This window comes from Vibrio floridensis (genome assembly GCF_021852965.1).
Taxonomy (GTDB): Bacteria; Pseudomonadota; Gammaproteobacteria; order Enterobacterales; family Vibrionaceae; genus Vibrio; species Vibrio floridensis.
Window position 1 is genome coordinate 57,672 of the sequence record NZ_JAKGCY010000001.1, and the last position, 57,671, is coordinate 115,342.

Here is a 57,671-nt window from a genome sequence, read left to right on the forward strand (position 1 = left end):
AAAAGCGAGCAAAGATGAGCAGCACAAAACCTACCTCATTGACCCTGAGCGGCTCCTCACTGAAGACACTTATCACAACGAACTCGCCACTCAAAGCAAAATGGAGTTCTTAGCGGGATATGGCGCAACCTACAACTTTTGGCACGCGAGCCAGTCGATTGGCGATGACATTGAAACCGATTACGACATCGAGCCAAGCTTGCTTCATTCCCTTTATTTCCAAGCACGCTACACCGATACACAAGTGTCATTAAAATACCTAACGAACGAAGTGAAAGAAAGCGGCTCTCAAGCCGCCTCCGACACGGTCAGTTTATTGACTGGCCTAGTCGATTTTAACGGCTTCTTTGAAGGAGCAGATACCCTGCGTCTGAAAATGGATTGGATGACAACCAGTGGCACTGCGACCTATAAGTCGTCTCGAGACAGCCTGTGCTACAGCGGCAGTTGTGAAATGAGCCAAGACTTTACGACCGATTACAAAAACATCGAAACCTTGGTGCTCAGCGATGGCGGCAACTATTTCGGCTTAAGCTATTCTACCTATGCAATGCCAAGTGCTATCGGTTTTACACGCGATAAAGAGAGTGATTATGTACTTGGTGCCGCACTGGATGAGGACTACGAGCAATCGCGAATCATGCTGGTCGCAGGTTCCGATGAGGCCGCTTACGGTGCTCGTTATGAAATCGACTACGACCGATTCTACCTTCGCCCAAACATCGGTTTGGGTTTGGTAAAACACAGTTTCTCGAAGCAAGCAGAGCAAATCGCTCGAAACGGGGAAACTGGTGATATCGTCGGTGAGTATGGCATGGTGCTTAGTGGTGGATTGGATGCAGGTTATATTTATCAGCGCCGCTGGAGAGAAGCGTCTGGTCTAGGGTTCTCGGTACAAGGTGGTGTTCGCGCGCGTCTGGAATACACCACAAGTGCGCCGCTTATTGATGCCTCTGATGATGATATCTACTTTAACTATTCTCGATTCGATGTCATGTGGGGGCCGTACGTCCAGTTTAATGCCATTTTTTAAACTGTTCTCCCAAACAAGAAACCGCACTAACGTGCGGTTTCTGACAAAAATCAATCGGTATCCATGATGCCAATTATAAATATTCACACAAATAAGCGGTTGTCACTTCTACTTGCAGATCAAATGAAGATTTACCCGCCACTTCAAACGCTTCACCTGCTTGATACGTGCTCCACGCTTCATCGCCTTCGCGTTTAATCACAAGAGCCCCTTTCACCACCGTCATGCGCTCTGGTGCATCAGTACCAAACGTATAGCTGCCTGGAATCATCACGCCGACACTGCTGTTCTCGCCTTGCTCAGTGAAACCGAGAGACTTAACATTTCCGGCAAAATAGCTGTTTTCTTTAATCATCGTTTATCCTTAAACAGGGTGTACTTCATATTGCTCGAACACCCAACATCATTACAACAGGCATTCTTTGTAACCTGTTTTTTTTCTTCCCTCAAGTATTCATTGAAAACAGGTGTGAAATCCCACCACCTCGCCTTGCTCTTGCTTCAAACTTTGACACTGAAAAGTTGCTAAATCGTCGTCCAAAATCCACTATTAACGGGATAAGGAAGCGCAATATGGTTAAGAAATCCACGCAAAACAGCAAAAACAATCGTATCGAACAGCAAGCCGAAGCACGCATTAACAGCAAGCTGGTTTTGTTTCGAGGGCTGTTCACGATTTTTTTCCTGCTGCTCACTGGCTATTTTTCCTACCGAATCTACTCGGAATATCAGTTCTATGTGGCTCCAGAAAATGTTTACGGAGAATGGATAGAAATTGGCGCTCCACCCTATTTAACTGAGCGTCTCACGCTCTCTGAACAAGGCGTTTTCCGCAACAACCGTTTGATCGCCACACAATATCAGTTTGATGGCGAACGAATCATGGTCGAAACCGGTGGCGGCCTCACCATTTACCAGCTCACTGGTAGCGAGTCTTCCCCTCAATTAAGACGTTTGCAGCCCGCCACTCCCGTGCAACGTTTTGTCAAAAAAGGCTATGAAGACACCATTACCGACAGCGCCACAGGCGGCGCACAAAATCGCCGAGCCGCACTGAGCGAACATTTTAATTAGTCCCACCAATCAGAATAAGACTCTTCGTTTCATCTGTTTTTGTTAAGTTAATTCCAATTACCATCATGCTGGAGCAATGGCGTGCTATTTTCTATTTCTCCATCAAAGTGCCAATTATTGGTCAAAGTCTAAAACACGCTTCCAAATTTTATGTAACACGTTGTTTCCCTGCACGAGATTATTCTCGGTCACTCGAAAAGCGTTTTAATTTTTTTTGCCGAAAAAAAAGACTCTCTAATACTGATCTCGATGCGTTGTGCCTACCTTCGCAAAGCAGCTTATGCCTTCGCAATTGATGGCATATATACAAAGGAATGAGAGAAAAATTATGACGAAACTAAACCTGTGTGCCGCGAGTATTGCGCTAGCTCTTTCCGGAGCAGCGCTTGCCGCCCCTACAGCACCAAGTATTGACCTGTACGGTTCAAACAATCTTCAGTTTTCTAAGATTGAACTCGCGATGGAAACCACCGCGGGCTACAACCAAATGGTGAAATACCATGATCAGGCAACCATCTCTGTGAAGTTCAATCAATGGAGTGGCAATACTGGTGATACCTACAATATCTATTTTGACGGCATAAAAGTGGCCTCTGGTCCTATTTCTGGAAGCCAAACAGCGGCCACTTTCCAATACGGAAAAGGCGGCCTTTATCAAATGGAAATCGAAGCGTGTGATGCGACTGGCTGTGCGAAAAGCGCACCCGCGGAGATCACCATCGCCGATACCGACGGCTCGCATCTTAAGCCGCTTACCATGAATGTTGACCCGAACAATAAGTCTTACAACACGGACCCAAGCCTTGTCGTCGGTACTTACTTTGTTGAATGGGGCATTTATGGCCGTAACTATACCGTTGACAACATCCCAGCTCAGAACCTAACTCATATTCTTTACGGCTTTATTCCTATCTGTGGTCCAAATGAGTCGGTGAAATCGGTTGGCGGTAACAGCTTCAATGCACTGAAAACCGCGTGTCAGGGTGTGCCAGATTACGAAGTCGTGATTCATGACCCATGGGCAGCGTATCAAAAGAGCTTCCCACAAGCTGGCCATCAATACAGCACGCCAATCAAAGGCAACTACGCGATGATGATGGCGCTGAAACAGCGTTACCCTGATCTCAAAATCATTCCATCCATCGGTGGCTGGACATTGTCTGACCCATTCTTTGATTTCGTCGATAAGAAAAACCGCGATACGTTTGTGGCGTCAGTCAAACGCTTCCTAACGACGTGGAAATTCTATGACGGTGTGGATATCGACTGGGAATTCCCTGGTGGTGATGGCGCTGCGCCAAACCTAGGCGATCCTGCACGCGATGGCCAAGCCTACGTTGATCTCATGCGCGAGCTGCGCACCATGCTGAACGAGTTGGAAGCAGAAACAGGTCGCACTTATGAACTGACATCCGCAATCGGTGTAGGTCACGACAAGATTGAAGACGTGAACTACGCAGATGCCATTCAGTACATGGATTACATCTTTGCCATGACGTACGACTTCTACGGCGGTTGGAACAACGTCCCTGGTCACCAAACCGCGCTTTACTGTGGTAACTTCATGCGCCCTGGTCAGTGTGACGGTACGGGTGTAGACGAGAATGGCGTGCCTTACAAAGGCCCGGCTTACACCTCTGATCACGGTATTCAACTTCTGCTTGCGCAAGGTGTGCCAGCCAACAAACTGGTGCTTGGTACTGCCATGTACGGCCGTGGTTGGGAAGGCGTAATGCCAAGCACTCTACGTGATCCAAATGACCCAATGACTGGCACTGCAACGGGTAAACTGAAAGGCAGCACCGCTCAAGGCGTTTGGGAAGATGGCGTGATTGACTACAAAGGCATTAAGTCATTTATGTTGGGTCCAAACAGCACAGGCATCAACGGTTATGAGTATGGCTACGATGAACAGGCAGAAGCACCATACGTGTGGAACCGCACCACGGGTGAGTTGATCACTTTTGACGATCATCGCTCTGTTCTTGCAAAAGGCGCATACGCGAAGAGCCTTGGTCTAGCGGGTCTATTCTCATGGGAAATCGATGCCGATAATGGTGACATCCTCAATGCGATGCATGAAGGTTTGGCGGGCGGTGTGGTGATCCCACCAAACAAAAAACCAACCGCAAATGCGGGTGCCGATGCCGTCGTGGTTGGCCCAGCAACCGTGACATTGGATGGCAGTGCATCGAAAGATGCTGAAGGCCCTATCGCTAGCTACGCTTGGACTCAAGTGAGTGGTCCAACGGTCACGCTGATGGGCGCAAACACGGCTTCTGCAAGCTTTGATGCACCAGAAGTGACTGCAGCGCAGCAATTCACTTTCCAACTTACGGTAACGGATGCAGATGGCGCAAGCGCCTCTGACACTGTGGTTGTGACGGTGAACGCGAAAGACACAGGTCCTGTGAACACAGCCCCAGTGGCGAAAGTGACAGCACCTGCCACGGCAAATGCGGGTGATGTGGTCGTGGTTGATGCGTCTGCTTCAACAGATGCAGACAACGATACACTGACTTACACTTGGCAGCTTCCAGCTGGTCTTGTAGCACAAACCAATGGCGCACAAGTGACCTTCACTGCGGCAGAATACACAGCAGATACTAGCCTAACGTTCACCGTAACAGTGAGCGATGGTCAAGCATCGTCTGTGGCATCAACAACAGTTGTTGTTGCGAAGAAAGTGGATAACGGTGGCACATGCAGCAATGCATGGGATGCGAGCGCGGTTTACACGGGTGGCCAACAAGTGACTCATGCAGGCAAAACATGGGAAGCGAAGTGGTGGACTACTGGTGAAGATCCATCGAAATCAGGTCAATGGGGGGTTTGGAAAGAGATCGGCCCTGCGAACTGTAACTAATCATTGCTGTTCCTAGCAATTCTGGCCAGATGCTTCGCGTCTGGCCTTTTTTATCTCCTGCTCTTACGCGTTCGACAAGAGTTGCCCCCCGCCCTTTACGCAATCAGGCGATCAAAACTGTCTAGCACCTGCTGACACTTCATCACGCGTCCATGCCCTTGTCCTTGCGTGCTGATTAATTCAACATTCTCCATTTCTTGAGCGGCAGAGGCAGATACTGCATGGCTAGTAAACTTGTCTTGTTCATCATGCACTATCAGGGTTTGCACACGACGTTGCGCCAAACGACGATACGGATCAACCGATTGAATAGGATAGTTAAACTGCTCTTCCACCTCAGACACCACGGCTCTAAACAGTTTCATGCTGTAACCCGAGCGCTCAATGCTCGAAAACAAGTTTTCCACGTAATTCAATACTGGCGCAATCAGCAACATGGGTTTGTCCTCAAGCTTTTGGTGGCGACATTCTAGAGCCGATGCCGTGCCCATACTGTGACCAACCAGGCCTGCGACCTCATCCAATGAATCCAACACCGCATCAAGCCCTTCAACAAACGCAGGGATATGCCCAACATCGCCAGAGCTTTCGCCGTGTGCTGGGTGATCGTAGGCCAACGCGGTAAAGCCGCGTGAAGCAATGTGCGCCATCAGTGGAAAAAACTGACTTGCCGTGCCCGACCAACCGTGCGTCAGCACCCATACCGGCCCGTCTCCCAAAGCGTACGTGGTCAAGGTGCCATGGGCCGTGTCTACCTGGCCTTTACGCAAGCCTTGTGGTGGCAGGTTTTTACTCTGGGTACGAGCAGGCGTTAGCAATAACTTTCGCGCCGTTCTTTTCGCATGGGAAGGGGCCAGCGTATGGTGTAGGCGTGTCGTCCAGTTCACTAAACTGCGTTTAAGGCTAAACTTCTGCGACGTATTAAAGTAAATCTTCTCACTCATCATATCCTCCGTTCGTTCAAAAAGAACGACCGTGCTATTTGTATTGTTTAAAAAGAGCAATACCTTGCTCTTTGCTCTCTTAACCGTTTTTCCATCCTGCCAGCAGCTTATCGACCCCTTGCCAAAAATGCTGCAAACTCACTTCCTCCCCGCGTATGGCATAAAACACATGCGCACTGAGGTACAAGCCATACAGTTCAAACACCGCTTGTCGGGCATTCAAATCAGCGGAAAAAGCGCCTTGTTCCATTCCTTTTTCAACTTGGATTTGCAGGTAATCTAACCACTTAGCAATCGAACTTTGCAGCGCTTTTTGCAGTTCACACTCTTTCGGCGCCGCATCATTCCAAGCGTCTAAAAACATGCAACTGCCTTGAAAAGAGTGGTTCCACGTCATCCAGTTATCCAGCAGCCCTCGGATTTTCTTCTCCATATCCGCATCACCAGACAAACGGGCAGGTGCGATCACACGCTCAGCGAAAATCAGGTTGGCATACTCCAGTACCGAGAGTTGCAAATTCAACTTCGCGTTGAAGTGGGCAAACAAGCCACTTTTTGACATTCCGCACTGCTTCGCTAACTCGCCAATGGTGAGGCTTTCTAAGCCATTTTCACTGGCCAGCTGAAAGGCATGCTGCAGGATGTGTTCTTTTGTAATTCGACCTTTACTCATAATGACCTAATTTTTAGCACGATCGTTCCATTTTGCAAATTTTATATTAGAGATCAGACCAGAAAACCAACATACCATTGGCGACACAAATAATAGATTTAATTGTAATGCAATGATTTTAAATATTTTTCTTTTCACATCGCAACTATTGATATTCGCTAGGTTCTCCCTTTGAGAGCAATGATAGATTGTGGTCAGTTATTTTAATGGGAGAGAACATGAAAACCAAAATCGCTAGCCTCGAGCTTGGGCGGATCATCGCGATGCTTGCCATCATAGGCTTACATTGCCAAATGGCATTGACCTACTGGCAAATCGATGACATTCCTTGGGTCGGCTACCTGCTCAATCAATTGGCACGCTTTGCCGTACCGCTATTTTTCCTGATTTCTGGTTATTTAATTCAGCCAAAACTCACTGCTACACCATTAAGCACATTGAAAAGTTACGCCAAGCCTTTACTCAAAATCTGGTTGGTATGGAGCATTTTAAGTCTACTGATGCCCTTTAACTTTCAAGTGGTGGCGGAACACGGTTACTTAGCCGAGCGACAAGGCTATTGGGGCTACTTGAGTCAAGCGCCACTCAACTCGCTATTAGAAGGCGGATTAGTTCACTTATGGTTTATCCCGGCATTGGTCATCGCGGTCGCCATTATTGCGCTCAGCCTTCATTTTCAACGCCAAAGTTGGCTGGTTGCGATTGCTACACTTCTTTATCTGTATGGCGTTTTAGCAGGTAGTTACCAACCACTGACGGAGATCGCGTCACCATTTTTTACTCGAAATGGCCCATTTTTTAGTACCCTATTAGTGGTCATAGGTTTCGTCATTCGTGATAGAAACCTTAGCCTTTCTCCTGCCAAAGCCCTCGCCTTGGTTGCAATCGGCATCGCACTTCATTTTGGTCAAGCGTGGAGCCTGATGAAGTTCGACATTGCCTTTAACGGTCACGATTTTCTTTTTGGTACAGAAATGTGGGCAACTGGCATTTTCTTGCTACTGCTTTGTTTTCCTAATTGGGGTAATCATGCTCTGACCTTTGCACTCTCACGCTATGTTTTAGGCGTGTACGTGTGCCATCTTTTGATCATCATTTTACTGATGAATATCGCTGGAATGACTGGTTTGGAAGGAATTGCTCGAGATCTCTTTATTTACCCAGTCACCATCCTTTTGAGCATTGCATTGGTTTGGCTAATCCATCACAGCCCACTTAGAAGAGTGCTATTGAGATAAGAGTACTGCCGCCATTACTGATCATAAACCACTTGACCAGTAATGGTTCTCATTTAATAAAATGAGACTACAATCGCAAAGTCACCGTTCTCCTTACGACAGCTAGTTAAATATTTGTATTAACTCACACTAATCAATCCCCAATCTGAGTAAAGTGTCTCCTTTATTCCGCATGCAGTAACCAGCGAAAAGGAGGGTTTATGTGGAGCACTCAATTAACACCATTTCTTGAAATCAGTGCGTGGTTATCTCACGGGCTTTTCTTGGTCGTTGCTTTACTTGGCATTGCCAGCGTCTACAGCCTCAAAAGATAAACGACTAAATCCATTTCGCTTCAGTGAATACGATAGCTGTCACATATAACTCGTTCATTTGTGTCTAAAATTTCTCCAGATAACAATGGAGAACTATCTATGGGCATCTATCAACGGATTGTTGTGCTAATTACCCTTTTGTTACCCACTTTTGCCTACGGCGCAACAACCTCAAAACTCAACCTCACCTCTTCTGCTGTTGGCATCATCTGCCTGTTTATTTTCGTCCTCTCCTACATCTTAGTGATGCTGGAAGAGTACTTAAAAATGCGCAAATCCAAACCCGTACTGCTTGCCGCAGGGTTAATCTGGATTTTGATTGGATTTAGCTATCAGTCCCATGGGCAAAGCGAGGTCGCCAAAGCCGCACTAGAACACAACTTGCTGGAGTACGCAGAACTACTGTTGTTCTTACTGGTGGCTATGACTTACATTAATGCTATGGAAGAAAGACGACTGTTTGATGCGCTGCAAGCGTGGATGGTAAGTAAAGGCTTTGATTTTCGTCGGCTGTTTTGGCTCACTGGCTTTCTCTCTTTCTTCATCTCCCCAATTGCCGATAACCTTACCACCGCTTTGTTGATGTGTGCCGTGGTGATGAAAGTTGCCGGCGACAACCCAAAATTTGTCAATATAGCCTGCGTTAACATCGTGATTGCCGCGAATGCTGGCGGTGCGTTTAGTCCTTTTGGCGACATCACCACGCTGATGGTCTGGCAGGCAGGCCACGTGAGCTTTTCACAGTTTATGCCACTTTTTCTCCCTTCTGCGATCAACTATCTATTGCCCGCCCTCATCATGTCGTTCTTTATTCCAGAGGAACGCCCACAAACTGTGCACGTTGAAGTGGAGCTCAAACGTGGTGCTAAAAGGATTGTTGGCCTGTTTATTCTCACCATCGCCACCGCGGTGGCGTTTCACGCCGTGCTCCACTTCCCACCCGTCATTGGTATGATGATGGGCCTCGCTTATCTGCAGTTTTTTGGCTATTTCTTGCGGAAAACCTTGGCACAATCGTTAGCCAAGAAAACCGCCATTGCCATTGCTAACGGGGATGAGGATGCCCTGAAGCGCATCGGCTCAGTAGTGCCGTTTGATGTCTTCCATCGTGTCTCTCGAGCAGAATGGGACACCTTGTTGTTCTTTTATGGCGTTGTCATGTGTGTGGGGGGATTGAGCCTATTAGGATATCTCGAAATGGTTTCATTCGCCCTCTACACCAAATGGGATCCGGTTTGGGCGAACATTACTGTTGGCTTCCTTTCTGCCATTGTCGATAATATTCCCGTGATGTTTGCCGTGCTCAGCATGGAACCTTCAATGTCATTGGGGAACTGGTTATTGGTGACATTAACCGCAGGGGTTGGCGGCAGTTTACTGTCGATTGGCTCGGCGGCGGGGGTGGCTCTAATGGGGGCTGCCCGCGGTCAATATACCTTCTTTGGCCATTTGAAGTGGACGCCAGTGATCTTACTTGGCTATTGCGCCAGCATCGCGATTCACTTGGTCTATAACACCCAGACTTTTAATTACTGATTTTCTTCAAATAGGGCTATCAATGCTTGGTAGCCCTCCAATTGCGTTAATAACTCCCAACGGCGTTGCTTGGCAACTTGCAGCCAATGTTCCCCTTCCAACGCGCCCACTAACGCATACAACAAATTCAAACTGGCCTTGGGCTGTGCCTCACGAACACGCAAATATGCACGAATAGGCCCCAGATCCCGCAATTGTTGAGATGTATTAATCCCGACAGACTGCAGCATCTGTTCTGACTTTGGCCCCAACCCTTGCAGATCGCGAATTCTCTCACTCATCTCTCACTCGACCTATCTGATGGATGATTAACGCCATCCATGAGTGGCACTTCACCGATGTCATACGGATTCACCCCTTCTAAGCAGCCCAAATTGAAGCCATATTCGTCTGGAGAAGAGCGACGTTGATGGTGAGTATAAATGCCACAATTTGAGCAAAAGTAGTGTTTGGCGGTATGGGTATTAAACTGATAGAGCTTCAACAAGGCTTCGCCTTTGATGATGCGGATGCCATCCAATTTTACCGATGCCACAATGGCCCCTTTTCTACGACACATTGAACAGTCACAGCGACGGGGCTTCTCAATGCCATTAGGTAAATCGAGCTCTAATTCCACCCCACCACAGTGACAAGTTGCTTTGTGTTTTGCCTGAATAATGGTTGAGCCGACTTGCTTAATCATCATCTTCTCCTTGTGTTTTTATCGATCTTAGTTTGACGATAAAACGCACATTCTTACGCTTAGACAATCACAGTGTGTAAATATTGTTAAACACTTAACAGTTTTGCCATTTGCGTTCGACGCTCGACAAAACGCTCAATAATCGACATCTTTAGCGGGTTTTCAGTCTGTTTTATCTCTTTGACAGCAAATTTTAAAGGAAGTCGGAATAATGGATAAAGATCATAGCCTAAGAGAAAATTTACTCGCGCTCACTCTTGGTAGTGCCTTGGTTTCCCTCGGCGTAATCTTTTTTAATCAGGTAGGATTGTTAACTGGTGGAACCGCTGGATTAGCGATTTTCCTCACCAAAGTCACTGATTTTAGTTTTGGTCAGGTATTTTTTGCCTTGAACCTCCCTTTTTACATACTTTCAGTCATGCGCATGGGATGGCGTTTTACCATTAACACTTTCATCGCAGTTACCATCGTCTCTTTTGCCGTGGATCACCTGCACCATGTTATCGAAATTGCGCATATTGATTCGTTTTATGCAGCGCTGCTGGGCGGCGGTTTGATCGGCATTGGGATGTTAATCATCTTCCGTCATAAGATGAGCTTAGGCGGCTTCAATATTCTCGCCTTATTCTTGCAAGAGCGGTTTGGCATTCGAGCGGGCAAGGTTCAAATGGCGCTCGACTGTACCATCGTTGTCCTTTCGCTCTTTATCGTTGAACCTTATTTAATTGCTTTATCAGTGCTCGGTGCCGTAGCAACAAACTTGATTCTAGCGATGAACCACAAACCGGGGCGCTATCAACCAAAATCGCCCGTGGCCTCGTAGCGACCAGCGCCACTATCCACTCAATAACGAGAAGCCCAATGGCTTCTCGTTATCATTTCCTAAGCTGACTGCTGAACAACCATGTTTACAGTGTAAATCGTGACTATACCTGATGCATCCAAGGCTCATATAACGTGATAGAGCATTCAAGCTATCGGTATTTAAGTTCCAACGCCAACAGTTGTTGTTTGCGCTCAACACCCCCAGCGTAGCCAGTCAACTTACCGTTTTTGCCTATCACGCGATGGCACGGCACCACAATCGATATTGGATTTTTGCCATTAGCAAGACCAACCGCTCTCACCGCTTTGGGGTTGCCTATGGCGTTGGCAAGATCTTGGTAACTGCAACTCTCACCGTAAGGAATTTGGCTGAGAGCGTGCCAAACTTGTCGCTGAAAGTCAGTGCCGTTGGCCGCAAGCGGTAATTCAAATTGCTGACGAGTCCCTTCAAAGTATTGCGTCAGTTGTAGCACTGCCTTCACGAGAACAGGGTGAGAGGTGGATACCTCTCCCAACATTTGAGGTTTGGTTGTATGTTGTTCAAACCAGATCCCAACAAGGCCTTCATCCACCGCTTGAATCGTGACGACTCCCAATGGGCTATCCATTTGTGTGTAAAACTTCATGTTATTGATTCCATAGATGAAACGTCGCGTAGCTTCCCCAAGGCGCTGCGCTTTTTGCAGTGAGCAATGGGTATTGTGTCATGTTTTTTTTCACCACTAAGTCTTTATCGAGAAAACAGTTTGGTAATGAGAGCCCTCTGAGATGCGCATAACTGATCGTCCAGGGTCCAATACCTTTCAAAGCCAACCACTCACCGGGATCTTGATGTTCGTTCTCCATCATATAAGCGGCAAATCGTTGCAAAGTCTCTTTGCGACTTTGTGGCATTTTCAAAAACGAAAGATCCGCCAATGCCACTTGCTCGGGGGTTGGGAACGTGAACTTATCCGCACTAACCGCTAAAGTCGCCACCAACAAATTCAACTGCCCAATGGCCGCTTTTACTGACACTTGCTGGCCCAGAATCGCCCTCACACCCGCCTCCCAAGCGCTCCAAACGCCAGGAATTCGAATACCAGTTTCACGCACCAGACCGGGCGCAACAGAACTGAGATGCGCTTCAATCACATCAGTATCCGCATCAAGGTCAAACATACGTCTTATGCCCGCAACAACCGTGTGGAGCAAAGAAAGATCATCAACCGCAACCTCCACCAGTAAGCACGATTTTTCTTGGCATAGCGCCACGCTAAACTCGACTTCGTGGCCATGCAAAAGCAAGCTACGTTGGTAGTGAGTCTCTGTCACTCGTTCCACTCCGTCAATCGCTCGCATGCGATAAAAGGCCAGCATATGTCGCCAGTTGAGAATCCCTTTCAACGGCAAACAGAGCTTTGGTTGTTCTCCTTGAGCCATCTTAGACTGATGGCGAACTCTTGAAGGCGTCATTTTCATCACTTTCTGAAATGCATCGTTGAAACGGCGTGTACTGTTAAATCCGCAGGCAAAACCAATATCTGCAACGCTAAATGTGCTGGTATGGAGCAACTGTTTCGCAAACAAAAGTTGCTGATACTGGGCGTATAACTTGGGCGACATACCCAGGTAGCGGGCAAACAACTGTCTCACATAACGATCACTCACCCCCAAGCGAGCCGCTAGCTCGGCCATATTGGCATTTTGCAAGGCTCCTTGCTCAATCAAACGCAGCGCACGAGAAAACGTGGTTTCCACGCCTTTCCATGCCCACGAGTCCGGAGCGCTATCTGGCCGACAACGCAAACAAGGACGGTATCCCGCCTGCAATGCCTGAGCTTTGTCGTTGTAATATTCAACATTTTCTTCTTTTGGTAAATTCGCCGGACAAATCGGACGGCAAAAAATACCGGTACTTCTTACCGCAATGTAAAACGCCCCATCAAAGCGTGCATCTCGAGCCATTCTTGCCTGTTGGCATTGTTCAATAGTGAGAGAGGAAAAATCGGATAATGCCACAAAATCGTCCTTGTTTTGGCCTAACAGTCAACCCATCGTTATCAAGATTGTAAGACGAAATGGCGCAAGAAGTAGCCATTTTCGGAACTGAAGCCGGAATGATACATCGAGTGATGTGACACCCAAGCCACTGAGCATCGTAAATGGGTGAAATGAATATGGAAGCAAAAGCGCACAGATTAATAAAATGATTGATCCGGACTGGTGTTTGAGTAAACGAGCATCACCACCCGCATTGCGACTTCAAACAAAACGAGGGGATATATTTCGGTCATATCCTTTTGCAATAGTGTCACCTGTATTATTTGTGGCAAATCTCACAATCTACACTAATGTAAAAAGTAGCCACCTCAAAAGTGGCAAACAACGTCAGAAATAACGTATAAGGAAGAGGCTATGGATTTGCACTCCTGCATTATTGTGCTGCGTAATCAAGAAGTGATTACCAGTAACTCTGTGGAAGATTCTCTCGGTATTATTGAATCTCAAGGACAGAATGGCATTTCAACCATTCAAATCAACGCACGTGATGGCAACGCGATTCACACCTATCACTGCGCCAACATAGAGGATTCATTGGAAAACTTAATGAATCTTTAAATCATCACAGCGTGCGGATTCATTTGATCGAAAAAAGCCTCGTCATCGCGAGGCTTTAAAGTCAGTGATGTAGATCGATTCGGGTTGCCGCTTGCAGTAACAGGGTATATTAAGCCATTACTGGTTTTTTAGCTCGCCAGCGGGTCAATCATTTTAACGAGCTCTTCAACTTGCCTAATCGCATCGATAGAGGTGCTCGCCTTGCGATAACTCAGATAGATAGGTCGATTCCACTCTTCGACACCATGTACACGATGCAACTGCCCTGTTGTGAGATAAGGCTGGGCGACAGAGGCAGGTAAGTAAGCACTTCCACCTTTCTCTAGAATAAAATCCAGTGCGATACGCGCAGTGGACGTTCTGAGGTAAGGTGCAATGTGCTTTTGATGGCGCTCTGCGTGCTCAGAGGCAAATTTGGTGCCCCAGTCGATGTAAACGTATTTGCCATCGAACACCGTCTCTTTGCTGTCTTCTTGAGTCGACACCATCACCAGAACCAAGTCAGCCACTTTTTTACATGAAAACTCATCCGCTTTGATCTGATCAAACGCGAATGCCATGTCTAACGTGCGCTCTTGCAAGCCTCGAGTCAGCAGTTCTCGCCCCATCACTTCAGCGTTAAAACCGTAGCCACTAAACGAATCTGTTACGGCGCTGAGGCAATTTTGCAAATAAGCATCCCATACATTAGGCGTCCCGCCTAACGTCAGCTGCAATGCCCTGCCATCTTTCATCGAAAGCTCTAATTTGGCCTGTTGAAGCGTAGATACCATCACTTCCGCATAACCCACTAAACGCTCTCCAGCAGAGGTTAACTTGATATTATTGCGATCTCGGATAAAAAGCTCGACATCGAAATAACTTTCGAGCTGTTTGATGCGGGCACTCACTGCCGCTTGGGTAATGTACAAATTTTCAGCCGCACGACCAAAATGTCGAACATTAGCTAATTCTAAAAAAGTTCGAAAGACCTTTACGTCCATTACTCATCTCCTGGTTGAACGACACCAGATTAACAATAAAATACAATCATATCGATAGAAAAGTTTTGTTTTTCTTTTGCTAATTTTGCGCCTAACTTTCGCCGTAAATCATCATTAATAATCTATACGGTTACAGAGGCTGTCTGATATGTCTGACTCGACGATTCGTCATGGCAAAAAACGATTTTTCGATAACGCAAAATTCCCACGCGGATTTGCAAAGTCTGGTGATTTTACTCTTGCAGAAGAGGAAATCCTAATGATTTATGGGGAAACCCTAGTTGGTCTAGAGACAGGACAACTAACCCCTGAAAATGAAGATGAGAAACACTTTTTGCTGACTTTAGAGACTCCAGAAGCAGCACAAAGCAAAGTAGAACGCACCTGGTTGAAATACATTCGTCTTGCGCGTGGTCGTAAGCGATTCCATACGTTAAACGGTCGCAATAAACCTGATGCGAACGATGATTACGTAGAGGAAGATGCGAGCTTAACTGAGGACGATTAATCCCATTTGCTTCTTGATGCAATCATGTTTATCAAACAATGATTCGACCTTAAGGCTCATTCACCAATGACGATTAAGGGATCACATGGTTGCCAGTACAACAAATGGCTTAATCATTAAAGACAAAAACCGCTTTTGTTTTTGTCGAGTTCTTCAAGAGGACTCAAGACCTCAAACAGAGTATTTACATTGAGTTGTCAGACTGAATGTTAGAAAGCCCGCTCCGAATGGCGGGCTTTGAACTCATCATTTTTCTACTGTATTTGCGTCGCCAGATCGCCTTACGCTCCATTCTTTTGTGCGATAAAAGACAACGTTCTCGAAGGTATGCGAGTGAGAAAAACGAAAACCCAAAGCAAACACGACTTTGGGTTTTAAACGGCTTGGATTACATCGCGGCTATTTCGCCAAGTTAGCCACTTTTTTAAGAAAGCTATCGCGAAGATGTTCCTGTTCATAATCCAAATGATAGGTATTGTGGAATCCCACTTTAAGTTCAACGCCGTTGCCTCTCATGTAAACGCTGTAACCATCGTAATCAGAAAACGCCTCTACCCCTTCATAAATTTTGCCAAATTCCGTCGGAGTGCCTCGTTCCATTATGGTTTCATACGCGTGGAGAATTTTGGTGGAATCCAGTTCATTTTTCATGGTCAGGCTCCTTAAAAAGCACACATCGTAAGTATGGTAAACAGACCTTCATTTCGCCAATATGCAATTTTGAACTGACTCAAACTAACACTTAATTTCAAAGATAAATTTATCAACAAAATGCGAAAGAATCGCTTGATATCTAAACAAGAAAAAAAGCACACAACGGCAACGCAAACGTGTGTTATGGTGATTTTAGATGACCATTCGGTGAAAAATCGGAAATTTTGACCTAAAACAATGGCAGCCACCAAAAACTTATTTTATAATGCAAAATAATGTTTCGGTACATCCAAAATTTCTAATATCTAGGGGCAAAAAATGAGACTTATCCCGTTAAAAACCGCAGCACAAGTTGGTAAGTGGGCAGCGGCACATATTGCTAAGCGTATCAATGATTTCCAACCAACTGCTGAGCGTCCTTTCGTGTTGGGCCTACCAACGGGTGGCACACCTCTTGCGACTTACAAAGCACTGATCGAACTCTATCAAGCAGGTGAAGTGAGCTTTAAGCACGTTGTGACTTTTAATATGGATGAGTACATTGGTATCGCCGCTGATCACCCAGAATCGTACCGTTCATTCATGTACAACAACTTCTTCAACCACATTGACATCCAGGAAGAGAACATCAACCTGCTAAACGGCAATGCGGAAGACCACGAAGCAGAATGTCAGCGTTACGAAGACAAGATCAAATCTTACGGCCGTATCAACCTATTCATGGGTGGCGTGGGCAACGATGGTCACATCGCATTCAATGAACCAGCTTCTTCTCTATCGTCTCGCACTCGCATCAAGACACTAACGGAAGACACTCGTATTGCTAACTCTCGTTTCTTCGATGGCGACATTAACCAAGTACCAAAGTACGCGCTAACTATCGGTGTAGGTACTTTGCTTGATTCTCAAGAAATCATGATCCTAGTAACTGGTCACAACAAAGCGCTTGCACTAGAAGCAGCGGTAGAAGGTTGTGTAAATCACCTATGGACTGTTTCTGCTCTTCAACTACATCCTAAGTCAGTGATCGTATGTGATGAGCCATCAACTCAAGAGCTAAAAGTGAAGACGGTAAAATACTTCACTGAGCTAGAAGCGAAGAACATCGTCGGCTTCTAATTTCGCTCTGAGCGAACGATAAAAAGCAAATCCCGCGATCATCGCGGGATTTTTCTTTGGTTTGGACTTCACAGCATCAAGCAACGCAAGCCTCCCTGATACGCGCTCTCTAATAGGCTTTAATGCCAAACGGCCTTAATCGTTTAGGCAATAGCTCATCTAAGCTTTCTAGCTCACTCTCTTCCACTTCAATTAAGTGGAAATGATGCGCCTGGTATATCTCACGGATCTTGGCTTTGCTCGCCTCTGGCATACCGCTGTTAGCACTCTCCCAGTATTGGAGATAAACTTTTCCAGCTGGCAAATAGAAATCACAGATCACGTCTTCTTCGATCGGTAACTGGCGGCCATACGCGTGTACCACACCTGCCATATAAAGCCAGTTATCGATGATTAACTCTCCTTTTGAGCGCACATAGTGACCATCTAAGGTTCGATGCTTTGCTTCAAATTTTTGTCGAAAACTAGAGTAGGATTTGTCTGTCGCATGCGACTCGGCATCGTGACCTAAAAACTCGATCACGGACTGCTTCAGACGTTTATTGCGGCTTATCGAATCATGCCAGAGCAAATAATAAGGATGGCTATCTCCATCACCTTTCTGCATGCCACCAGCGCGAATCCCAGATTCCGTGACTTCCCAACCTTGATCACTTTTTGCCATCCAACCGAGCTCACTGAGTAGTTGGTTGACCTTTTTAGCATTTAAGCCCAGTTGTTCACCAATCTGCGTGGCACTTAGTCGCTTTCCCTTAGTGGATGTCAGCTCAATATGCAGGTTTACAGGCCAGACGATAAACTGTCCGAATTTTGGGTGATCAACGTACTCACCACCAAATCGAGCGCCCAGTTCGGTTAAAATCCATTTGTCACCCACTCGGCTGATGTAACCAGCACGGCTAAGGTCAGTAAAGAGCTGAGCGGCTTCCAAGCTACGCATTTTGGCCAACGCTGTGGTTGAGATTTTATCTGTCATGGCCGCCTCCATTCTCTTTTGCTGCTAAAGCTCACATGATGACCGCCATTCTAGCTCAAATTTTCAACAAACGCAGTGACTAACCTTTTGTTTTGTCGGAAGGAAATCGCGGTGTGGCTCCCACCGCGATGCTGCGTATATGAGTAGAAAGTTAATTACGCTAAAAATGCAATAAAGCTCTGAAGAATCAGCATATTAACAAGATCTATAAAGAAGGCCCCAACAATCGGCACCACCAGAAACGCCTGAGGTGAAGGGCCAAAGCGGCTAACAATAGACCCCATGTTCATCACCGCAGTGGGGGTCGCGCCTAAACCAAAACCACAATGCCCACTGGCAATCACCGCGCTGTCGTAGTTTTTACCCATCAACTTGAAGGTGACAAAATAGCTAAACAGAACCATAGCCAAAGACTGAATGGAGAGGATCAGCAGAAAAGGCAGTGCAAGATCAAAGATGTTCCATAGTTTTAGACTCATCAACGCCATGGCCAAAAACAGTGAGAGCGAAACAGTACCGAGCATATCCACCGTTTCTAAATCCAACTTTCTCACTTTGGTGAGCTCAAGGAAGTTGGTCACAAACACACCCAGCAACAGCGCGTAAACAAAATCAGGGATCATCAACCATGCAATCTCTAACTGGTTGACCCATTGAGACAAATATCGCGCGCCAATCACACACAGAAACATCAGCGCTAGGCTTTCAATCACCTTCTTCGCCGTAACTTTGTCTTCTTCGTTTTCGTTGTACGTCACCAAATCAGCAAAACGTTGGTGGGCTTGCAACTCTCGGCCATATTCCGATTCAAGCTGGTGTTTGTCCACCAAACGCTGCGCCACAGGGCTACCGAGAATTCCCCCCATCACTAAACCAAATGTCGCCGAGGCCATCGCGATTTCTAAAGCATTCTCTAATCCATAGCTTTGTGCAAAGGTGTTCGACCAGGCCGCCCCCGTTCCGTGTCCACCAGAGAGCGTAATAGAACCAGCAATTAAGCCTAGTAAGGGATCGAGCCCCAAAAGGGTGGCAAGAGAAACACCAATTCCGTTTTGCACCACAATATAGACCGATGCAATCAGCAAAAAGATCACCACTTTCATACCACCTTTAAGCAGTTGCTTGTAGTTGGCGGCCAAACCTACGGTCGCAAAAAACATCAACATAAACGTCTTTTGCAGCGGTAAGTCAAAGTCAAAAGTGATGCCATTAAAGTGGGCAAGGGTGATCACCAAGGCCACCACTAAGCCGCCGACAATCGGCTCTGGGATGTTAAAACGTTTGAGGATCGGAATTTGGCCATTAATAAAGTGACCAAGAAACAATACGCCAACGGCGATGAGAAAGGACTCCTGCGGACCAACAGAAACAACACTATTCATAAAACCTCTTTTGTTGTGGCATGAGTGACTTAATCACGCACCACTCCCTCTGGTTCACTCTCCACGCAATTGTGATGGCAAAAGAAAGGGCAAACGTTAAGCGAAGTGATGGTCATTGAGACAACGCGCGTTATTTTGAAAAGAGGCCAGTGTGCCGTCCAACTGAGAAATGTCACTGATGCATCCATGTAAAATTCTCACATAAAGAGAATAACTATGACATTAGTGCATGATTATCTCACCAAGTGAGAAAGACTTAATAAAAATGGGAGCTCATCAGGCTCCCATTTTCTTCAACCGATAAAGGATATAAATCCCTGCAACACGATTAAATTAACAATATCAATAAAAAAGGCTCCGACGATGGGCACCACCATAAAGGCCTGAGGCGAAGGACCAAAACGATTCACGATTGACCCCATGTTCATCACCGCAGTTGGCGTCGCACCTAGGCCAAAACCACAATGACCACCCGCAATCACCGCCGCATCGTAGTTACTGCCCATCACTTTAAACGTCACATAGTAAGTAAACAGCGCCAACACCACCGATTGCACCGCTAAGATCACCAAAAATGGAATCGCCAGATCGAAGATGTTCCACAGCTTCAAGCTCATTAGCGCCATCGCCAAAAACAGCGACAACGACACCGTACCGAGCATATCGACGGTTTCAGCGTCTAACTTACGGATTTTCGTCACTTCAAGGAAGTTGGTGATGATGACACCGATAAACAGCGCATAGACAAAGTCTGGAATCATCAACCATTTGATTTCATAGGTGCTGACCCACTGTTCAACGTACTTGGCGCCGGTCACACAAATGATCAGGAAGAACAGCTTCTCAATCACTTTCTTTGCCGTCACCTTATCCTCTTCGTATTCGTTGTAAGTCACCAGTTCAGGGAATTTTTCGTGGGTTTTTGAACCTCGGCCATACTCGGACTCGACGTTGTGCTTGTCGACCAAACGCTGCGCCACTGGGCTACCAATCAGGCCGCCGATGATCAAACCGAACGTCGCGGAGGCCATCGCGATTTCAAGCGTGTTGGACATGCCATAGTTATCTGCGAACGTTTGCGACCACGCTGCGCCAGTTCCATGCCCCCCGGAAAGCGTAATGGAGCCCGCGATCAGGCCCATTAACGGATCCAGGCCCAGCATACTCGCCAGCGAAACACCCACGCCATTTTGAATCACGATGTACACCGACGCCACCGCCAAAAACAGGAACACTTTGGCACCACCTTTGAGCAATTGGGTGTAGTTTGCCGCCAAACCCACCGTCGAGAAAAACATCAGCATAAAGGTATTTTGCAAGGGCAAGTTGAATTCCAAATCGATGCCACGGAAATGCAAAATCGTAATGATACAGGCGACAATCAAACCACCAACAATGGGTTCGGGAATATTGAATTTTCTTAGGATGGGGAGTTTGGCATTAATAAAATGCCCTAAAAACAGCACGCTAATCGCCACTAAAAAAGATTCCAGTGCACCGACCGTGATTAAATGATTCATACAACCTCTTCATCTCAGACTCTTTATCTTCCTTAATATCAGAGTGTTAGTATTTTGCTTTTGAACGTCAGTTACTGCATCGTCTAATGCGCTGCCAACTAAGGTGAAACACCAGTCTAAACGGGGTATAGGCAGCGAGTACAAGCCATCTGGTTAGGCTCAAGGGATGGAAGGCGATCATTGGGTGATGTCTCAAACACCCTTTGCAAGCTTCCAAAATACAAAAGGAGCTATTTCTAGCTCCCTAATCGATGAGTGGCCAATCTGTACGACAAACATTCCGTTACGGTATACAGATGCCTCGACGCCATAACTGGCATTCAAAATCCTCTTCCATTTTGCCTCTATTTGCCGCGCTTTTTTCGTTCCTGACGGTTTCCTCTATCGACAAACTGCCGACAACTCGGAGCGAGCACCTAAACTGGCAAAGGGCGGATTGTTGAGCTTTACTCTACAACAGTGGCCAAAATGGAAGCGGACTATAACATAAATCGACGAAAATGTCCGATCTTGGTCAAAGTTTCCAACAATCAGACTGTATATCACCCAAATTCACTGATTAAACAGAACCATTTAGCATAAACATGAAACACACATTCAGCCTCAGTTGAAAGGAAAAATCATGAAACATCCTTACCCTTCTTGCCAGAAAAAACGCTGGCCACTCAGTCTATTACTGGCGGCTTGTTTTAGCGCTGGGGCGCTTGCCGAATCCATTCAAATCCTCTACCCCAAGCAAGTTACCAAACAAGAGCAGACGATTATCGATACACTCGAGTCTTCTCAAATCAATACAAGCCTGCTCGATCTTTCGCATTCGCTCTTTCCGTTCAAAAAGACCCTAACCGTCAGCTATGGTGGCGATCGAGGCCCACTGTATGATCCCGAAACGCACACCGTGCACATCCCTTTTTCGTTTTACACCGAGTCACTCGATTATTTCCGTAAAAATGAGTATCAAAAAAACTATGGAAAAAGCGCGGAAAGCGGTGCGATCAACACCATGCTGCATACCCTACTTCATGAAGCTGGCCACGCCTACATTGCCGATCAAAACATCGCCATTTTGGGCAAAGAAGAAGACGCCGTTGACAACTTCGCCACCTTACTACTGGTCGATTACGTCGAAAATGGCGATGAGATTGCCATCAGCGCAGCAGACATGTTTGCTTTTGAGTCAGAAGACAAACCCGAATATTACGATCTCGATGAATACATTGATGAACACAGCTTTGATTTGCAGCGCTACTTTGCCACGCTCTGTTTGGTCTATGGCAGCAATCCTGAGCGACACCCAAACCTGCTTGATGAAATAGAAAAAGAGTACCGCCAAGAACGCACCGAGTTTTGCCAAATTAATTATCAAACGTTGAGTGAAAACTGGCATCGTTATTTAAAAACGGCCAATCACTAACCCTTTGTTGGTAGGAAACAATCCGCTTTGTGTTTTGATCAGACAGAGAAATCATGATGTAAAACAAAATAGCAACAAACTCATTCTTTTTATTTCATAAAGACATTCAATTTCACATTCCCTTTGGAAAGGATTGGCTAAGCTTAAAGCATGATTATCGCCTCCATTTACTATGCTAATCCGCCCGCCAATGCGGTTGTAACGCAAGGAAGTTGTTATGAACTTAACCATAAGACAAAGATTGTATGTTCTTTCAATCGTGCCCGTTTTAACGATCGCACTTGGGATGATGTGGTTTACCTACTTGAAAACCACGTCGTTTAATCAACAGCAAGTTGAAATCACACGCGACAATATGATGCGGATGAAAAAAGAAGAACTGAAGAACTACCTCCAGCTTGCAAAATCATCGGTTCAAACCTTTCTCGACAACAAGGCATCGTTAGAAGAAGCACTGCCAACACTCCGTTTGCTGGAGTTTGGCGATTCTGGTTATGTCTTTGGTTATGACTCCAAAGGGACGCGGATTGTTATCGGTAAGAGTACTCAAGGCATCGGTGAAAATTTCATTAATATGCAGGATAAAAAAGGCAACTATTTAATCAAAGATTTGATTGATAATGCCAGAAAAGGCGAGTTCACCACCTACTACTTCCCTAAACCAGGACAAAGTACGCCGCTCCCCAAACTTAGCTACTCGATTTATATCCCACAATGGGACCTTACTTTGGGGACCGGGTTTTACACGGATGATATCGATGTACTCATCACCCAAATGGAAGAGAGTGCGCACCAAGCACTGGAAGATACGCTGACATCCATCGGCCTGTTTTGTGTCGCCATCGCTATTCTTGTTGGTATTGTTGCTGTTTTTATTAACCGCAGCATTATGCGACCGCTGGAAATGTTTGATGAATCGATTCGCTCCTTTGCCAGTGGTGACGCCGATTTGACCGCACGCATGGAAGATTTCAGCGTGCCAGAGTTCAAGCAACTGAGTCAAAACTTCAACAAATTCGTGGCGAGCTTGCAAAATATCATCCGTAGCGTCACGGAAGTTGGACAAGACGTGGTTAGCGAAACCGACAAAATGTCTCGCCGTGCAACCGAAGTGGATCACATCGCAGCGGGCCAACGTGAGGAAACCGAACAAGTGGCCACCGCCATGACGGAAATGACCACTACCGCGACTGAGATTTCCAGCAACGCCAGCCAAGCAGCGCAAGCAGCACGTTATGCGGAAGAGAATGCCCATGAAGCACAGACCATCGTCAACTCTGCGGCTTCGTCGGTACGAGAGCTCGCAAGTGAAGTATCGAAAGCCAATGATGTCATTTCTCGCCTCGAGGGCGATGTGAAAAACATTTCCTCCTCTTTGGAAGTGATTCAAGACATTGCAGAGCAAACCAACTTGCTGGCATTGAACGCCGCTATTGAGGCGGCACGCGCTGGCGAACAAGGCCGTGGTTTTGCGGTGGTGGCCGATGAAGTTCGCAAACTCGCCAGCCGAACACAAGACAGCACGGGTGAAATTCATCAGATGATTAATCAGTTGAAAGCCGCTTCTGATGCGGCGGTGAAAGCGATGGATGCCAGCCAAGCTCGTGGTGAAAGTACGGTGGAAGAAGCCAACGCCGCTGCCGCTGCGTTACTAAAAATCATTGATTCCATTGGCACCATCATGGATATGAACTCTTTAATTGCAACCGCAACGGAAGAGCAAAGTATTGTGGGTCAGGAAATTTCAGAGCGGATCGTGGTGATTTCAGATCAAAGTAGCCAATCGGCTGACTTGGCCAACCAAAACCGCCAAGGCAGCCAAAGTTTGAACAAGAAAGCACACCAGCTTTCCGATCTCGTTGGTCGCTTTACCGTGTAATTATCGACGTGACAAAGACTTAACAGGGCAGTCTTACTGCCCTGATTTATCTTCAGTTTACACTGTAAAAGTGCACATTACGGACGTTTACATCCCTTTAAACAAATGCTGAGATCCACGGCTCACCGGCAGTTTTTGCTCGCCAACGCAGACGACGAGGCGACCAGTAAAATCTTTCTGTACTTTCTTAATTGCAGCCACATTCACCACAGAAGCGCGATGAATCTGCCAAAATTGCGCCGGATCTAGCTGGGCGAGCAGTTCTTTCAATGACATGCGGATCAAAAACTCTCTATTCTGCTTACTGTGAACAACCACGTATTTTTCATCCGCTTTGAAATAGAGCACATCGGCGACTGAGATCAGGTGAATTTCTTCCCCAGATGCCGCGCGAATCCATTGTAAATACTGAGGTTGTGATTGAGGTGTTGAAATGAGTTGCAGCTGCGCCAATAAGGCACCGATATCAGGCGCTGGCGTGGTTTGTTGCCGAGTTTGAATACGCTGGCACGTTTCCAGCAGCCGCTTTTCATTGAGCGGCTTCATCAAATAGTCAATGGCCTGTTGCTCAAACGCTTTGACCGCATATTCATCGTATGCGGTCACAAACACAATCATCGGGCAATAATCGCTTCTATTAAGCTGCTTTGCCACCGCCATACCATCTAGTTCGGGCATACGAATGTCAAGGAACACCACATCCGGTTTCAGCGTCGCTATCGATGTCAGCGCTTGCTGCCCATCGCCAACCAATGCCACCACTTCCAGCTCAGGCCAAACATCGGCCAACAAACGATTCAAATGATGGCGCAATAGCGGTTCATCATCCGCGATCATCGCGGTCATCCGACTCGTCACGATGTAAACTCCTTTGGTATCTGAATCACAGCGCAAACTCCGCTTGGCTGTCCTTCTAGGATCGATAAGCTCGCCTTATCCGCGAATAAGGTCTCCAAGCGCTGTTTGATGTTGCTCAACCCAATGCCACTGCCTCGAGTATCTCCTTGGCCAAATCCCACGCCTGTATCGAGAATTTGAATAACAATGCTTTGGTCGCTCTGTTTGACCGAAACGTCCACTCGCCCCCCTGCCGCTTTCGGTTCGATGCCGTGAGTAATGGCATTTTCTACCAGCGGTTGAATCAGCATCGGGGGGATAAAACGTGATTTTAACCCCTCTTCACAATCGATGTGGAATGCTAGCCGCTCACCCAAACGAATTTGTTGAATCGACAAATAGGCTTCCAACACTTCCAGTTCACTCGATAGTGAGGTGGTTTCTTCACGAGAACTCTTCAACGTTGAACGTAATAGTTCCGTTAAACGCGTTAACATCAGCTCAGCTTTGGGAACATCATAACGCATCAAAGCACTGATGTTGGCCAGCGTGTTAAACAGGAAATGAGGTTCAATTTGACTTTGTAATTGCTTCAGCTGGCTCATCAGCAGGGCGCGCTCTTGCTCTGCTTTTTCCCGTTTCATCACTTCAAGATCATGCGCGGCGATCATCTGCATCTCTTTCGAATGAAAATAGAAATAGCACATGCCGCTAAACAACAACCCCATCAGCCCCACAGGCACCATATCGGTGATGCCAAAGTAATCTCCCACCCAAAAACGGGCATTGAGAATACCAAACAACAGGCAGGCGGTCAGAGACAGGAGGATCTCAGCATTGCGCGGGATCATGGGGAACAGGCGTTCAATCAACCACGAGAAAAACAGCGCTGAATGTCCAAAGCCAAAACTAATGATGAGATGCACATAATAAGGCCCCCCCCACAGGGAGAACGTCAGCACCGACACAAAGAGACAAAAGACAGTCGTGACTAAAAACGCTTTCAACCAGCCGCACATCTGGCTACGTTCGTTTAAATCGGACAAGGTAGCGCATGAGTCCGACTCTACTGAGCTCTTCGGAATGCGAGAGAAAAACATCTAAAACCTCCCTTTTAGATTGAAGACCATCATATGCTTATCCTCAATTTGAGCATAAGTAGATTGGCTATCGCCGACCAAAAAGCGTGCAGCAAATTCCAATTCCACACTATATAGTCCAGTATCAAGCCATTGATAGTTGATCCATTGAGTCGCTATCACACCACCATCTTGTGGTGAAAAGAGTACGTCTAAGGTTGGGGTGATATCCGCTAACCATTGCGCATTGTTCACTCCATGCCACGCCATCCAAGCATTACTGTCCCAGCGCCAATGAAACATTATGTTGTGTTGAACTAAGTTGGCGTGTTGCAATCCTTGAGCGTAACTGGCCGCCAGTGGTGATGTGAGGGGTTGTTGCTTAAGTTGACGCGATCGCTCCATCGCCATCTGCCACTCATCATCTGACCAAGCGCGGCTATCGTACCAATATTCCAACAACACACTGTGGCCACTTTGTGTCGACCAGTTCACTCCCATCAAAAATTGCCATGCTTCTCCATCTTCCCCAACGTCAACGGGTTTAAGCATCTCATCCGGAATTTGATAGGTGACGCTTTGATGCTGCCATAGTAAAGAACCATGTAATGAGAGTGCGTCGCTGTAAACGGTGCGAGCACTACCGCCGAGGGCTCCTTTACGCACGTTGTCATAATACGCCAACCACTGCCATTCCGTGTCGTCGACGAGCTGAAATCGACGTAGCCCCGCTCCTTGCTGCGCAGTCGCTTTATCCAATGCGCTCTGCGTCATTTGCGTCCAACTCGAATCGCTCGCGATGACGCTCCATTCACCTTGCTGATCATAGTGAGAGAGCATGAAAACGCCGGCGCCCTCTTCCGCCACCAGCTTGATAGGGTTTTGTCGGTAAGGCTTGAAGAGATCGAGCGGCCGGTAACCATAACCCACTCCCCAATCTACTTGCAGTTTCCCCACGCTGACATCCAAGCTTTGTTCACCAACTTGCCACTCCCCTTGCCAGGCCAACTCGCGTACGATCCACTGCGTATCGCGATCCTTCCACCACATCGCTTCCGATTCGCTCTCTAAATACAAATCTTGCGCGTAGATCGCCACCGCGCTAGTCAAATGGCCACTCGAGAATGCGTAGCCAAGTTGCAAGTCCAGCAGACCATTGAGTCGATGACGCTGCTCCGATGACGCACGGACAAACGTGCTCTCTCGTAACTTGGCAGATTCGTAGCTAAGTGCCCAATCCCACTCTGCGTTTATCTCGTTTGCGGCACACAAGTTTGATAGCGAGAGTGATAGCAACGCCAGTGACGCGCTAAAAACCGGATGTCTGCACAAACTGAAATGCGATTTATCCTTCATCACCACAGTTGTTCTCCATCAGAATTGTACTGAGCTCGCTTTGGGCAAATAACTTGGGTTGTAAAACTTATCTTCAAGCTGCCAAGATTGAATATCTTGGTACTCAATCACGGTTTTCTTCGCTGGCTGAATATGATCGAGCAACGTCATTTCCGTCACGCTCGGCTCCCCGTTGCGCTCGCCACGTGTAAACCATGCCTGCTTGGCTAACTTGCCAGAGCGAAGATAAAGATCCGCTTTGAGGGGAAAATCCTCTTGCTCTGTTAACCACAAATCAATCAACTGATAACTGGCTCCCGTTGTTTTTGCGGTCAATTGTAGACGTTGTGTTGCAACACTCTCACCCTGAAGCCCGAGGACCTTTTCACTTGCGACCCATTTGCCTTGATAATCCTCGCTCCAAGTGAGGGTTGAAATGTCCCCTACCGACGCTTCTCCCAGCAGTTTCTGCATTGGCGTAATGCGAATCGGTCGACGGCTTTTTGGCATTTGTAACCAGTAGTTATCTTGCAGCATCAACATCTTTTGCCCAGCCTCCACGGCCGACTTAAAAATGACCAGTGATTCGCGGTTTGGCCGGGTGTATACGTGGTATTCGCGAGTTTTGTCGAGCTCGCCATTTTCGTACAGGCTCACCAATGAGATCACTCGTGCCGATTCTTCTTTTAATCGATAGTCGTCTGCTTTCTTGATCATGCTTTCGACATTGAGTTGATCCGGCTGAGCGAAGAGTGGAGCACAGAGCAGGGTCAAACTTAGCACCGCGGATTGGGTTAGGGTTGGTAAACTAAACATAAGTGAGTGCCTCGGTAATCGGTTTGTGGACGCCTTTGCGGGCAGAAAGAAACGCAGCCGCTAAGCAGATAACCAACACGCCTGCGGTGGCCATCAGAACCAGTTCAAATGAAAAATAGACCATCAATGGGTAGCCATCGCTGCGCCCTGGAGGAGGTGGCATTTGTACATCCACCACCATTAAAAGCAGTGAAATAGCACCACTGGCTAGCGCACCAACAAGGCTCCCCAGCAAAGCCAATAGCCCCGCTTCACGTAAGAAGCCAATGATGATGTCGCGCGGGTAGCTGCCCAGAGCCGATAAGGTACCAATTTCGCGAGTTCGCTCAGTGACCGACATGGTCATGGTATTGAACAGTGCCACGAACACCACCAGCCCCATCACCGCCCCCATGATGCCGAAAATACGGTCATACAGATCTTTCACTTTCTGATAGAAGAAGGCCCGCTCTTGCCAAGGCGTCAATTCCAACTCTTGAGAGAATTGACTCAGCAAAGCCGACAAGTGCTGCTGCACGGCTGCGGTTTTTTCGGTCTCAAACAGGAACACCGAAATCACACTCACTTTGTCTGTTGCCAGCAGCGATTGCGCACTGTCAATGTGGATGTAAAGCTGGCGCTTATCCAACTCAGGCACCCCCGTTGCGTAGAGACCACGCACCTTGAAGTCGTATGCATTGAGAGCTCCGTCCGTGGTGGTGGCCAACAGGGTAATCCAATCCCCCACCGTCACGTTGAGATTTCGCGCCAGATCCATCGCCAACATCACTTCCGGTTCCGCCGGATCGTAGCGTTGTCCTCGTGGGTTGGATAACGTCTTACCTTCTCGAACATCGAGAAAGGGCCCTTTCATATCAAATTCACGATCATTTACACCAATGCCGACAAAAATCGCCGACTTACTGCCGTTGGAAATGAGACCATTGAATTCTATTCTCGGCTGCACACCACGCACCTCATTGAGGCCAATGACGCTGGCAATAAGGTCGTCCGGCTGGCTTAAGCCATTGCTCAGAGGCATCTCTTCTTCTTTAGTAAAAAAGCCCGGCGTACTGATGGTAATGTGGCCAGTGTCTCTTGCCGTTGACTCTTTCAAACTGTCGTAGGTGTACAAACCAAACCCACCCGCACTGGTCAACGCGAATACCGCAATGGCAATGATCAGAACAGACAACAAGCTGCGGCGACCATTGCGTTTTAGGTTGAGCCACGCCAAGCGCAGCGAATCAGGAAACAGACGTGCAACTAACTGGCCCATGAGATCACCTCCGGCTCGTGATGCTGACGCAAGCGGCCATCCAATAGTTCAATAGTGCGATCGCAACGTGATGCCATTCGCCCATCGTGGGTGGCCACAACAAACGTGGTGGCCTGCTCATGGCCAAGTTGCTTCATGATGTCGATGACTAAGTTGGCCGTGACGCTATCTAGGCTGGCCGTCGGCTCATCGGCGATCACTAAGGCGGGTCGATGCACCAACGCCCGTGCAATGGCCACCCGTTGCTGTTGACCGCCAGAAAGCTGATCCGGCAAAGCATGTAAACTCTCCCCTAAACCAACACGTTCGAGCATTTCAGCCGCTAACTGACGCTGTTTGGCCTTATCAACACCATTGAGGTATAACGGGTACGCCACGTTCTCTAGTGCCGTCATCACGGGCACAAGATTGAATTTTTGGAAGATAAAGCCGAGCTTTTCGCGTCGAAGTTTTGCCGCTTGATAGGCCGAGCGAGGGTAATCATCGCCATGCAGCGTCACTTGCCCGCGGTACTGCATGTCAAGCAACCCTAGAATGTTGAGTAACGTGCTTTTCCCGGACCCCGAAGGGCCACAAAGCGCCACCATTTCGCCCTGAAGAATTTCCCCACTCACCTCTTGTAGCGCAGGCACTTCCACCTGACCAAGCTGATAATGCCGTTGTACGTTGGCAAACTGAATCATAGTGCCTCCTCAACCTTGACTGTTCACTTGGGCTTGAGCTGCGCGCGTATCAAGGTTATCGCGATCAATATTCTCCATTTCGCTCAGCCATGATTTAGCCTGTGGTAAATCCTCAGCTCGTAGTGCCGCTTGAATGGCATAGCGGTAGATCCAAGAGGTGGCAGCAAAAGGTTGATGCTGAAACTCGGGCTCAGCGAGCAGATCCAAATAGAGCTCGTAACCGCGCTCGAAGTGATTGAACATATCGGGCAAAGAGGTAAACGTGGCGGCCGCCATGGCACGGGCAAGGTAGCCCTCTGGCAACCCTTGAATGCGCTGCTGTTCACTGAGTGATGCTGGCAAGGTGTTTAGCATACCAAGCCCTTTAGAGATGGTTGCCAATCCCTCTTCCGTAAACTTCATTTTGTTCCATGGTAAGAAGGCATCACGGCCTTGCAGTGTTTGTGTGCTACCGAGATACACCAATGACAAGGGTTTCGCCCCTTCTCGCGCAATTAAGGCATTCAACTGGTCGTAGACACTATCAGCAAGCCCACTTTCCCCATCTGCAGCCAAGTTGTACTGGTTAATCAGGCTTTGATCAGGATTGGCTAACACAGCAGGCGATATTAGCGATGTTAAAAGCGCAGTAGAAAGTAGCAAACGGGTCACCAACGTTTTCTTATTCATAAGCATCATCAGGGTATCCTTTTCTTTGATTGACGATGACAGAATAAATGCACTAAAACCCCTATGCAGGGGTTTGCGACCAACGGAAAAATAACGGGATAAAGGGTCGATATTGGAGACAAACGGATTAAGCGCACAATGAAGTGCGCGTTAGCTTGAAAGAAGGGGCAGATGCGCTAGGGGCGCGCTCGGAACTCGGCTTGTTGTACTTTCTCTAACAGTGCTTCAATCAGCAAGGTTAACGCTTTTGGCTGATAGGCACGTTGGCGATAAACCAGATACGCTTGACGCATCCCACGGTGATATTCAGGCAGGACTCGGATCAACCCGCGGCTCGGGTCAACATGCCTTAAAGGCAATGAGGCCACTCCAAACCCTTGCTCTACCGCGCGGATCAACGCATTGATATCGTTCACCACCAGACGAGGCTGAGTGTCAATCATGGTGATCAATTGCTCGCCTTGGTATACCGGAATTTGCGTATCACGCGTCATCGATATCCAATCCAATGTCGCCATCTCTTCAGGAGTGGTGATGCTTCCCACTCGCGCCAAATACGCTTGGCTAACAAAAAAGGCGTGACGAGCATGAAAAAAAGGCCGGGCGATCATCTCGTCCATTCCTCGAATGTCGAACGTGATCACCAGATCTCGATCGGTTTCTGGCGTGGCGTATTCTTGGCTCAAGATCAGATCCAGTTTCACTTTGGGGTGATCACGCATGTACTGCTCGATGATTGGCCCCACAAAGTCACCATAAATACGATGTGGCATCACCACTTTCACTTTGCCTTCAACCCGCTCAGAGTGATGACGTAAATGCTGAAAACCGAACTCAATCTGCTCCATACCACTACTCAGCTGTGCAAAGGCTTCTCGCCCCGTTTGAGTAGGCAGTAACTCTCGACCACGCTTTTCCAATAATCGCAGCCCTAAGCGTTCCTCTAATGCGGATAAACGGCGAGACATGGTCGAAACAGGCAAAGCCAGCTTACGTGACGCCGCCAACAGTGAACCTTCTTCCACCACGCAGCAGAAGAGATACAAGTCATCAATGTTTCCGAATATGGAATTCACGGTTCTCAATTTGCCTATTTTTTCCAAATATAGGCAAGTATACATTAGAGGCGAATAGAGACAGCAAGAAAGAGAGACGACTCAATGAAAAAAGATCTGCAATTTTGGCTTACCGCCATTTTGTCTTCACTGACGATGGCAGCGGTGATGTCGGGGCTTATTTCAGGCTATAAGATGGGATTTAGCACCGATTGGCCACCAATTTGGCTGGAGAGTTTCAGCTTCGCTTGGCCTTGCGCCTTGGTACTGAATCTCACTGTATTACCACAGGTGAGAAAAATGGCCACATGGCTGGCAAGTAAAGTGACGAGCCCACAAATCAGCGCATAAAAAAAACCGAGCTACTTGAGCTCGGTTTTTACATCTTACATTTCAGCGTTGTGGTAAACCTGCTGAACATCATCACAGTCATCCAGCATGTCTAGGAACTTCTGGAACTTTTCTGCGTCTTCTTCCGGCACAGGGCTGTAGTTCTGTGGAACGAAAGTGATCTCTTCAACATCGATAACCAAATCTGGGAACTCGGTGTTTAGCGCCGTTTTCACTTTGAAGAACTCAGTGTTTGGCGCGTAGATAGTGATCACACCATCTTCAAGCTCGATGTCAGTCACATCGCAATCCGCCATCATCAGCGCTTCTAGGAATGACTCTTCGTCGTCACCTTTGAACTGGAATACCGCTTGGTGATCGAACATGTGTGCAACCACACCAGGAGTACCGATTTTTGCACCTGTCTTCACAAAGCACTGACGAACGTCTTGGAAAGTACGGTTGCCGTTATCTGTTAGACAGTCAACGATCACGCTAATGCCACCTGGGCCAAAACCTTCGTAGCGAGCTGGTTGGTAATCTTCACCGCCACCGCCACTTGCTTTGTCGAGTGCTTTATCAATAACGTGTGATGGAACCTGATCTTTTTTCGCTTTCGTGATCAGGTGACGCAGTGACAAGTTCATGTCTGGGTCAATACCACCGTTTTTCGCACACACGTAAATTTCTTTACCGTATTTGGAATAAACTTTAATTTTTGCGCCTGCAGTTTTCGCCATAGAGGCTTTGCGCACTTCAAAACTTCTTCCCATCGGGATGTCTCTCTACATTTACATTTTTAACGCGAAGGATTTTAGCAAAAAGCGAAACCAATTCAATTTTCGCTCAGCTGAGGAATGGGGCACCGGTCACTTAAATAAAGGAAACAGGGCACAAATCGAGCTATGCCACTCCCATCACTCGTTTATATTTTTCGATCGATTGCTCAAAAGTCGCTTTTTCGCTGGGATCGGTTAACTTCTCGGCCTGCTTGATGATCGCTTCAGGGCCACATTTCGCTTCTTTCAATTGCCAGACTAAAAAGGAAGCTTGCTTATCCAGCTCAATTCGATTTTTTTCATCCGCAGGTAACAGTGAAAGATTAAACGACATGCATATCCTCGAACAATGTGTACTAAATTGGTGTACTAAAACATGACCACCTTGGCTGACCAATTGATTGGCACACGTCACGATAACGCGTTATCCAAGGCTATTTGAGTATAGCGGCGCAATATAGCATAAAAAGCCGCATCGGAAGAATAGAAATTTCACACCTAAAACGCGGGTAATCAACGCTGGCGTATCTCTAAGCGCCGATAGTGCGGTTGCTCGCGATCATTATCGTGGCGTTTTATGGCTTGAGGTCAACTCTTTCCCAAACGAGAGATAGCGGTTAACGACTTCTATCATTCGCTGCTGCGTGACGGGCTTGGCGATGAAGTCGGTCATGCCAACATCAAAACAACGTTGCTTGTCTTCCACAACCACATTCGCTGTCAGAGCGATGATCGGCACCACGCGGCTCCATGAATCTTTGGCTCTGAGCAGTTTGGTGGTCTCAAAACCATCCAGTACGGGCATCTGGCAATCCATGAAGATCAAACAATATTCTCGCTCGGCACACAGCTCAAGAGCCCTCATGCCGTCTTCCGCGATATCCACCACCAAACCGATTTTCTCTAACATCAACCTCGCTACTTTTTGGTTGATGAAGGTATCTTCCACCAGCAACACTCGTGGGCGATTTTTCGGTTCTTTTCTCTCTAACGACAAACGTTCCTGCGATTGAGGAGCAAGATCTTGAAAGTGCAGTACGTTACCTGGGGGCTGTTTGGTGAACAGCCCTTCGCCATCAATGCATGGCACGGTAAATTCAAAGCAACTGCCTAAACCCACCTCACTTTTGAGCGACAGGGTGCCCCCCATCAAATCCACCAAACGCAGTGAAATAGCGAGCCCTAAACCGGTGCCACCGTATTTGCGGGTGGTGCTGCCATCAGCTTGTTGAAAGCGTTCAAAAACGATCTCTTGTTTCTCTTTAGCGATACCAATACCCGAGTCAAAAATTTGAAAACGAATGTGCGTGTTCTGCTCCGCATCCGTCAATTTAGACACCACCAACTTAACATAGCCACGCTCGGTAAATTTGACCGCATTGCCCAGTAAGTTGTTGAGCACTTGCTTAAGATGTTTGCTATCCCCAGCCATTGAATGTGGCACCGCGTCTTCTAACTCCACCACAAATTGCAGATTTTTTGCATGGGCTTTCAAGCTGTAGATTGCACACATTTGTTCGACTAAGTCGCTTAAACAGAAAGGCTCTTGTTGAATGGTCATTCTGCCCGCTTCAATTTTCGAGAAATCGAGAATGTCGTTGATGATATCGAGCAACGATTCTGAGGAGTGGTTGATCATCTCAACATACTGCTGCTGCTCTTGTGACAGCGCCATCTCTTTGAGCAGTGAAGCGACCCCGATAATTCCGTTCATTGGCGTGCGAATTTCGTGACTCATGGTGGCCAAAAACTCACTTTTCTTCACGTTGGCGACTTCGGCTTGCTCTTTGGCAAGACGAAGATCAGCGTAGTTCTGACGCAGCCGTTCAATACTGGCGTTGTACTTTTTCTCCAGCAGCGAAATTTCATCATCAAACGCGCGGGTCGGAAGCCTTAGCCGACTGGGGGTTTCACCATCTTTAAAATCACTCACCGCTCTTGAAAGCAAAGAAACGGGTTTCACGATAAGATGGAGGGCGATGTAAATCACTCCGACCATCAAGAGGAAGGTTTTTATCGACTCTCCCAATAACAGCAGTCCGAACTTGCGCCACAGACCTAGGTACACCGCCTCTAAGTCGGAACGTACAATCAAGTTGGCCAACAAGTAGTTTTTACCGCTCAGTTGATATTCCATCGGCCAGCGCTGCTCAATAACGTTGTGCGCGTTATCAGATAATTCGCTAATTTGAACAATGACTTCACTGTCACTGGAGATCTCCACGGCATCCACAAACGGCAAAGTCACCATACCGTACACTTGTGATTCAAGATGCTGACGATCTTCCACCCACAAGCTTTCTGTTAGGCTGTGCAGATAACTTTGCTCCACCCAACTCAAATCCGCCTGTCGCTTTTTTAGCTCAAGCTTATAGTCCCAATACACGTTGAACGCTGTACTGACTAAGGTAAAAACCAAACTCAACAGGATTACAGCAATCATCAGCTGTTTGTCGATGCCCATCTGACGTCTGCTGTTCATATTTTTACTCATATGAAACTAGCGCCTTACTTAACATGTTCTAGTATAAATATAGTCCTGACTGCTCATTAGTAAACGGAGGGCATATGAAAGTATTCAAATGGACTTACCTTTCTCTCTGCGCTTGGTCACTTACGCCATCGGCCCACAGTGACGAAGTGAACTACTACGTCATTGCGAATCAGGCACGGCCTTTTCAAATTGAGGTCGATGGGCAGCATCAAGAAGGCATTGTGACCGATATTGTGAAATCCATTTTTGCCCAAAGCGAACACACGGTGAACTATCACACCTACCCTTTCAATCGCATGATTTCGATTTTAGATGCTGGAGGAGAGCAAAACTGGCTCACCTACGGCAGCCCGAGTTGGGGCAAGGCACAATCAGAGAATCTTTCCGAAGAACCTATTTACACTGTAAAACACACCTTGGTCACCAGCAGCCAAAAGCCATTTTCATTTCAAGGCATTGAAGATTTAAAAAACAAAGGCGTGGTGCTGTTGATGGGGTTTGATTATCCTCAACTCACCCCGTATATCGAGCAGGGCTACCTTGAAGAAATTCGTGTGAAAGATTATCAAGCGGCATTTAGAGTTGTCAGCCGAACCCCGGGAGAAACCGCGTTTGTAGAGATGACTTCGCGGGTGAACTACAACATCAGACAACTGCGCCTCAACCCCACGCACTATTCACAGCAACCATTTGAACTGGTGGTACCTGATTATGATATCTACCTCGCTTTCTCACCGAGCATGGATTCACAACTGCAAGCTTTCATCAACCGTCGCTTGAAAGAGATCAAGCAAAGCGGTGAGCTCCAAGCGATCATCGACAAGTACATTTAAGGGCCTAATGGCCCTTTTACTTCACTTACCCGTTATACACGCTAAGGTTTAACGAAGTTTTGATCAAACATGTGCCCCAACTTATTGGCTTTGGTTTTCAAGTAGTGATGATTATGCGGGTTGTTCCCTTCTTGCAACGGCACGCGTTGCCTTACCTCAATATTGGCCATCTTCAGCGCATTCACCTTGCGAGGATTGTTGGTCATCAGCCTGACACTCTCTATGCCCAAATAACTCAAGATGCCTCGGCAGAAAGTGTAATCTCGCATGTCAGCGCCAAAACCTAACTGCTCGTTCGCTTCCACCGTATCGGCCCCTTCATCTTGCAGATGATACGCTCGGATTTTGTTGATCAAACCAATACCTCGTCCTTCTTGGCGGAGATAAAGTAAAACCCCACACCCTTCGGCAACGATATTTTCTAGCGCTCGTGCTAGCTGAAATCCACAGTCACAGCGAGCACTAAACAAGGCATCCCCCGTCAAGCACTCTGAATGAAGCCGGATCAATGGGGAAGGATCACGACGAATGTCACCATAAACCAGCGCCAGATGCTCTTTGCCCGTAGCGTTTTCGATAAAACCGTACATTTGAAATGTTCCCCATTGGGTGGGCAGCTTGGCACTGTCGATAAACTGCACCAAATTATATGGTGAGGTTTGCCGTAGCTCATCGCGCACCGTCATGAGAATTTGCCCTAAATGGTTGTGCCCTTTTCCATCCCCGCCATCGCCCCAAAAAGCGTCTTTGTGGGAATGTTCGAGCAAATCCATTTCTCCGGTGGCAAGCAACTGATGAGCAAGTGGAGGATTTTGAAAGAACTTTTCGCGCACAATAAATTTCATCACTTCCACGCGAATATCAAGCCAATCGTGTCGCTGACACGCTTCATGCACACGAGACAAGGCAAAGGCATCGGCGGCGCACTCCGCGTTTTTAAGCTGCAACTGCAAGGCGGGATCTTCAAACTTCTGTGCTTGGTAATAGTGCTCGCTGCTGAGCCACACCTCACCGGACACAGTAATCGAGCACGGAAAGAAATTGGCGAGGAAGCCATGATCATCATCTGGCTCATAGAAATAAATCGGTTTGTCCATGGTGTTACTCCTGACGTCACTACACAAACAATAAGAAATAAAATGCATATCTTATTGATATAGTGTTTAGTAACGCGCAGAAGGATTGTCAAACCAAACAAGGGTTCTTCTGGTGCTGAAAAACACAAAGGGTAGCGTAGCGCTACCCTCAAGTTTTATAAAATCATATCGTTAGCAAAACTTAATGAAGCAATCCTAATTCCTTGGCTTCTTCAATGCTCAGACCACTTTCGCGGATCTCTCTTAGCGCTTCAATACGTCGTCTTGCCTCTGCTGATTTCACTTGCTTCTCTGGCCTAAGGACAACTTCTTCTTCAGAAACTTCCCACTTGTGAGCCATATCTGCCATCTCGTCATGGTTGATTGAATTAATGGACATATCTCCTCCGAACGCACCATGTTGTTGACACCCGATCTATAGCAAACCCGATTTCGTGAATTAAGTAAAACAGTGAGGATTTGTGACCTTTTCCACCCTTCTACTAACTAAATTATAAAACCATCACTAACTTTTTGCTTAATCGAAATCTTCAAAGTACATTCAGGAGATTCCCCCAACGAAAATGAACTGATCAAGCTCTCATTTTCGGTCGAGACCTTTTCGTCTTTGCCCCTATTCAGCACCAATCTTTCGAGCTACTTCAACAAATTTCCACTGCAAGCTTTTTCAAATCAACACCAACTGGTAAATGATAATAGTTATCATTATATTTGTAAGGTGTCTTATGAGTGTTCACTCTCTCGCAAAAGCGTTTCATCCTGACCCTGTGCTGCAGGTGCGGAACTTGTGTGTTGACTACATCACTGACAACGGCGATTTCAATGCCGTTAAATCGGTCAGTTTCGATATTGGCAAAGGTGAGATTTTTGGCTTGGCTGGTGAATCTGGCTGCGGTAAAAGTACCATCGCATTTGCCATCAACCGCTTGCACAAGCCACCCGCATTTATCTCTGGTGGCGAGATAATCTTTGAAGATCGCAATCTATTGTCGCTTTCAGACCAAGCACTCGGGGCTCTTCGCTGGAGTGAGATTGCCATGGTATTCCAAAGCGCGATGAACTCACTCAACCCAGTGCTCACTATTGAAGAGCAGTTTGCCGACGTTTTACGCCACCATCGCGGCTTCTCCGACAGCCAAGCCAAAGATAGAGCAGAAAAGCTATTGGATTTGGTCAATATTCCGCGCCATCGTTTGAGCGAATATCCTCACCAGTTCAGCGGCGGAATGCGTCAACGCCTAGTGATTGCGATAGCACTCTCACTTAACCCCAAACTCATCATCATGGATGAACCAACGACAGCACTGGATGTTGTGGTGCAGCGAGAAATCTTGCAGCAAATCTATCAACTGCGGGAAGAGTTTGGCTTCTCAGTCCTGTTCATTACTCACGATTTGGCCCTAATGAGCCAACTCTGCGATCGCATTGCTATTATGCGCCACGGAGAAATTGTTGAAGTGGATCTCTCGTATCAGATCCGCAATCACCCTAAACATCCCTATACCCAAAAACTCTGGGCTTCGTTCCCCAATATCCATGATGTCCACAAAACCGCAGAGCAAGGAGCCTAATCATGAATGCACCAATCATTGAAGTGAAAAACGTGATCAAAGAGTTTACCGTTGGCGGTGGGTTTGCTCGCAGCGAACCTTTTAGAGCACTGCAGGGCGTTAGCTTTAAGCTCTATTCAGGACGTACACTGGCGCTGGTGGGAGAATCTGGATGTGGAAAAAGCACCTGCGCTCGATTGATTACCAAGGTCTATCCACCCACCGATGGGCAGATCCTATTCCATGGACGTGATATTGCAGAACTGCGTTCGCGTAAAGATGTACTCGCCTATCGGGGTAAAGTACAGATGGTGTTCCAAGATCCATTTGGCTCACTCAACCCTACCCACACCATTGAGCATCACTTAACACGACCACTTAAGATTCATGCTCAAGTCCGCTCGGATAGTGAGATTCCAGCACGGCTAACTGAGCTGCTCAAACAAGTCGAGTTACCAGAAGAGACGCTGGCCAAGTTCCCTCATGAACTTAGCGGAGGTCAACGACAGCGCGTAAACTTAGCGAGAGCACTGGCGGTTGGCTCACAAATCATCTTAGCGGATGAACCCACATCCATGTTGGACGTGTCCATTCGTTTAGGGGTATTGAACCTTATGCAACGGATGAAAAAAGAGCTAGGTATAGGTTTTCTCTACATCACCCACGATCTTGCCACTGCACACTACATCGCCGAAGAGACGGCGGTCATGTACAAAGGCCAGATTGTTGAATGGGGAGATACACAAGCGATTTTGCGAAACCCTCAGCATCCTTACACTAAGTTGTTGATATCGGCGGTGCCCGATCCAGATTTGCCGTTTGGCAATCTCGTTCAAAGTGAACCAAACTATTCAGTGGATGCGGATGCCATTCGTCAGCAAAGCAGTATCGTAGTAGACGAATGCGAGCAGATTGGCCCTAATCACTTTGTCAAACTTTGGACTAAGGCGGCGTAATGGATCTTTCTATCTGGCTAGCAAGCTTTTCCGACTGGTATCAGCACCGAAAACATGATCAAGGACGTGAACTGGAAGCACTGGTTTTTTCCGCACCCGATTCGGTTTTTGGCCCTGAGCTGACGGATGATCAAAGCAAGGCCGTGGCTTGTTGGCTAGATGGATGCCTTCGACTTTTCCAACACTATCGGTATCACAATCCCTCTCGCGCTTTTGAGTACTTAATGTATACCGCCAGTAAACTCGAGCAAGTTGGTTGCGATTATTCCACCGACATTGAGATTCGCGATTGGTGTATCAAACGCTTGCAACATATGGCGGTGCTCAGTCTGGAGTTTTGTGCAGAACAAAGTGATCAAAGGATTTGGTTACCCAAAGCCAATAGTATTATCGAAGGGCATGTGAAGCTGATGGATGCGCTTGCTTGGAATGAACCACGAAAGCATGATCAAGTCACTTGGCATTGATCGAACTCAATCACGAATCGATGATCAACGAGAAGACAAGTTACCAGCACATTTTTGGATAAAAAAAAGCGAGTTCATACGAACTCGCGAAATCTATTCAGAATGAATGTAACAATATGAGCCAATCTATTAATCATCAGAAAGGACAAAAGGTTGTCTATTCGCTGTTGATATTATCCCCACCACCTCGCGTTAATGTCAGCGAATTGTTAACGTTCGGTCTGATTTCCATCAATATACAATTTGTTGCAAATGGCAACAATTCGTTACGTGAATAACGTAAAGTAGCGCGATGGAACATCAAGCTCGATCAATTTTGAGCCTGAAAGCATGATCAAGGAACGATGCGTTTAAACCGAAACTTCGTCTAGAGCGCGAAAAACCGTCTCATCAAGATGCCCTTCAAACACTTGGCGACAAACTTTCCTACGAACGGCAAGACCCGCGATCAGTCGTTCAATAGAGAGGTGTTTGTTCTCCGTTTGGCTGTTGTACAGCTCCACTACCTTACTTAGGGTTTCATAAGGCAAGATGTGTTCATCCACCCGAATGTAATCAAGCTTCTCTAACAGCTCCTGGCACTCTTCTTTAATTGCGGCATATGGATGCCCTGTCATTGCCGACAAAGCCGTTATACTGCGTTCTAGAGCCTCTAAAGAGGTATATTTAGTTAACGTAATGGTGATTTCGTCCGCATTGATTTCAACAAGGTGCTTACGTAGCTTTACCCGACGTCCCAAATTGCCTTTTGGCGAACGCTCTTTACGCTGTATTGGCTCGAACTCGCCATCAATAATGCCTGAGAGCTCATCGAGCTTCTGTTTACTCACCATTTCATTGCGGAGTGGGTTTGGCAACGTTGGCGCCATATTGCGTTTGCCTGCGTTGGTGGTGCGCGCACGCGAGTAACGTAATACTTCTTCGACATCACATTTGATGTCAACTTGGTAGTCGATCACTTTGTCTTGTTCAACGATCGTTTCCAGTGTTAAGTGGTAGCCCCATAAATTCACGACAAAAAGATCATCGGTCCCCTTCCCTTCCGACAAACGACGCAATTCGCGGATCAGATCCATGGAAAAACGACGCCATTCGATGTTTCGCGCCAATTTTTGGTTCAGTTCACTTAGCAGCATGCTGTCGGTATGACGGCGTGCCATACGCGTCCGAAAATAGGAATAGAGTTGAAACACCAAGGTATGCTGTTTCAAGATCTCGGGCGGGAACAGAAAGAAATAGTCGCGAGTGAGCAGCTCTTCGTAAAACGACGGCTCCCAAACCAAGATGTAAAGGTTAGGTTTGATACGAATTTCACCATCACTCCCTTCCGTTGGTGCTTCTTCCGACGCTGTGATGGTGCGTGCTAGGAAACGAAAACGATCACTTTTAAAACCTTCAGGCATATTTTCGCTCAGCCAACGTCCCGTCAGTTCATGCAGCTGAAAGTCCGTGAACTCTATACGATCTATGCTATCGCGGATCGAATCACGAGCGGGACCACTGTCTTTTTTGCCACGCAAAGAGAGAATGTCCGTAATGTAAAGTGGCGTTTTATTGGGAACATGAGCCGCATCCATCTGATATTCTTCTTTGTGATGATCATGGTATTGAACCGTCAACGTAAACAAGGCAAATAAGGTCATCAGATCATCGACCGTCATGATGTTTTTTGATGATCGTGTTTCGATCACGGCCCGCGTACCCGAGATCGACACCATGGACTTTTGATAGCTTTTACGCGTTCGGGGTGGTGCCAGTGCTTGATCAATAATACCGGCCCAGTTGGTTGGTGAAACAACAAATTGATCGGCCTCGTCTTTCATTCCTGGAGGAGTGTTAAGACCATGTTCATTCAACAGGCGTTTGTTCACTTGAGTTTGTGCTAGTGCTTTTGAGCGTTTTTCTTTTTCGGTCTGTTTGACTTTTTCTGTCACTAGGCTACTAGCACCAAGCACTGAAATCAGTTTGTTTGGATTAACGAAGTGATGCAGCATGGTTTTACCTGCTAGTCCTTCTTCAAAACGAACTGGTGTTTGGGTAAATAAACCAATGGCAACAGCGGCACGCAATCGTTGCTGAATCGCAGCGCGAGTAAGATGCCCATCTGTCGCTTCAACTAGTTCCGTAGTAGAAACCAGACCATCTTTACTGCTAAAACCTCGTAATGAAATCAGGTTAAGCAACTCAAGAATGCTTTTGGTTACCCCTTTAAAATGTTGGTATTGTTCAACCCAATCGGCTGACGATTCGTTAACCTCGAATAAATGACCATCCTTGTGGCTACGTGGAGCCTTGATCAGTATTTTTTCTTCTATTGTCATTCTAGATCCAGATCACATTGGCCGTAAAAGCACTATAGTTCCAAGAGAATAAAGAAAATTAGATCATAAATAAAGAAAAAAGCTTGTTTTTAAATAACTGATCTTTTTGATTAAACTGATCTTAATTGATTATATGATCTATTGATCTAGAGGAATGGAAGGGTGTAACCTTATGATAATAATAGACTTTTAAATATTCCCGTCGGAAGGATGATCATAATAACAATGAAAGCATGATCATTAAACCTTTGAAAACATGATCAAATAGACCCGCAAAGATGATCATCAGAAATCCCCAAGTGTGATCAACGTGAACATGAAAGCATGATCATGATGGATAAACAACTTATCCACAGTTGCAGCTATTCAATAGCTTGTTCGTACTTTTCCTTTGGCAACAATGTGAATCGGAAGCATGATCACCAATGGCCTCTCTCTATACTGGTTGTTCTCTATTTCGCCACTTTTTCTCTCATGCCCATATAAAGGTGAAAATATGCTCGCTATTGGCTTATTTAGAAAACACGGTTCAATACTCGAAAGCATGATCATGATATTTCGCTGTAAATGAATTGGTTGGCTTGATAATTGGTGTCTATCTCTCACAGACAGATTATTGCCGCATCTCCCATTCTATCTGCATTTGACCGTAGTTTGATGGTTTTTTTTCATGCTTCCGAGAATAAATGTACTTGATCATTGTTCCGTAGAAAAAGGATCATTATCTCCGCTGAGTTCACGATCAATTTTCATCATTCTCTCCATGATCATCGTTTCGTGAGGGATGAATGTCGCGGAAGAATGATCAACGCTACACTTGATCATTCTTCCTATATCAATTTACCAATGTTGTGGTGAAAAAGCGGCCTGCTAGTGCCAGAAGCATGATCATGAATAATTGGGTGCGATGGTGAGCGAGCATAGTTATGTTGTGTCATTTATTGTCTGTGCTGGCGCTTTATTGAGCTTAGCAGCGATTTTCCAACGTTCCGTTAATATTCATCTTACATGGGCCGTAATTTAGTGATGTATGTCAATCGTTCCGTGATTTTTCACTTTACAATGTAAATAAGTGATGCTGTAACACTTTAAAAGTTTCCCTGTTTGAATGCCATTATCAACGAAATTCCATGATGAAGAAATGGTCGATTGACCAGTCTTTGTTGATTTTTACATCATTATGACGTGAATAATTCATTTTTATGTGATTATTCTTCAAAATGAACGTTCACCTTTTTGTTGTTTTAAGTTGTAAGTGCTGTACAATCTGGAGAAAGATATTTCTCAAAGGAATAGACAATGAAAAGAGAAAAAACGATCGAAAATCTCATTCAGTTGGCTGAATCTACCCAACAGGTTCAAGCAGACCGTATTGAGATTGTGCTAGAAGAGCGCAGTGATGATTATTTCCCACCAATGTCAAAGGCATTAATGGAAACACGTTCAGGATTAACTCGTCGCAAGTTGGATGACGCGATTGGTAAGATGGAGGCTGAAGGTCACCAATTTACCAAGAACAACGCGAATCACTATTCGATCACTCTTGAAGAAGCGCACATGCTGATGGATGCTGCTGGCGTGCCAAAATTCCACCAGCGTAAGAATGGTGGTAATGGTAAACCTTGGATCATCAACGTGCAGAACCAAAAAGGTGGTACGGGTAAATCCATGACGGCAGTGCATTTGGCTGCTTGCTTGGCGTTGAATTTGGATAAGCGTTACCGTATCTGTCTGATTGACTTGGACCCTCAAGGGTCGCTACGTCTGTTCTTGAATCCACAAATTAGTATTGCAGAGCACGACAACATTTATTCTGCGGTCGATATTATGTTGGACAATGTACCGGAAAATGTCGACGTTGATCGTACGTTCCTACAGAAAAATGTGTTGTTACCAACGCAATATCCGAACCTGAAAACCATTTCTGCCTTCCCTGAAGATGCAATGTTCAACGCAGAAGCATGGCAATATCTCTCTCAAAATCAATCGCTAGATATTGTACGTCTACTCAAAGAGAAGCTGATTGACAAAATTGCCGATGACTTCGATATCATCATGATTGATACGGGACCGCACGTTGATCCATTAGTATGGAATGCCATGTATGCGTCAAATGCACTGTTGATCCCTTGTGCGGCCAAGCGTTTGGACTGGGCATCAACGGTGAACTTCTTCCAGCATTTACCTACGGTGTATGAAATGTTCCCAGAGGATTGGAAAGGTTTGGAGTTTGTGCGTCTAATGCCAACCATGTTTGAAGACGACAACAAAAAGCAAGTCTCTGTGCTAACAGAAATGAACTACTTGTTGGGTGACCAAGTGATGATGGCGACGATTCCACGCAGCCGAGCGTTTGAAACGTGTGCTGATACCTACAGTACGGTATTTGACCTCACCACCAGTGATTTCGAAGGGGGTAAAAAGACCCTCGCCACGGCGCAAGATGCGGTGCAAAAGAGCGCATTAGAACTTGAGCGTGTTCTTCACTCTTACTGGTCCTCATTGAATTAAGGGTAATTAAGTTATGGCAATCAAAACTTCCGATCTCAATGCGAAACTGTTTGGCAAAGCAAACAAACGCCGCGTTGCAACTCCTCAAGAAGCGCAAACTGCGGCAAAAGAACAAGCTCAGGTGATTGAGCTGGCAGTGGCGGGTGAAGAAACCGTGACGTTTGAACTGGTTCGTATTGCGGCGGATCAAGTGGCCTCAAAGACCTCAGTTTTTGCAGAAAATGCGCGTGAACAATCTTTCTTAACCGAGCACGCGCTGTCTGATGTTTTGGCAACACTGCGTGAACGTGGTCAGCAATACCCTGCGGTGGGTCGTCGTACGGCGGATGGCAAAATTGAAGTGCTGGACGGTAGTCGCCGTCGTATGTCTTGTATTTTGGCGGGCCAAGATTTCTTAGTCTATGTGGCGGATAACATCAGTACGGAACATGCTAAGTTCCTATCTGATGTGGCGAATGCCCACAAGCCTTTGTCTTTGTATGAAAAAGGCAAAGAGATGTTGGCAAAACTGGAAAAAGGCGACGCGGAAGACCAAAAAGCGCTGGCGAAAATGTTCCAGTGCAGCGAAGCCCTCGTCAGTGGCGCATTAAAAGCGGCGTCATTGCCACTTGAGTTACTGCAAGCGTATCCAAATGTGAGTGACCTTGGCCGTCCAACCATCGTCAAGCTGCACAAGCAATACAATTCGTTGGCAGAACCGCAGCAAAAAGCTCTACTTAATAAATGCCGCACCAATGAAGGCTTTGTTTGGCAACGCAGCCAAGCGCAAGGTGTGGCTCGTTTAACCAAAGAAGTGACGGAAAACATCGAAGCGTGGATTGCGGAACTGAGCCCGGTGAAAGCGAAGGCTAAAGCTGAGAAAGTTGAACTCGTAAAAGATCGCGCAAGCTACAGCCGCAAAGGCAGCAACTTGTCACTAAACTTGAAAAAAGTGGATGACAAAACCATGGACGAAATTCTGCAGTTCTTGGCCAGTAAGCTAAACTGATTTTCAGTGAAATAATAACGAAAAGCCGCTCATGCGGCTTTTTTTGATCTTGTGCTACCATAGCGTGATTTTATTTTTCGGAATCGATGATGGACAAGCAACTACAATCACTTTTGTCACTTCAGCAACAAGCGCGCTTAACGGGCCAACGCTATGGCGTGGTATTACACGGCGATGAAAACGAACAGCATGCATTGCTTCGTAACCTGCTTCAAAAGCCAAATCAGCAACGTGTGTTTGTGATGGGGGAGGGGATTATTGAACCTTCTTTAGTGACGCAAGTGGTTTCCATTAAACAAGGCCAACGTCTTTTAGGTCAAGAGTGTCAACTGTTGATCATCGATTGCCGTGAGCAGTTCGATGCCAACAGTTTTTCCGCAGCTTGCGGCTCGCTCTGTGGTGGGGGGCTGTTACTGATTCTACCTCCGAATTTCTCACAAGAATCGGTGTGGCATCAGTGGTTTTCTTCACGGCTGGAGCAACTCATTCAGCTTCTACCTGATCACCTTTTTGAGCCTACCGAATCACTATTTTGCGTCGATGGTATTCACTCCCTCCGTTTTGAACAGCAAAATTTTGCCGTGGAAGCCATTCAACGTGTGGTCACGGGGCATCGGAAACGCCCCCTGTTGCTGACGGCTGATCGCGGACGTGGCAAAAGCAGTGCTTTAGGCATCGCCAGTGGTGAACTGATGTTAAAGCGGAAAACACATATTGTGATAACGGCGCCTAGTCTTGGTGCGGTTGAACCCGTTTTCCAACATGCACAGAACACTCTGACAAATGGCCACGTATCGCACGGTAAAACGACGACCGAGGATGCCTCGTTGGAATTTATTGCCCCTGATGATTTATTACAGCGCTTGCCTAGCTGCGATTTGTTGTTGGTGGACGAAGCGGCTGCGATTCCACTGCCAATGTTAAAACGCATGGTTGAGCATTATCATCGCTGTGTCTTTTCCACCACGATTCATGGTTATGAAGGTTGTGGACGAGGTTTTACGACGAAGTTTCTGCCGTGGCTAGAAACTCATCGACCAGGGATGAAGCATTGCCACTTAGATCATCCTATTCGCTGGAATCCAAACGATGCGTTAGAGCAGTGGTTAAACCAGACCTTCTTGCTCGATGCCGACATATCACAGCCAGAAACGGTCGATTATTCGAACTTGTCACTGCGCTTGGTGAGTAAGTCCCAGTTGTTGCAAGACAGTTCGCTCTTGCGTGAATGTTTTGCCTTATTGGTCAATGCGCATTATCAAACCTCACCGAATGATTTGATGCAGCTTCTTTCTGATGATGCAAGCCAATTGTGGCTGGCACAAAGCAATGATGTGGTTGTCGGCTGCTTGCTGACGGTAGAAGAGGGCGGCTTACCGAGCGATCTGATTGAGCAAATTCAGTTAGGCAAACGCCGCCCCTCAGGTCATTTAGTTCCCATATCGTTGGCTAATCACCTTGGTTTATCTCAAGCGGCAGAGCAACATTCTTTACGCATAATGCGGATTGCTGTTCATCCTCAACACCAATCGAAAGGTATTGGGCATGCAATGTTGGCGCAGTTAGAGTTACAGCTAAAGCGACAGTTTGGACAGAAGTTCGATTTCCTCTCAACCAGTTTCGGCGCTACCGATGCGCTATTGCGCTTTTGGTCTCGTAGCCAATATCAAGGTGTTCGTATTGGCTTTTCTCGAGATGCGGCTAGTGGTTGCCACTCATTTATGATGGTAAAGCCGCTCTCTGGCCGCACTCAATCTTGGTTGATTAAAGCCGAACAGATGTTTGACCAATGTGTGCCAGAGTGGCTGGCTTCTTCACTTCGCGATCTCGAAACCGATGTTGTGCGCGCTTTGTTGCCTTCACTCAACGGTCGAGTTCTCTCTTCTGCTCAACTTAATCTTGTTCGTTATTACGCTAAAGGTGGCAACAGTTTTGAGAGTGTGCAAGTTTGGCTTCGACAATGGTTACTCACGATTGAAGCTCAACAAGTTGATGAACTGCTGATTCGTAAAGTATTGCAAAATCGCTCGTGGACGGAATGCGCCCGCGAATTTTCGTTGCCAGGACGTAAACAGGTAGAAGGGCAATTACGTCAAGTGATTGCGACTTTGCTTTTACAACACTGATTTACACTGTAAATCACCAACGTCGGGTTGATGTCGTTGAGAGTTCAGCCTGACTTACTCCCCACTGTTTGTTTTGCCACCACTAATATTTACAGTGTAAATCAGACAAACCGATCAAAACCGTACCACTCTCGTGTCCAAAGCTCCCCAAGCTTAGCTGTTTGTTTTATCTGTGAAAATTCGTACTCGTTGTTATTAATCATTCAGCAGATCAAGAAAAGAACCCTTATTGAATTTGCGTATTAATGAATCCTTTCTAGACTCAGAATATGAGCCTATGTTTATAAAAAAGACAATAAGGATAAATAGATGGAATGTTGGTTGGCTGAGTGCTTAGACATAAGTTCGGTACATGAATGCCGTGCACAATACTTGCAATGGCTTGAATCTGACCAACCTCTTCTACTGATGGGAAGCGCGGTGCGCAAAGTGGATGCTGCAGGCATTCAGGCCCTTGCTTCGTTTATTCTTAGCGTCAAACAAACAGGCTCAATCATGGAGTGTAAAGATTTCTCTGAAGTGCTTGAGGATGCCATCGCGCTTCTCGGGTACGAGCTCAATTAATTAGTGTCAGTTTGCAATCTAGGGGGCCGAGATGGTGAAGATTCTCGCAGTGGACGATTCTGTCTCAATTCGTCAAATGGTAAGTCATACACTAAAAGACGCGGGTTATGATGTAGAAACGGCGAACGATGGTAGTGATGCACTCAACAAATCAAAACTCACCAAATTCGATGTGGTGATTTCCGACGTCAATATGCCCAACATGGGCGGCTTTGAGTTAGTTCGAGCCATGCGAGCCATTCCCCAATATAAGTTCATTCCTATACTGATGCTGACCACGGAAACCAGCCCTGAGAAAAAAATGGAAGGTAAATCCGCAGGGGCAACAGGGTGGCTGGTGAAGCCATTCAATCCCGACACATTACTCAAAACCTTAAAACGCGTACTTTAACAAGCGAGTAAATGTCGGAATAAGGAGCGTCAGATGGCTTTGGACATGGAACTGCTGCGCAGAATGTTCTACGAAGAGTGTCGTGAAAATTTAGAAGTGTTGGAAGATATCCTGCTTAATCTCGACCCAGCTCAAGTAGAAAAAGATCTCATCGACACCATTTTTAGAGCGGCTCACTCTATCAAGGGTGGAGCGGCAACCTTCAATTTGTTGGATATCAGTGAGTTCACGCACACCGTCGAAGCGTATTTAGACAAAGTACGCAATGGTGAGTTAGTGATGACACGAGAAAGCGTGGATGTTTTGCTGCGCAGCTGCGATGGAATCCGAATTTTGCTTGAAGGTCACGAGTCAGGGGAAGCGGTGGAAAGCGACAGCTTAGCAGGAGTCAGCCAGGAGCTTGCTCAGTTGCTTCTTGGCAATGATAGCAACAGCAGTGATGCCTTGGGCGAAACGTCAGATAACGAGGTCGAGTCTCAAGCTGCCATCGCGCCGTTTGAAACAGAAACCAGCGCCACCACTACCAGTCAGTGGCAAGTGAAGTTTCGTCCACACCCTACAATTTTCTATAGCGGAAACGATCCACTGCGGATTTTACGCGAGCTCAACGAGTTGGATGAGCACGCGCAACTGACTTGCGATACGAGTCAACTTCCCGACATTCAAGCACTTGACCCTGAGCTCTGTTATACCCATTGGTTTATCACCCTATCTGGAGAGGTCGAAAAATCGCAAATCGAAGAGATATTCGAGTGGGTGGAGGATGAATGCGATTTAGAGATTACCGCTTTACCTGCCGTGTCCACCTATATCGAACAAGAAACGCCCACCGTTCAACCTGAACGCGAGGTGGCGCAAACTGAGCCAACGACGGTGGTTGCTGATGCCGCGAAACCCGTATCACGAAGCAGTAAAAACAGCAAAAGCGATTCGGCAGTGACGTCGATTCGTGTTGATATCGATAAGGTCGATAACCTAATCAACTTGGTTGGAGAGTTGGTGATCACCCAATCCATGTTGGCCGAAATTGGCAGTGATTTCTCCATCGACAAACTGGACAAGCTCAAAGCAGGGTTAGATCAACTGCTGCAAAACAGCAAAGATTTGCAAGAACATGTGCTCAATATTCGTATGTTGCCGATGAGCTTTGCGTTTAGCCGTTTCCCACGTTTGGTGCGAGATTTGTGTGGACGCCTTGGTAAAGAGGTGGATTTGCAAATTCATGGAGAACACACGGAGCTGGATAAAACCGTTTTGGAGCGCATTGTCGATCCCTTGGTGCATCTGGTGCGTAACGGCATCGACCACGGCATTGAGATGCCAAACGAGAGAGAGCAGAAGGGAAAACCGTCATTTGGCACCCTCACGCTCAATGCTTTCCATCAAGGTGGTTCAATCATTATCGAAGTGAAAGATGATGGGGCAGGCATAAACTGCGATCGCATCTGGCAAAAAGCCGTAGAGAAAAAAGTACTGCCTGCCGATTCTCGTCGCGAAGAGATGAGCGACAAACAGATCATCAATCTCATTTTTGCCCCCGGTTTTTCGACCGCAGATCAAGTTTCCGATATCTCTGGGCGTGGTGTCGGAATGGATGTGGTGAAACGCAATATTGAAGAATTGGGCGGCCATATTGAAGTGGAGTCCCTCCACGGACAAGGCAGTAACTTCACCATTAGCTTGCCACTGACTCTGGCTATCCTTGACGGGCAGTTAATGAAAGTGGCGGGTGAAGTGTATGTTATTCCTCTGCTTACCATCATCGAATCCATCCAAATTGACCCGAACTACATCAAACATGCCGCTGGTGGTGTTGAGCTTTATCGTCTACGTGAAGAAAACATCCCGATTTTACGTTTGCAGCATGAGTTCGATATGGGAAACAGCCGTGAATTCCGCAGCAAAATTTTATGTGTTGTTGAAGCTGCGGGTACGCGAGTCGGGCTGCTGATTGACGAGCTGTTGGATCAGCAACAAGTGGTGATCAAAAGTTTGGAATCCAATTATCAGAAAGTGCCCGGTATTTCAGGAGCAACGATTTTGGGTGATGGCTCGGTGTCGCTCATTTTGGATGTGCAGGGGCTCATTACAACCTTTTTAAAACGCCGTGCCGAGAGTGGCAATTCTGGCATGGCAGCGTAGGTGGCAATCATGGACGCAGTTCAACCGTTAAATAGGATGTTGGCCGAGAGCGATGAGCAAGACAGTACGACAAAAGTGGAGTACCTCAGCTTCAACTTGGCCAATGAGCTGTATGGCATTGCGATTGAAGATGTGGAAGAGATCCGCGTTTGGGAAAGACCCACGCCGATCCCTCGCTCTCCTTTGTTTGTGAAAGGGGTGATTAACCTGCGTGGCATGATTGTGCCCGTGATGGATTTGCGTCAGCGTTTTTCCGTCGGAGAGTGTGTCTATCTGCCCACTACGGTAGTGATTGTGCTTCGTCATCGCTTTCTCGAACAGCAGCGTCTCATGGGCATTGTGGTGGATGCTGTTTCCGATGTGGTGAGCCTCAGCACCCACGATATCAACAGGCCAGTCGGCGACACCCCGGTTTCCACTTTTATGCTTGGTCTAGTGAACGTTGGTGAGCATGTAATGACGTTGCTTGATACGTCTGAGCTGATGGACATAGAGTCATTTCAGGAGGCAAGCTGATGGAACAGCAAGAGTATTTGAGCTTTGTAGTGGATAACGATGAATACGGTGTGCCGATTTTGGATGTGCGTGAAGTGCGAGGTTGGAGCGAGGTAAGAAAAGTGCCAAACGCACCGAAGTATCTGGTGGGTGTGTTAGAGATCCGCGGAGAGTATGTCCCTGTTGCCGATCTACGCGTGCGTTTTAATCTTTCGCCATCTGAAATTGGTAATACCACGGTGGTGGTGGTGCTTAACGATGTGCAACATAACCCGTTGGGCATCATTGTGGATGCCGTGGCGGAGGTCTATGCCTTAGATGACGGCGAAATTAAACCGCCGCCACAAACCATGAAAATGGAACAACGATACATCAAAGGATTGGCAGCAACGGCCAATGGTCACTTGATGATAATTAATCTGGAAGCTCTATTTGATGTGGCAGAGCTGAGCAGAACAACAGTAGAAGAAGCGCTAATGTGAGGTCAGGTATGGCATTTTGGAATCGCAACAAGGAAACGCAACACAGCTTTCGTCCACAAGTATCTCATCCAAGAGATACCTTGTTAAATGAGGTGGAAGAGCAAGAAGAGCTCAGTAAAGAACAACTGCTATCGGCATTGAACACCGCTAAAACCGCGTTAATGATGGTGGATCGTGATTTTAAAATTACCTACATCAACGAACAATCGATGTCGTTGTTCAAGCAGCATGAAGGTTTGTTCCGTAAACATTGGCCCAATTTCAGTGCTGATAAAACCTTTTTGATGGGCGCGTGCATCGACATGTTCCACCGCAATCCTGCCCATCAAAGGCAACTGCTCTCGACGCCAGCGAATTTGCCATACACCACCACCATCGCTATTGACGACGTGCGATTAGAATTGAATGTTGGCGCGATGCTTGATGCATCGGGAAACTATGTGGGGAACACATTGGAGTGGCAAGATGTCACGGAAGCCATACGCAAAGAAGACCGCATTGCTCGTTTGCAAGCCGCTATCGACCAAGCGCAAACTGCAATGGTGATGATTGACCGTGATTTCCTCATTACCTACGTCAACGAAGAAACGGTGACCTTATTTCGTCGCCATGAAGCGGCCTTTCGGGGCGTTTGGTCTGGTTTTACTGCCAGCAAAGAGTGGTTGATGGGACGATGCATTGATGAGTTTCACCGCAATCCTGCACATCAACGCAAGTTGCTCAGCGATCCGAATAATTTACCCTATCGCACCGACATTGCGGTTGGGGATGTTCGTATTGAACTCAATGTTGCCGCGGTGAAAAACGCACAAGGCGAATACATCGGCAACAGCCTCGAGTGGCGTGATGTGACTGAGCAGCGTGCCAATGAAGAAGAAGTGGGGCGTTTGGCCTCTGCGGTGGCGGGGATGACCACCAATCTGATGATGGCCGATAAAAACGGCATCATTCGCTATCTAAATCCTTCTCTTGCCAATTTGCTCCGTAGCCGAGAAAGTGAACTGCAGAAGGTGTTGCCTGGTTTTGATTCGCGCAATTTGGTGGGGAAAAGCATCGATGTTTTCCACAAAAATCCAGCACATCAACAGGCGATTATCGCTAATCCTGATCGCTTGCCCTTCAGTTCCAACATCAAGGTAGGCTCGTTGGAGTTCAACCTTACCTGTATCGCAATGCGAGATGGCAGTGGTAACTACATGGGGCCAGCATTGCAATGGATTGACATTACGGAACAGCAAGATGGACAACGTCAGGTAGAAAGCTTGATCCAAAAAGCGATAGCGGGGCAGCTGGGAGAGCGCATCAACACCTCTGTCTACAGTGGTTTTATGAAAGAGTTGGGTGACGGCATTAATAGCTTGTTGGACACCTTAGTTGAGCCTTTGGATCAGTGCATTCAGGTAATGAGCAAAGTGGCCAATGGCGATCTCAAAACGCAAATGAGCGACACACACCAAGGGGAGTTTGGGCGTTTGGCCGATGCGGTGAACACATCGATTCTGAACATTCGCAATATGGTGGACAAAATTACCGTCTCTTCTGCTCGCGTAGCGACCGCTTCTACCGAGATTGCCGACGGCAATAACGATTTGAGCCAACGTGTTGAAGCACAAGCCTCCAACTTGGAAGAAACCGCAGCCAGCATGGAACAGATGACGGCAACGGTGAGACAAAATGCCGATAACGCCAAAGGTGCCAACGAGCTCTCTGAAGACGCAGCGAAAAAAGCGCGCAAAGGAGGCGATGTGGTTGGTCAAGCGGTGGCGGCGATGGCAGAAATCAACAGTGCCAGTAAGAAGATTTCCGACATCATTGGCGTGATAGATGAAATTGCTTTCCAAACCAATTTGTTGGCCCTCAATGCCGCTGTTGAAGCCGCGCGCGCAGGCGAACAAGGCCGAGGCTTTGCGGTGGTGGCTGGTGAAGTACGCAACTTAGCGCAACGCAGTGCTGCTGCTGCCAAAGAGATTAAAGGATTAATTAAAGACAGCGTGGAGAAAGTCGATGAGGGCTCGCGCTTAGTGGATGAATCCGGTGCAACCTTAAATGACATTGTCGCTGCGGTGGAAAAAGTGACCGGACTGATCAGCCAGATAGCCCAATCGAGCATAGAACAATCGACAGGGATTGATGAAATTAACCGCGCCGTGTCGACGATGGATGAAATGACGCAGCAAAATGCATCTTTGGTTGAAGAAACCTCGGCCGCAAGCCAATCGCTTAAAGCGGAAGGTAAAGAGCTGCTCAACTTAATGAGTTTCTTTAGCACCGATAGCGGCATTACCACCTTGGAGACATCGAGCCCTGCCTCACCAAGTGCAGCGGCAGCGAAAGTGACCGCCATGCCTAAACGAACCAATATCAGCGAAATGAAAAAGCCAAGAGTAGCCAATTCCGGATTGAGGGCGGAGGAGAGCGACGAATGGGAAGAATTTTAACCAGTGAAGTGAACCTCGAACCCTCACAAGAGTTCGAGCTCACTGACAAAGATTTCAAATATGTTCAGTGGTTCATCCACAAACATGTTGGTATCTATCTGTCAGATCATAAGCGTGCCATGGTCTATGGCCGCTTATCGCGAAAGCTTCGAGAAAAAGGGCTCAAGCGATTTTGCGACTATCGTGAGTGTATTGAGAACAATCCAGAAGATCGCATGGCGTTCATCAACGCATTGACGACCAATAAAACCCACTTCTTTCGGGAAATTCATCACGTTGAGTTTCTTGAAAGCCACCTAGTTCCCTATTGGCAAGAGCAAGGTAAACGAGCGGTGAAGATATGGTCGGCAGGGTGTTCTACTGGCGAAGAGCCCTACAGTTATTTGGCCAGCTTACATCGCAGTGGCTTTTTCGATGGTGTCATCGATTGTAAGTTGCTGGCCACGGATCTCGACACCAATGTGCTGAGCCGTGCACAGCTGGGCGTTTATGATGACACCGCGCTGGAAAGCATCCCTCAACCTTACTTAAAAGGGAATTTTTTACGCGGAAAAGGCGCTCAAGCGGGCAAAATCAAAGTAAAAGAAATCCTGAAGACGCACGTGACATTTCGTCAGTTAAACCTGTTAGACGATTGGCCGATGAAACAGAAATTTGATCTGATTTCTTGCCGTAATGTAATGATTTATTTCGATAAACCAACTCAGCAGCGTTTACTCGAACGCTTTTATCATCAGCTCCATGATGATGGTGTGTTGTTTATTGGTCATTCCGAAAGTGTCGGCACCAATGGTCAGCTGTTTAAGCATTTAGGAAAAACAATCTATATCAAAGCGTGATTGCGCTAAGGCTGCCACATGCTCGACTCAACGAATCACCATTTTCAAGCACAACCACAAGCGTATTACAGTCGCTTTTTCAACGAACAAAAAGGGTTACACATGATCAAAGTGTTGCCCGGTGGGGTGTATGTCAGTAATCAAGAAGAAATGATCTGTACCGGATTAGGATCGTGTGTTTCTGCTTGTATTTGGGATCCCGTCAAACGCGTTGGAGGCATGAACCATTTTTTACTGCCGTTTCATAACCATTTTGAAGAGAAACATTGGCATGCCGATGAGCTGCTTTCTGGCGCTTCTCGTTACGGGAGCTACGCGATGGAGATGCTGCTTAACCAACTGCTCTCGTTCGGGGCTCGCCGTGAACGCTTGCGCATGAAGTTGTTTGGTGGCGCGCAAATGATGGGTTTTCACTCGATGATTGGTGAGAAAAACGTCGAATTCATTCTGCATTACGCTGAGCAAGAGGGCTTAGAGGTGGTGGCTTATGATTTGGGTGGGTTAGAGCCGAGAAAAATCATGTTCGATCCGCTCACTGGCAAAGCGTGGTTGAAGCGCATTCCCTTTGCCGAGATTAGCCATTTACGGCGTGAAGAAGAGCGTTATGCGCACGATTTGGAGAAGCAAACGCATAAAGGATCAGATGTGGAGCTATTTTGATGAGTAAGAAAACAAAAGTTTTGGTTGTCGATGATTCTCCCGTTTTCCGTGCATTGCTCACGGAGATCATTAACTCGGATCCTCAGTTAGAAGTGATCGGTGCGGCGGAAGATCCCTATCAAGCGCGCGAGATGATCAAAGCCTTAAAGCCAGAAGTGATCACGCTAGATATCGAAATGCCCAAAATGAATGGGGTGCAATTTCTCAAAAATCTGATGCGTTTGCATCCTTTACCTGTGGTGATGATATCAACCTTAACGCAGCACGGTGCGGATGCCACCTTGATGGCGCTTGAACTGGGTGCGGTGGACTATTTTCCCAAACCTTCGGTGGCCAACACCGCTGACATGTTGGGGTATCGCACTCTGGTGAATGAAAAAATTCGTATGGCTGCACAGGCGCAGGTCGGAGGAAATCCGCCCATGGCGCAGGCGGTGGCAACCAGCAAACAAGGTACAGAAACCAATCGCTATCAATTGATTGCCATTGGCGCATCGACGGGTGGAACCGAAGCGGTGAAACACTTGCTTTCCGCCTTACCTGCCAGCATGCCACCTATAGTGATTACGCAGCACATCAGCGCCCTGTTCTCTGGCCCATTTGCCAATCGTCTGAACGCATCGTGCGCGTTGACCGTTTCTGAGCTGAGTGAAGGGGAAGTGGCGTTAAAAGCCAATCACGCTTACGTTGCTCCGGGCGATAAACACATGATGGTGTTTCGTCGCGGTGGACAGCTCTATGCTCATTTAGACGACAGCCCAGCGGTGAATCGCCACAAGCCGTCAGTGGATGTGATGTTTGGCTCGGTGGCAGAGAGTTTAAAAAACCAAGCTATTGGCGTGATCTTAACGGGTATGGGCAAAGATGGTGCCCAGGGGATGTTACGGATGAAAGAGCAAGGTGCGATGACCATCGCACAGGATGAGCAGAGTTGCGTTGTGTATGGCATGCCGCGGGCTGCGGTGGAATGTGGCGCGGCAATGCATGTCAAACCACTCAATAAACTTCCTCAGTTTTTGTGCGATCTACTAAGCTAAAAGAAAACATAAGCAAAATGTCACATATTGGATTTGGTCAGGTAGGCAATTATGGAAAAGTTGGCGCAAGCAAATTATCGATCTCGTTATCTTATCGCTGTGGCCTGTCAGGTTGTGGTGTTGACATTTGGCGCCGTGCTGGCTCATTCAATGGGCAACATTGCTCTGATGATTTTGGCGGCGGCCATTCCTTGGTTGGTGCTTCCGTCCTATTT

54 protein-coding genes (1 of these 54 only partly in view) are annotated in these 57,671 nt (G+C 47.0%); 28 read left to right on the forward strand and 26 right to left on the reverse strand.

The window, feature by feature from the left end:
- Positions 1–1,033: the 3' portion of a hypothetical protein gene (locus LZU85_RS00245; RefSeq protein ID WP_237286060.1), read on the forward strand. 872 nt of this gene lie to the left of the window's left edge; only the last 1,033 of its 1,905 coding nucleotides appear in the window; its start codon lies beyond the left edge, outside the window; it ends in the stop codon at positions 1,031–1,033.
- Positions 1,034–1,106: 73 nt separating this feature from the next.
- On the opposite strand, the gene ppnP is transcribed toward LZU85_RS00245, so the two are convergent.
- A complete protein-coding gene (gene ppnP, locus LZU85_RS00250; RefSeq protein ID WP_237286062.1) occupies positions 1,107–1,388 on the reverse strand; it encodes a pyrimidine/purine nucleoside phosphorylase in 282 nt (93 codons plus the stop codon).
- A gap of 218 nt (positions 1,389–1,606) precedes the next feature.
- Between ppnP and LZU85_RS00255 the strand changes: the two genes are divergently transcribed.
- Positions 1,607–2,107 carry a DUF2850 domain-containing protein gene (locus tag LZU85_RS00255; protein WP_237286063.1) on the forward strand — a complete coding sequence of 167 codons (501 nt, stop codon included), beginning with the start codon at positions 1,607–1,609 and terminating at the stop codon, positions 2,105–2,107.
- Between the two features lie 328 nt (positions 2,108–2,435).
- Positions 2,436–4,973 carry a glycosyl hydrolase family 18 protein gene (locus tag LZU85_RS00260; RefSeq protein WP_237286064.1) on the forward strand — a complete coding sequence of 846 codons (2,538 nt, stop codon included), beginning with the start codon at positions 2,436–2,438 and terminating at the stop codon, positions 4,971–4,973.
- Positions 4,974–5,068: 95 nt separating this feature from the next.
- Here LZU85_RS00260 and LZU85_RS00265 read toward each other — a convergent pair whose 3' ends face one another.
- Positions 5,069–5,917 carry an alpha/beta fold hydrolase gene (locus LZU85_RS00265; protein WP_176297782.1) on the reverse strand — a complete coding sequence of 283 codons (849 nt, stop codon included), beginning with the start codon at positions 5,915–5,917 and terminating at the stop codon, positions 5,069–5,071.
- 79 nt (positions 5,918–5,996) lie between these two features.
- A complete protein-coding gene (locus LZU85_RS00270; RefSeq protein ID WP_237286065.1) occupies positions 5,997–6,590 on the reverse strand; it encodes a TetR/AcrR family transcriptional regulator in 594 nt (197 codons plus the stop codon).
- A gap of 218 nt (positions 6,591–6,808) precedes the next feature.
- Here LZU85_RS00270 and LZU85_RS00275 point away from each other — a divergent pair, with 218 nt between their 5' ends.
- Together LZU85_RS00275 and nhaD are read left to right on the forward strand one after the other, a co-directional pair.
- A complete protein-coding gene (locus LZU85_RS00275; protein WP_176297784.1) occupies positions 6,809–7,828 on the forward strand; it encodes an acyltransferase in 1,020 nt (339 codons plus the stop codon).
- A 413-nt stretch (positions 7,829–8,241) separates the two neighbouring features.
- Positions 8,242–9,678 (forward strand): sodium:proton antiporter NhaD, encoded by a 1,437-nt coding sequence (gene nhaD / locus LZU85_RS00280; RefSeq protein ID WP_176297785.1) that lies wholly within the window; start codon positions 8,242–8,244, stop codon positions 9,676–9,678.
- Here the strand turns inward: nhaD and LZU85_RS00285 are convergent.
- Both LZU85_RS00285 and LZU85_RS00290 read right to left on the reverse strand, forming a co-directional pair.
- Complete coding sequence (locus LZU85_RS00285) at positions 9,672–9,959, reverse strand: TfoX/Sxy family protein (RefSeq protein WP_237286066.1); 288 nt, start codon at positions 9,957–9,959, stop codon at positions 9,672–9,674. The genes nhaD and LZU85_RS00285 overlap by 7 nt on opposite strands.
- Positions 9,956–10,363 carry a GFA family protein gene (locus LZU85_RS00290; protein ID WP_176297787.1) on the reverse strand — a complete coding sequence of 136 codons (408 nt, stop codon included), beginning with the start codon at positions 10,361–10,363 and terminating at the stop codon, positions 9,956–9,958. Before LZU85_RS00290 ends, LZU85_RS00285 begins: the two co-directional genes overlap by 4 nt.
- A gap of 211 nt (positions 10,364–10,574) precedes the next feature.
- Here LZU85_RS00290 and LZU85_RS00295 point away from each other — a divergent pair, with 211 nt between their 5' ends.
- Entirely contained in the window at positions 10,575–11,186 is a 612-nt protein-coding gene (locus LZU85_RS00295) for a DUF6198 family protein (protein WP_176297788.1), read from the forward strand.
- Between the two features lie 151 nt (positions 11,187–11,337).
- Here the strand turns inward: LZU85_RS00295 and LZU85_RS00300 are convergent, their stop codons facing one another.
- On the reverse strand, positions 11,338–11,814 hold the full coding sequence (locus tag LZU85_RS00300; RefSeq protein WP_237286067.1) for a methylated-DNA--[protein]-cysteine S-methyltransferase: 477 nt from the start codon (positions 11,812–11,814) through the stop codon (positions 11,338–11,340).
- 1 nt (position 11,815) lies between these two features.
- Entirely contained in the window at positions 11,816–13,189 is a 1,374-nt protein-coding gene (locus LZU85_RS00305) for a DNA-3-methyladenine glycosylase 2 family protein (protein WP_336886248.1), read from the reverse strand.
- Between the two features lie 396 nt (positions 13,190–13,585).
- On the opposite strand from LZU85_RS00305, the gene LZU85_RS00310 reads away from it, so the two are divergent.
- Positions 13,586–13,789 carry a hypothetical protein gene (locus LZU85_RS00310; RefSeq protein ID WP_176297790.1) on the forward strand — a complete coding sequence of 68 codons (204 nt, stop codon included), beginning with the start codon at positions 13,586–13,588 and terminating at the stop codon, positions 13,787–13,789.
- A gap of 128 nt (positions 13,790–13,917) precedes the next feature.
- On the opposite strand, the gene LZU85_RS00315 is transcribed toward LZU85_RS00310, so the two are convergent.
- Positions 13,918–14,772 (reverse strand): LysR family transcriptional regulator, encoded by an 855-nt coding sequence (locus LZU85_RS00315; RefSeq protein ID WP_176297791.1) that lies wholly within the window; start codon positions 14,770–14,772, stop codon positions 13,918–13,920.
- A gap of 148 nt (positions 14,773–14,920) precedes the next feature.
- On the opposite strand from LZU85_RS00315, the gene LZU85_RS00320 reads away from it, so the two are divergent.
- On the forward strand, positions 14,921–15,280 hold the full coding sequence (locus LZU85_RS00320) for a MaoP family protein (RefSeq protein WP_176297792.1): 360 nt from the start codon (positions 14,921–14,923) through the stop codon (positions 15,278–15,280).
- 399 nt (positions 15,281–15,679) lie between these two features.
- Here LZU85_RS00320 and LZU85_RS00325 read toward each other — a convergent pair whose 3' ends face one another.
- On the reverse strand, positions 15,680–15,931 hold the full coding sequence (locus LZU85_RS00325; RefSeq protein WP_176297793.1) for a DUF3081 domain-containing protein: 252 nt from the start codon (positions 15,929–15,931) through the stop codon (positions 15,680–15,682).
- 321 nt (positions 15,932–16,252) lie between these two features.
- On the opposite strand from LZU85_RS00325, the gene nagB reads away from it, so the two are divergent.
- Positions 16,253–17,053, forward strand: coding sequence for a glucosamine-6-phosphate deaminase (gene nagB, locus LZU85_RS00330; protein WP_176297794.1), 801 nt, complete (start codon positions 16,253–16,255; stop codon positions 17,051–17,053).
- A gap of 109 nt (positions 17,054–17,162) precedes the next feature.
- Here the strand turns inward: nagB and LZU85_RS00335 are convergent, their stop codons facing one another.
- The 3 genes from LZU85_RS00335 to gltS (LZU85_RS00345) all read right to left on the reverse strand — a co-directional run bounded on the left by LZU85_RS00335 (position 17,163) and on the right by gltS (LZU85_RS00345) (position 20,931).
- A complete protein-coding gene (locus tag LZU85_RS00335; RefSeq protein ID WP_176297795.1) occupies positions 17,163–18,029 on the reverse strand; it encodes a glycerol kinase in 867 nt (288 codons plus the stop codon).
- A 155-nt stretch (positions 18,030–18,184) separates the two neighbouring features.
- Positions 18,185–19,411, reverse strand: coding sequence for a sodium/glutamate symporter (gene gltS / locus LZU85_RS00340; protein ID WP_237286068.1), 1,227 nt, complete (start codon positions 19,409–19,411; stop codon positions 18,185–18,187).
- Positions 19,412–19,704: 293 nt separating this feature from the next.
- Positions 19,705–20,931 (reverse strand): sodium/glutamate symporter, encoded by a 1,227-nt coding sequence (gltS, locus tag LZU85_RS00345; protein ID WP_237286069.1) that lies wholly within the window; start codon positions 20,929–20,931, stop codon positions 19,705–19,707.
- Between the two features lie 622 nt (positions 20,932–21,553).
- Here gltS (LZU85_RS00345) and LZU85_RS00350 point away from each other — a divergent pair.
- Positions 21,554–22,345, forward strand: coding sequence for a DUF4344 domain-containing metallopeptidase (locus tag LZU85_RS00350; protein ID WP_237286070.1), 792 nt, complete (start codon positions 21,554–21,556; stop codon positions 22,343–22,345).
- A 217-nt stretch (positions 22,346–22,562) separates the two neighbouring features.
- On the forward strand, positions 22,563–24,224 hold the full coding sequence (locus LZU85_RS00355; protein ID WP_176297799.1) for a methyl-accepting chemotaxis protein: 1,662 nt from the start codon (positions 22,563–22,565) through the stop codon (positions 24,222–24,224).
- Between the two features lie 87 nt (positions 24,225–24,311).
- Here the strand turns inward: LZU85_RS00355 and LZU85_RS00360 are convergent, their stop codons facing one another.
- The 8 genes from LZU85_RS00360 to LZU85_RS00395 form a co-directional block, all read right to left on the reverse strand.
- Positions 24,312–25,082: a response regulator gene (locus LZU85_RS00360; RefSeq protein WP_176297800.1), complete on the reverse strand. Its 771-nt coding sequence runs from the start codon at positions 25,080–25,082 to the stop codon at positions 24,312–24,314.
- Complete coding sequence (locus LZU85_RS00365) at positions 25,079–26,080, reverse strand: sensor histidine kinase (protein ID WP_419795953.1); 1,002 nt, start codon at positions 26,078–26,080, stop codon at positions 25,079–25,081. The genes LZU85_RS00360 and LZU85_RS00365 overlap by 4 nt, the downstream gene beginning before the upstream one ends.
- Positions 26,081–26,161: 81 nt before the next feature.
- The gene (locus LZU85_RS00370; protein WP_176297921.1) at positions 26,162–27,496 is read right to left on the reverse strand and encodes a hypothetical protein; all 1,335 of its coding nucleotides are present in this window, start codon (positions 27,494–27,496) and stop codon (positions 26,162–26,164) included.
- A gap of 18 nt (positions 27,497–27,514) precedes the next feature.
- The gene (locus LZU85_RS00375; protein ID WP_237286072.1) at positions 27,515–28,291 is read right to left on the reverse strand and encodes an outer membrane lipoprotein-sorting protein; all 777 of its coding nucleotides are present in this window, start codon (positions 28,289–28,291) and stop codon (positions 27,515–27,517) included.
- Positions 28,284–29,549 carry an ABC transporter permease gene (locus LZU85_RS00380; protein ID WP_176297803.1) on the reverse strand — a complete coding sequence of 422 codons (1,266 nt, stop codon included), beginning with the start codon at positions 29,547–29,549 and terminating at the stop codon, positions 28,284–28,286. The genes LZU85_RS00375 and LZU85_RS00380 overlap by 8 nt, the downstream gene beginning before the upstream one ends.
- Positions 29,537–30,232, reverse strand: coding sequence for an ABC transporter ATP-binding protein (locus LZU85_RS00385; protein WP_176297804.1), 696 nt, complete (start codon positions 30,230–30,232; stop codon positions 29,537–29,539). Before LZU85_RS00385 ends, LZU85_RS00380 begins: the two co-directional genes overlap by 13 nt.
- A 9-nt stretch (positions 30,233–30,241) precedes the next feature.
- The gene (locus LZU85_RS00390; RefSeq protein ID WP_237286073.1) at positions 30,242–30,910 is read right to left on the reverse strand and encodes a hypothetical protein; all 669 of its coding nucleotides are present in this window, start codon (positions 30,908–30,910) and stop codon (positions 30,242–30,244) included.
- Between the two features lie 167 nt (positions 30,911–31,077).
- Positions 31,078–32,022 (reverse strand): LysR family transcriptional regulator, encoded by a 945-nt coding sequence (locus LZU85_RS00395; RefSeq protein ID WP_237286074.1) that lies wholly within the window; start codon positions 32,020–32,022, stop codon positions 31,078–31,080.
- A 39-nt stretch (positions 32,023–32,061) separates the two neighbouring features.
- On the opposite strand from LZU85_RS00395, the gene LZU85_RS00400 reads away from it, so the two are divergent.
- Complete coding sequence (locus LZU85_RS00400) at positions 32,062–32,307, forward strand: DUF2798 domain-containing protein (protein ID WP_017791387.1); 246 nt, start codon at positions 32,062–32,064, stop codon at positions 32,305–32,307.
- 35 nt (positions 32,308–32,342) lie between these two features.
- Here LZU85_RS00400 and LZU85_RS00405 read toward each other — a convergent pair whose 3' ends face one another.
- The 3 genes from LZU85_RS00405 to LZU85_RS00415 form a co-directional block, all read right to left on the reverse strand.
- Positions 32,343–33,059, reverse strand: a complete 717-nt coding sequence (locus LZU85_RS00405; RefSeq protein ID WP_015727328.1) for a YebC/PmpR family DNA-binding transcriptional regulator — start codon at positions 33,057–33,059, stop codon at positions 32,343–32,345.
- Between the two features lie 130 nt (positions 33,060–33,189).
- Positions 33,190–33,399, reverse strand: coding sequence for a DUF3283 family protein (locus LZU85_RS00410; RefSeq protein WP_176297807.1), 210 nt, complete (start codon positions 33,397–33,399; stop codon positions 33,190–33,192).
- Between the two features lie 228 nt (positions 33,400–33,627).
- Positions 33,628–35,559, reverse strand: a complete 1,932-nt coding sequence (locus LZU85_RS00415; protein WP_237286075.1) for an ATP-binding protein — start codon at positions 35,557–35,559, stop codon at positions 33,628–33,630.
- 74 nt (positions 35,560–35,633) lie between these two features.
- Between LZU85_RS00415 and LZU85_RS00420 the strand changes: the two genes are divergently transcribed.
- Positions 35,634–36,392, forward strand: coding sequence for a substrate-binding periplasmic protein (locus tag LZU85_RS00420; protein WP_237286076.1), 759 nt, complete (start codon positions 35,634–35,636; stop codon positions 36,390–36,392).
- A 41-nt stretch (positions 36,393–36,433) separates the two neighbouring features.
- On the opposite strand, the gene ribA is transcribed toward LZU85_RS00420, so the two are convergent.
- Both ribA and LZU85_RS00430 read right to left on the reverse strand, forming a co-directional pair.
- Positions 36,434–37,489 (reverse strand): GTP cyclohydrolase II, encoded by a 1,056-nt coding sequence (gene ribA, locus LZU85_RS00425; protein WP_176297810.1) that lies wholly within the window; start codon positions 37,487–37,489, stop codon positions 36,434–36,436.
- A 181-nt stretch (positions 37,490–37,670) separates the two neighbouring features.
- On the reverse strand, positions 37,671–37,868 hold the full coding sequence (locus tag LZU85_RS00430) for a PA3496 family putative envelope integrity protein (protein WP_011082071.1): 198 nt from the start codon (positions 37,866–37,868) through the stop codon (positions 37,671–37,673).
- 346 nt (positions 37,869–38,214) lie between these two features.
- Between LZU85_RS00430 and LZU85_RS00435 the strand changes: the two genes are divergently transcribed.
- Genes LZU85_RS00435 through LZU85_RS00445 form a run of 3 tightly spaced genes read left to right on the forward strand, consistent with a single transcriptional unit; the run spans position 38,215 to position 40,462 of the window.
- Positions 38,215–39,060 (forward strand): ABC transporter ATP-binding protein, encoded by an 846-nt coding sequence (locus tag LZU85_RS00435; protein WP_237286077.1) that lies wholly within the window; start codon positions 38,215–38,217, stop codon positions 39,058–39,060.
- A 2-nt stretch (positions 39,061–39,062) separates the two neighbouring features.
- Positions 39,063–39,995: an ABC transporter ATP-binding protein gene (locus LZU85_RS00440; RefSeq protein ID WP_176297813.1), complete on the forward strand. Its 933-nt coding sequence runs from the start codon at positions 39,063–39,065 to the stop codon at positions 39,993–39,995.
- On the forward strand, positions 39,995–40,462 hold the full coding sequence (locus LZU85_RS00445) for a transcriptional regulator (RefSeq protein ID WP_176297814.1): 468 nt from the start codon (positions 39,995–39,997) through the stop codon (positions 40,460–40,462). The genes LZU85_RS00440 and LZU85_RS00445 overlap by 1 nt, the downstream gene beginning before the upstream one ends.
- A 350-nt stretch (positions 40,463–40,812) precedes the next feature.
- On the opposite strand, the gene LZU85_RS00450 is transcribed toward LZU85_RS00445, so the two are convergent.
- Positions 40,813–42,783 (reverse strand): replication initiator protein RctB domain-containing protein, encoded by a 1,971-nt coding sequence (locus tag LZU85_RS00450; RefSeq protein ID WP_176297815.1) that lies wholly within the window; start codon positions 42,781–42,783, stop codon positions 40,813–40,815.
- A gap of 1,299 nt (positions 42,784–44,082) precedes the next feature.
- Here LZU85_RS00450 and LZU85_RS00455 point away from each other — a divergent pair.
- The 12 genes from LZU85_RS00455 to LZU85_RS00510 all read left to right on the forward strand — a co-directional run bounded on the left by LZU85_RS00455 (position 44,083) and on the right by LZU85_RS00510 (position 57,456).
- On the forward strand, positions 44,083–45,294 hold the full coding sequence (locus LZU85_RS00455) for an AAA family ATPase (protein ID WP_176297816.1): 1,212 nt from the start codon (positions 44,083–44,085) through the stop codon (positions 45,292–45,294).
- A gap of 13 nt (positions 45,295–45,307) precedes the next feature.
- A complete protein-coding gene (locus LZU85_RS00460; protein ID WP_176297817.1) occupies positions 45,308–46,282 on the forward strand; it encodes a ParB/RepB/Spo0J family partition protein in 975 nt (324 codons plus the stop codon).
- Between the two features lie 89 nt (positions 46,283–46,371).
- Positions 46,372–48,408: a tRNA(Met) cytidine acetyltransferase TmcA gene (locus tag LZU85_RS00465; RefSeq protein WP_237286078.1), complete on the forward strand. Its 2,037-nt coding sequence runs from the start codon at positions 46,372–46,374 to the stop codon at positions 48,406–48,408.
- Positions 48,409–48,717: 309 nt separating this feature from the next.
- Positions 48,718–48,972, forward strand: a complete 255-nt coding sequence (locus tag LZU85_RS00470) for an STAS domain-containing protein (protein ID WP_176297819.1) — start codon at positions 48,718–48,720, stop codon at positions 48,970–48,972.
- Between the two features lie 31 nt (positions 48,973–49,003).
- On the forward strand, positions 49,004–49,363 hold the full coding sequence (locus tag LZU85_RS00475) for a response regulator (protein ID WP_176297820.1): 360 nt from the start codon (positions 49,004–49,006) through the stop codon (positions 49,361–49,363).
- 33 nt (positions 49,364–49,396) lie between these two features.
- Positions 49,397–51,505 carry a chemotaxis protein CheA gene (locus LZU85_RS00480; protein ID WP_237286079.1) on the forward strand — a complete coding sequence of 703 codons (2,109 nt, stop codon included), beginning with the start codon at positions 49,397–49,399 and terminating at the stop codon, positions 51,503–51,505.
- A 9-nt stretch (positions 51,506–51,514) separates the two neighbouring features.
- Complete coding sequence (locus LZU85_RS00485; RefSeq protein ID WP_176297822.1) at positions 51,515–52,021, forward strand: chemotaxis protein CheW; 507 nt, start codon at positions 51,515–51,517, stop codon at positions 52,019–52,021.
- Positions 52,021–52,482: a chemotaxis protein CheW gene (locus LZU85_RS00490; RefSeq protein ID WP_176297823.1), complete on the forward strand. Its 462-nt coding sequence runs from the start codon at positions 52,021–52,023 to the stop codon at positions 52,480–52,482. The genes LZU85_RS00485 and LZU85_RS00490 overlap by 1 nt, the downstream gene beginning before the upstream one ends.
- 8 nt (positions 52,483–52,490) lie before the next feature.
- Positions 52,491–54,920, forward strand: coding sequence for an aerotaxis transducer Aer2 (aer2, locus tag LZU85_RS00495; RefSeq protein ID WP_237286080.1), 2,430 nt, complete (start codon positions 52,491–52,493; stop codon positions 54,918–54,920).
- Positions 54,905–55,759, forward strand: coding sequence for a CheR family methyltransferase (locus LZU85_RS00500; RefSeq protein WP_176297825.1), 855 nt, complete (start codon positions 54,905–54,907; stop codon positions 55,757–55,759). The genes aer2 and LZU85_RS00500 overlap by 16 nt, the downstream gene beginning before the upstream one ends.
- Before the next feature lie 18 nt (positions 55,760–55,777).
- Positions 55,778–56,419 (forward strand): chemoreceptor glutamine deamidase CheD, encoded by a 642-nt coding sequence (gene cheD / locus LZU85_RS00505; RefSeq protein WP_176297826.1) that lies wholly within the window; start codon positions 55,778–55,780, stop codon positions 56,417–56,419.
- Positions 56,419–57,456: a protein-glutamate methylesterase/protein-glutamine glutaminase gene (locus LZU85_RS00510; RefSeq protein ID WP_176297827.1), complete on the forward strand. Its 1,038-nt coding sequence runs from the start codon at positions 56,419–56,421 to the stop codon at positions 57,454–57,456. Before cheD ends, LZU85_RS00510 begins: the two co-directional genes overlap by 1 nt.
- The last annotated feature ends 215 nt before the right edge of the window (positions 57,457–57,671 follow it).

What these genes read in the sequence shown, in the direction of transcription:
- LZU85_RS00260 (WP_237286064.1), top strand. Translation starts at nt 2,436, where the DNA reads ATGACGAAACTAAACCTGTGTGCCGCGAGTATTGCGCTAGCTCTTTCC.
- LZU85_RS00410 (WP_176297807.1), bottom strand. Translation starts at nt 33,399, where the DNA reads ATGTCGTTTAATCTTTCACTGTTACCTGCGGATGAAAAAAATCGAATT.
- LZU85_RS00480 (WP_237286079.1), top strand. Translation starts at nt 49,397, where the DNA reads ATGGCTTTGGACATGGAACTGCTGCGCAGAATGTTCTACGAAGAGTGT.
- LZU85_RS00275 (WP_176297784.1), top strand. Translation starts at nt 6,809, where the DNA reads ATGAAAACCAAAATCGCTAGCCTCGAGCTTGGGCGGATCATCGCGATG.
- LZU85_RS00365 (WP_419795953.1), bottom strand. Translation starts at nt 26,080, where the DNA reads ATGTGCGGCTGGTTGAAAGCGTTTTTAGTCACGACTGTCTTTTGTCTC.
- LZU85_RS00300 (WP_237286067.1), bottom strand. Translation starts at nt 11,814, where the DNA reads ATGAAGTTTTACACACAAATGGATAGCCCATTGGGAGTCGTCACGATT.
- LZU85_RS00460 (WP_176297817.1), top strand. Translation starts at nt 45,308, where the DNA reads ATGGCAATCAAAACTTCCGATCTCAATGCGAAACTGTTTGGCAAAGCA.
- LZU85_RS00315 (WP_176297791.1), bottom strand. Translation starts at nt 14,772, where the DNA reads ATGGACGTAAAGGTCTTTCGAACTTTTTTAGAATTAGCTAATGTTCGA.
- ppnP (WP_237286062.1), bottom strand. Translation starts at nt 1,388, where the DNA reads ATGATTAAAGAAAACAGCTATTTTGCCGGAAATGTTAAGTCTCTCGGT.
- LZU85_RS00450 (WP_176297815.1), bottom strand. Translation starts at nt 42,783, where the DNA reads ATGACAATAGAAGAAAAAATACTGATCAAGGCTCCACGTAGCCACAAG.
- LZU85_RS00310 (WP_176297790.1), top strand. Translation starts at nt 13,586, where the DNA reads ATGGATTTGCACTCCTGCATTATTGTGCTGCGTAATCAAGAAGTGATT.
- LZU85_RS00430 (WP_011082071.1), bottom strand. Translation starts at nt 37,868, where the DNA reads ATGTCCATTAATTCAATCAACCATGACGAGATGGCAGATATGGCTCAC.
- LZU85_RS00400 (WP_017791387.1), top strand. Translation starts at nt 32,062, where the DNA reads ATGAAAAAAGATCTGCAATTTTGGCTTACCGCCATTTTGTCTTCACTG.
- LZU85_RS00435 (WP_237286077.1), top strand. Translation starts at nt 38,215, where the DNA reads ATGAGTGTTCACTCTCTCGCAAAAGCGTTTCATCCTGACCCTGTGCTG.
- LZU85_RS00420 (WP_237286076.1), top strand. Translation starts at nt 35,634, where the DNA reads ATGAAAGTATTCAAATGGACTTACCTTTCTCTCTGCGCTTGGTCACTT.
- LZU85_RS00475 (WP_176297820.1), top strand. Translation starts at nt 49,004, where the DNA reads ATGGTGAAGATTCTCGCAGTGGACGATTCTGTCTCAATTCGTCAAATG.
- LZU85_RS00455 (WP_176297816.1), top strand. Translation starts at nt 44,083, where the DNA reads ATGAAAAGAGAAAAAACGATCGAAAATCTCATTCAGTTGGCTGAATCT.
- nhaD (WP_176297785.1), top strand. Translation starts at nt 8,242, where the DNA reads ATGGGCATCTATCAACGGATTGTTGTGCTAATTACCCTTTTGTTACCC.
- LZU85_RS00265 (WP_176297782.1), bottom strand. Translation starts at nt 5,917, where the DNA reads ATGAGTGAGAAGATTTACTTTAATACGTCGCAGAAGTTTAGCCTTAAA.
- LZU85_RS00485 (WP_176297822.1), top strand. Translation starts at nt 51,515, where the DNA reads ATGGACGCAGTTCAACCGTTAAATAGGATGTTGGCCGAGAGCGATGAG.
- gltS (WP_237286069.1), bottom strand. Translation starts at nt 20,931, where the DNA reads ATGAATCATTTAATCACGGTCGGTGCACTGGAATCTTTTTTAGTGGCG.
- LZU85_RS00335 (WP_176297795.1), bottom strand. Translation starts at nt 18,029, where the DNA reads ATGACAGATAAAATCTCAACCACAGCGTTGGCCAAAATGCGTAGCTTG.
- nagB (WP_176297794.1), top strand. Translation starts at nt 16,253, where the DNA reads ATGAGACTTATCCCGTTAAAAACCGCAGCACAAGTTGGTAAGTGGGCA.
- LZU85_RS00405 (WP_015727328.1), bottom strand. Translation starts at nt 33,059, where the DNA reads ATGGGAAGAAGTTTTGAAGTGCGCAAAGCCTCTATGGCGAAAACTGCA.
- LZU85_RS00445 (WP_176297814.1), top strand. Translation starts at nt 39,995, where the DNA reads ATGGATCTTTCTATCTGGCTAGCAAGCTTTTCCGACTGGTATCAGCAC.
- LZU85_RS00510 (WP_176297827.1), top strand. Translation starts at nt 56,419, where the DNA reads ATGAGTAAGAAAACAAAAGTTTTGGTTGTCGATGATTCTCCCGTTTTC.
- ribA (WP_176297810.1), bottom strand. Translation starts at nt 37,489, where the DNA reads ATGGACAAACCGATTTATTTCTATGAGCCAGATGATGATCATGGCTTC.
- LZU85_RS00465 (WP_237286078.1), top strand. Translation starts at nt 46,372, where the DNA reads ATGGACAAGCAACTACAATCACTTTTGTCACTTCAGCAACAAGCGCGC.
- LZU85_RS00440 (WP_176297813.1), top strand. Translation starts at nt 39,063, where the DNA reads ATGAATGCACCAATCATTGAAGTGAAAAACGTGATCAAAGAGTTTACC.
- LZU85_RS00470 (WP_176297819.1), top strand. Translation starts at nt 48,718, where the DNA reads ATGGAATGTTGGTTGGCTGAGTGCTTAGACATAAGTTCGGTACATGAA.
- LZU85_RS00375 (WP_237286072.1), bottom strand. Translation starts at nt 28,291, where the DNA reads ATGTTTAGTTTACCAACCCTAACCCAATCCGCGGTGCTAAGTTTGACC.
- LZU85_RS00500 (WP_176297825.1), top strand. Translation starts at nt 54,905, where the DNA reads ATGGGAAGAATTTTAACCAGTGAAGTGAACCTCGAACCCTCACAAGAG.
- LZU85_RS00270 (WP_237286065.1), bottom strand. Translation starts at nt 6,590, where the DNA reads ATGAGTAAAGGTCGAATTACAAAAGAACACATCCTGCAGCATGCCTTT.
- LZU85_RS00385 (WP_176297804.1), bottom strand. Translation starts at nt 30,232, where the DNA reads ATGATTCAGTTTGCCAACGTACAACGGCATTATCAGCTTGGTCAGGTG.
- LZU85_RS00395 (WP_237286074.1), bottom strand. Translation starts at nt 32,022, where the DNA reads ATGTATACTTGCCTATATTTGGAAAAAATAGGCAAATTGAGAACCGTG.
- gltS (WP_237286068.1), bottom strand. Translation starts at nt 19,411, where the DNA reads ATGAATAGTGTTGTTTCTGTTGGTCCGCAGGAGTCCTTTCTCATCGCC.
- LZU85_RS00415 (WP_237286075.1), bottom strand. Translation starts at nt 35,559, where the DNA reads ATGAGTAAAAATATGAACAGCAGACGTCAGATGGGCATCGACAAACAG.
- LZU85_RS00325 (WP_176297793.1), bottom strand. Translation starts at nt 15,931, where the DNA reads ATGAAAAATGAACTGGATTCCACCAAAATTCTCCACGCGTATGAAACC.
- LZU85_RS00350 (WP_237286070.1), top strand. Translation starts at nt 21,554, where the DNA reads ATGAAACATCCTTACCCTTCTTGCCAGAAAAAACGCTGGCCACTCAGT.
- cheD (WP_176297826.1), top strand. Translation starts at nt 55,778, where the DNA reads ATGCTCGACTCAACGAATCACCATTTTCAAGCACAACCACAAGCGTAT.
- LZU85_RS00490 (WP_176297823.1), top strand. Translation starts at nt 52,021, where the DNA reads ATGGAACAGCAAGAGTATTTGAGCTTTGTAGTGGATAACGATGAATAC.
- LZU85_RS00290 (WP_176297787.1), bottom strand. Translation starts at nt 10,363, where the DNA reads ATGATTAAGCAAGTCGGCTCAACCATTATTCAGGCAAAACACAAAGCA.
- LZU85_RS00295 (WP_176297788.1), top strand. Translation starts at nt 10,575, where the DNA reads ATGGATAAAGATCATAGCCTAAGAGAAAATTTACTCGCGCTCACTCTT.
- LZU85_RS00285 (WP_237286066.1), bottom strand. Translation starts at nt 9,959, where the DNA reads ATGAGTGAGAGAATTCGCGATCTGCAAGGGTTGGGGCCAAAGTCAGAA.
- LZU85_RS00390 (WP_237286073.1), bottom strand. Translation starts at nt 30,910, where the DNA reads ATGATGCTTATGAATAAGAAAACGTTGGTGACCCGTTTGCTACTTTCT.
- aer2 (WP_237286080.1), top strand. Translation starts at nt 52,491, where the DNA reads ATGGCATTTTGGAATCGCAACAAGGAAACGCAACACAGCTTTCGTCCA.
- LZU85_RS00355 (WP_176297799.1), top strand. Translation starts at nt 22,563, where the DNA reads ATGAACTTAACCATAAGACAAAGATTGTATGTTCTTTCAATCGTGCCC.
- LZU85_RS00380 (WP_176297803.1), bottom strand. Translation starts at nt 29,549, where the DNA reads ATGGGCCAGTTAGTTGCACGTCTGTTTCCTGATTCGCTGCGCTTGGCG.
- LZU85_RS00320 (WP_176297792.1), top strand. Translation starts at nt 14,921, where the DNA reads ATGTCTGACTCGACGATTCGTCATGGCAAAAAACGATTTTTCGATAAC.
- LZU85_RS00255 (WP_237286063.1), top strand. Translation starts at nt 1,607, where the DNA reads ATGGTTAAGAAATCCACGCAAAACAGCAAAAACAATCGTATCGAACAG.
- LZU85_RS00370 (WP_176297921.1), bottom strand. Translation starts at nt 27,496, where the DNA reads ATGAAGGATAAATCGCATTTCAGTTTGTGCAGACATCCGGTTTTTAGC.